Origin of the sequence: Pseudorhodoferax soli, from assembly GCF_003337555.1 — a bacterium.
Taxonomy (GTDB): domain Bacteria; phylum Pseudomonadota; class Gammaproteobacteria; order Burkholderiales; family Burkholderiaceae_C; genus Pseudorhodoferax; species Pseudorhodoferax soli.
Genome location: NZ_QPJK01000019.1, coordinates 1 through 56,472, shown reverse-complemented (window position 1 = coordinate 56,472; position 56,472 = coordinate 1). Strand labels below are relative to the sequence as shown.

Annotated in this window: 51 protein-coding genes (1 of these 51 only partly in view); 24 read left to right on the top strand and 27 right to left on the bottom strand. The window is 70.4% G+C overall.

From position 1 onward, the window contains the following. Positions 1-461 carry the 3' portion of a nucleoside deaminase gene (locus DES41_RS37005; RefSeq protein WP_114472685.1) on the top strand. The gene continues 16 nt to the left of window position 1, outside the view, so only the last 461 of its 477 coding nucleotides appear in the window; its start codon lies beyond the left edge, outside the window; the stop codon is at positions 459-461. Positions 462-520: 59 nt separating this feature from the next. Then, a complete protein-coding gene (locus DES41_RS37000) occupies positions 521-1,501 on the top strand; it encodes an isopenicillin N synthase family dioxygenase (protein ID WP_245966060.1) in 981 nt (326 codons plus the stop codon). A 3-nt stretch (positions 1,502-1,504) separates the two neighbouring features. Here DES41_RS37000 and DES41_RS36995 read toward each other — a convergent pair whose 3' ends face one another. Then, on the bottom strand, positions 1,505-2,446 hold the full coding sequence (locus DES41_RS36995) for an MBL fold metallo-hydrolase (protein ID WP_245966056.1): 942 nt from the start codon (positions 2,444-2,446) through the stop codon (positions 1,505-1,507). A gap of 64 nt (positions 2,447-2,510) precedes the next feature. Here DES41_RS36995 and DES41_RS36990 point away from each other — a divergent pair, with 64 nt between their 5' ends. From DES41_RS36990 to DES41_RS36965, 6 genes are all read left to right on the top strand, one after another. Then, positions 2,511-2,927 (top strand): VOC family protein, encoded by a 417-nt coding sequence (locus tag DES41_RS36990; RefSeq protein ID WP_114472683.1) that lies wholly within the window; start codon positions 2,511-2,513, stop codon positions 2,925-2,927. A 52-nt stretch (positions 2,928-2,979) separates the two neighbouring features. After that, the gene (locus DES41_RS36985) at positions 2,980-4,014 is read left to right on the top strand and encodes an SPFH domain-containing protein (RefSeq protein WP_114472682.1); all 1,035 of its coding nucleotides are present in this window, start codon (positions 2,980-2,982) and stop codon (positions 4,012-4,014) included. A 67-nt stretch (positions 4,015-4,081) separates the two neighbouring features. Beyond that, a complete protein-coding gene (locus DES41_RS36980) occupies positions 4,082-5,593 on the top strand; it encodes a DUF4178 domain-containing protein (protein ID WP_114472681.1) in 1,512 nt (503 codons plus the stop codon). Positions 5,594-5,618: 25 nt separating this feature from the next. After that, on the top strand, positions 5,619-5,840 hold the full coding sequence (locus DES41_RS36975; RefSeq protein WP_056673896.1) for a DUF350 domain-containing protein: 222 nt from the start codon (positions 5,619-5,621) through the stop codon (positions 5,838-5,840). Positions 5,841-5,844: 4 nt separating this feature from the next. Next, a complete protein-coding gene (locus tag DES41_RS36970) occupies positions 5,845-7,368 on the top strand; it encodes a polyamine aminopropyltransferase (RefSeq protein ID WP_245966055.1) in 1,524 nt (507 codons plus the stop codon). After that, entirely contained in the window at positions 7,365-8,942 is a 1,578-nt protein-coding gene (locus DES41_RS36965) for an FAD-dependent oxidoreductase (protein WP_245966054.1), read from the top strand. Before DES41_RS36970 ends, DES41_RS36965 begins: the two co-directional genes overlap by 4 nt. On the opposite strand, the gene DES41_RS36960 is transcribed toward DES41_RS36965, so the two are convergent. Continuing rightward, on the bottom strand, positions 8,905-9,309 hold the full coding sequence (locus DES41_RS36960) for an S-adenosylmethionine decarboxylase family protein (RefSeq protein WP_114472678.1): 405 nt from the start codon (positions 9,307-9,309) through the stop codon (positions 8,905-8,907). The two genes, DES41_RS36965 and DES41_RS36960, sit on opposite strands and share 38 nt — an antisense overlap. Before the next feature lie 17 nt (positions 9,310-9,326). Then, positions 9,327-9,767 carry an FKBP-type peptidyl-prolyl cis-trans isomerase gene (locus DES41_RS36955; RefSeq protein ID WP_114472677.1) on the bottom strand — a complete coding sequence of 147 codons (441 nt, stop codon included), beginning with the start codon at positions 9,765-9,767 and terminating at the stop codon, positions 9,327-9,329. A 145-nt stretch (positions 9,768-9,912) separates the two neighbouring features. On the opposite strand from DES41_RS36955, the gene DES41_RS36950 reads away from it, so the two are divergent. The 4 genes from DES41_RS36950 (at position 9,913) to DES41_RS36935 (ending at position 13,440) form a co-directional block, all read left to right on the top strand. Next, positions 9,913-11,088, top strand: coding sequence for a patatin-like phospholipase family protein (locus DES41_RS36950; RefSeq protein WP_245966053.1), 1,176 nt, complete (start codon positions 9,913-9,915; stop codon positions 11,086-11,088). A gap of 35 nt (positions 11,089-11,123) precedes the next feature. Continuing rightward, positions 11,124-11,903: a 3-hydroxybutyrate dehydrogenase gene (locus DES41_RS36945; RefSeq protein ID WP_114472675.1), complete on the top strand. Its 780-nt coding sequence runs from the start codon at positions 11,124-11,126 to the stop codon at positions 11,901-11,903. Positions 11,904-12,032: 129 nt separating this feature from the next. Further along, positions 12,033-12,458: a DUF4398 domain-containing protein gene (locus DES41_RS36940; RefSeq protein WP_114472674.1), complete on the top strand. Its 426-nt coding sequence runs from the start codon at positions 12,033-12,035 to the stop codon at positions 12,456-12,458. 82 nt (positions 12,459-12,540) lie between these two features. After that, a complete protein-coding gene (locus DES41_RS36935; protein WP_114472694.1) occupies positions 12,541-13,440 on the top strand; it encodes an OmpA family protein in 900 nt (299 codons plus the stop codon). On the opposite strand, the gene DES41_RS36930 is transcribed toward DES41_RS36935, so the two are convergent. The 4 genes from DES41_RS36930 to DES41_RS36915 form a co-directional block, all read right to left on the bottom strand. Further along, a complete protein-coding gene (locus DES41_RS36930) occupies positions 13,441-13,755 on the bottom strand; it encodes a putative quinol monooxygenase (RefSeq protein ID WP_114472673.1) in 315 nt (104 codons plus the stop codon). Positions 13,756-13,829: 74 nt separating this feature from the next. Continuing rightward, entirely contained in the window at positions 13,830-15,251 is a 1,422-nt protein-coding gene (locus tag DES41_RS36925; protein WP_114472672.1) for an efflux transporter outer membrane subunit, read from the bottom strand. Position 15,252: 1 nt separating this feature from the next. Beyond that, positions 15,253-18,429 (bottom strand): efflux RND transporter permease subunit, encoded by a 3,177-nt coding sequence (locus tag DES41_RS36920; protein ID WP_114472671.1) that lies wholly within the window; start codon positions 18,427-18,429, stop codon positions 15,253-15,255. An 18-nt stretch (positions 18,430-18,447) separates the two neighbouring features. Next, on the bottom strand, positions 18,448-19,719 hold the full coding sequence (locus DES41_RS36915; protein ID WP_114472670.1) for an efflux RND transporter periplasmic adaptor subunit: 1,272 nt from the start codon (positions 19,717-19,719) through the stop codon (positions 18,448-18,450). A gap of 282 nt (positions 19,720-20,001) precedes the next feature. On the opposite strand from DES41_RS36915, the gene DES41_RS36910 reads away from it, so the two are divergent. Further along, on the top strand, positions 20,002-20,700 hold the full coding sequence (locus tag DES41_RS36910) for a haloacid dehalogenase type II (protein WP_114472669.1): 699 nt from the start codon (positions 20,002-20,004) through the stop codon (positions 20,698-20,700). A 47-nt stretch (positions 20,701-20,747) separates the two neighbouring features. Next, positions 20,748-21,734: an LLM class flavin-dependent oxidoreductase gene (locus DES41_RS36905; RefSeq protein WP_114472668.1), complete on the top strand. Its 987-nt coding sequence runs from the start codon at positions 20,748-20,750 to the stop codon at positions 21,732-21,734. A gap of 1 nt (position 21,735) precedes the next feature. Here the strand turns inward: DES41_RS36905 and DES41_RS38180 are convergent, their stop codons facing one another. Next, a complete protein-coding gene (locus tag DES41_RS38180; RefSeq protein ID WP_147283063.1) occupies positions 21,736-21,936 on the bottom strand; it encodes a hypothetical protein in 201 nt (66 codons plus the stop codon). A 157-nt stretch (positions 21,937-22,093) separates the two neighbouring features. Between DES41_RS38180 and DES41_RS36900 the strand changes: the two genes are divergently transcribed. After that, positions 22,094-22,804, top strand: coding sequence for a ProQ/FinO family protein (locus DES41_RS36900; RefSeq protein ID WP_114472667.1), 711 nt, complete (start codon positions 22,094-22,096; stop codon positions 22,802-22,804). A gap of 9 nt (positions 22,805-22,813) precedes the next feature. Here the strand turns inward: DES41_RS36900 and DES41_RS36895 are convergent, their stop codons facing one another. Continuing rightward, entirely contained in the window at positions 22,814-23,296 is a 483-nt protein-coding gene (locus DES41_RS36895; protein WP_114472666.1) for a hypothetical protein, read from the bottom strand. Between the two features lie 163 nt (positions 23,297-23,459). Here DES41_RS36895 and DES41_RS36890 point away from each other — a divergent pair, with 163 nt between their 5' ends. Further along, entirely contained in the window at positions 23,460-24,086 is a 627-nt protein-coding gene (locus DES41_RS36890; protein ID WP_114472665.1) for a glutathione S-transferase family protein, read from the top strand. Here DES41_RS36890 and DES41_RS36885 read toward each other — a convergent pair. From DES41_RS36885 to DES41_RS36875, 3 genes are read right to left on the bottom strand one after another with little or no spacing between them, the layout of a single operon-like run. Beyond that, entirely contained in the window at positions 24,083-24,439 is a 357-nt protein-coding gene (locus DES41_RS36885) for a translation initiation factor Sui1 (RefSeq protein WP_114472664.1), read from the bottom strand. The genes DES41_RS36890 and DES41_RS36885 overlap by 4 nt on opposite strands. Then, the gene (locus tag DES41_RS36880) at positions 24,436-25,617 is read right to left on the bottom strand and encodes an aminotransferase-like domain-containing protein (RefSeq protein WP_114472663.1); all 1,182 of its coding nucleotides are present in this window, start codon (positions 25,615-25,617) and stop codon (positions 24,436-24,438) included. Before DES41_RS36880 ends, DES41_RS36885 begins: the two co-directional genes overlap by 4 nt. 22 nt (positions 25,618-25,639) lie before the next feature. Continuing rightward, positions 25,640-27,250, bottom strand: a complete 1,611-nt coding sequence (locus DES41_RS36875; protein ID WP_114472662.1) for a gamma-glutamyltransferase family protein — start codon at positions 27,248-27,250, stop codon at positions 25,640-25,642. An 81-nt stretch (positions 27,251-27,331) separates the two neighbouring features. On the opposite strand from DES41_RS36875, the gene nth reads away from it, so the two are divergent. Next, on the top strand, positions 27,332-27,970 hold the full coding sequence (gene nth / locus DES41_RS36870) for an endonuclease III (RefSeq protein WP_114472661.1): 639 nt from the start codon (positions 27,332-27,334) through the stop codon (positions 27,968-27,970). Positions 27,971-27,973: 3 nt separating this feature from the next. Here nth and DES41_RS36865 read toward each other — a convergent pair whose 3' ends face one another. Both DES41_RS36865 and cobT read right to left on the bottom strand, forming a co-directional pair. Next, the gene (locus tag DES41_RS36865) at positions 27,974-30,145 is read right to left on the bottom strand and encodes a sensor domain-containing protein (RefSeq protein WP_114472660.1); all 2,172 of its coding nucleotides are present in this window, start codon (positions 30,143-30,145) and stop codon (positions 27,974-27,976) included. A 9-nt stretch (positions 30,146-30,154) separates the two neighbouring features. Then, entirely contained in the window at positions 30,155-31,213 is a 1,059-nt protein-coding gene (gene cobT, locus DES41_RS36860) for a nicotinate-nucleotide--dimethylbenzimidazole phosphoribosyltransferase (protein WP_114472693.1), read from the bottom strand. Between the two features lie 135 nt (positions 31,214-31,348). On the opposite strand from cobT, the gene DES41_RS36855 reads away from it, so the two are divergent. Further along, positions 31,349-32,554 (top strand): DUF3182 family protein, encoded by a 1,206-nt coding sequence (locus DES41_RS36855; RefSeq protein ID WP_245966052.1) that lies wholly within the window; start codon positions 31,349-31,351, stop codon positions 32,552-32,554. After that, positions 32,535-33,392, top strand: a complete 858-nt coding sequence (locus DES41_RS36850; RefSeq protein ID WP_114472659.1) for an alpha/beta hydrolase family protein — start codon at positions 32,535-32,537, stop codon at positions 33,390-33,392. The genes DES41_RS36855 and DES41_RS36850 overlap by 20 nt, the downstream gene beginning before the upstream one ends. Positions 33,393-33,410: 18 nt before the next feature. Here the strand turns inward: DES41_RS36850 and DES41_RS36845 are convergent, their stop codons facing one another. Then, positions 33,411-36,425 carry a response regulator gene (locus tag DES41_RS36845; RefSeq protein ID WP_170168411.1) on the bottom strand — a complete coding sequence of 1,005 codons (3,015 nt, stop codon included), beginning with the start codon at positions 36,423-36,425 and terminating at the stop codon, positions 33,411-33,413. Positions 36,426-36,474: 49 nt separating this feature from the next. Beyond that, positions 36,475-37,959, bottom strand: a complete 1,485-nt coding sequence (locus DES41_RS36840) for a cobyric acid synthase (RefSeq protein WP_245966051.1) — start codon at positions 37,957-37,959, stop codon at positions 36,475-36,477. 41 nt (positions 37,960-38,000) lie between these two features. Here DES41_RS36840 and DES41_RS36835 point away from each other — a divergent pair, with 41 nt between their 5' ends. Then, positions 38,001-40,691: a bifunctional acetate--CoA ligase family protein/GNAT family N-acetyltransferase gene (locus DES41_RS36835; protein WP_114472657.1), complete on the top strand. Its 2,691-nt coding sequence runs from the start codon at positions 38,001-38,003 to the stop codon at positions 40,689-40,691. A gap of 281 nt (positions 40,692-40,972) precedes the next feature. On the opposite strand, the gene DES41_RS36825 is transcribed toward DES41_RS36835, so the two are convergent. Beyond that, a complete protein-coding gene (locus DES41_RS36825; RefSeq protein WP_114472655.1) occupies positions 40,973-41,263 on the bottom strand; it encodes a MoaD/ThiS family protein in 291 nt (96 codons plus the stop codon). Between the two features lie 78 nt (positions 41,264-41,341). Between DES41_RS36825 and DES41_RS36820 the strand changes: the two genes are divergently transcribed. Further along, positions 41,342-42,940 carry a phospholipase D-like domain-containing protein gene (locus DES41_RS36820; RefSeq protein WP_114472690.1) on the top strand — a complete coding sequence of 533 codons (1,599 nt, stop codon included), beginning with the start codon at positions 41,342-41,344 and terminating at the stop codon, positions 42,938-42,940. A gap of 1 nt (position 42,941) precedes the next feature. On the opposite strand, the gene DES41_RS36815 is transcribed toward DES41_RS36820, so the two are convergent. Continuing rightward, positions 42,942-43,607: a YceI family protein gene (locus tag DES41_RS36815; RefSeq protein WP_114472654.1), complete on the bottom strand. Its 666-nt coding sequence runs from the start codon at positions 43,605-43,607 to the stop codon at positions 42,942-42,944. Positions 43,608-43,696: 89 nt separating this feature from the next. On the opposite strand from DES41_RS36815, the gene DES41_RS36810 reads away from it, so the two are divergent. After that, positions 43,697-44,722, top strand: coding sequence for a ketopantoate reductase family protein (locus DES41_RS36810; protein WP_114472689.1), 1,026 nt, complete (start codon positions 43,697-43,699; stop codon positions 44,720-44,722). Positions 44,723-44,850: 128 nt separating this feature from the next. Further along, positions 44,851-45,660, top strand: coding sequence for a THxN family PEP-CTERM protein (locus DES41_RS36805; RefSeq protein ID WP_170168410.1), 810 nt, complete (start codon positions 44,851-44,853; stop codon positions 45,658-45,660). A gap of 70 nt (positions 45,661-45,730) precedes the next feature. Here DES41_RS36805 and DES41_RS36800 read toward each other — a convergent pair whose 3' ends face one another. Beyond that, complete coding sequence (locus DES41_RS36800) at positions 45,731-47,437, bottom strand: methyl-accepting chemotaxis protein (protein WP_114472652.1); 1,707 nt, start codon at positions 47,435-47,437, stop codon at positions 45,731-45,733. A 345-nt stretch (positions 47,438-47,782) separates the two neighbouring features. On the opposite strand from DES41_RS36800, the gene DES41_RS36795 reads away from it, so the two are divergent. Beyond that, positions 47,783-48,013 carry a DUF1653 domain-containing protein gene (locus DES41_RS36795; protein WP_114472651.1) on the top strand — a complete coding sequence of 77 codons (231 nt, stop codon included), beginning with the start codon at positions 47,783-47,785 and terminating at the stop codon, positions 48,011-48,013. A 21-nt stretch (positions 48,014-48,034) separates the two neighbouring features. On the opposite strand, the gene lpdA is transcribed toward DES41_RS36795, so the two are convergent. The 8 genes from lpdA to DES41_RS36755 all read right to left on the bottom strand — a co-directional run. Beyond that, the gene (lpdA, locus tag DES41_RS36790; protein ID WP_114472650.1) at positions 48,035-49,435 is read right to left on the bottom strand and encodes a dihydrolipoyl dehydrogenase; all 1,401 of its coding nucleotides are present in this window, start codon (positions 49,433-49,435) and stop codon (positions 48,035-48,037) included. Positions 49,436-49,437: 2 nt separating this feature from the next. Next, positions 49,438-50,745 carry a dihydrolipoamide acetyltransferase family protein gene (locus tag DES41_RS36785; protein ID WP_114472649.1) on the bottom strand — a complete coding sequence of 436 codons (1,308 nt, stop codon included), beginning with the start codon at positions 50,743-50,745 and terminating at the stop codon, positions 49,438-49,440. 1 nt (position 50,746) lies between these two features. Next, positions 50,747-51,751 (bottom strand): alpha-ketoacid dehydrogenase subunit beta, encoded by a 1,005-nt coding sequence (locus DES41_RS36780; protein WP_114472688.1) that lies wholly within the window; start codon positions 51,749-51,751, stop codon positions 50,747-50,749. 68 nt (positions 51,752-51,819) lie between these two features. Then, a complete protein-coding gene (locus DES41_RS36775; RefSeq protein ID WP_114472648.1) occupies positions 51,820-53,055 on the bottom strand; it encodes a 3-methyl-2-oxobutanoate dehydrogenase (2-methylpropanoyl-transferring) subunit alpha in 1,236 nt (411 codons plus the stop codon). A gap of 129 nt (positions 53,056-53,184) precedes the next feature. Next, complete coding sequence (locus tag DES41_RS36770; protein WP_114472647.1) at positions 53,185-53,550, bottom strand: 5-carboxymethyl-2-hydroxymuconate Delta-isomerase; 366 nt, start codon at positions 53,548-53,550, stop codon at positions 53,185-53,187. 15 nt (positions 53,551-53,565) lie between these two features. After that, positions 53,566-53,964, bottom strand: a complete 399-nt coding sequence (locus tag DES41_RS36765; protein WP_114472646.1) for a cytidine deaminase — start codon at positions 53,962-53,964, stop codon at positions 53,566-53,568. Then, a complete protein-coding gene (locus DES41_RS36760) occupies positions 53,961-54,941 on the bottom strand; it encodes an aldo/keto reductase (RefSeq protein WP_114472645.1) in 981 nt (326 codons plus the stop codon). The genes DES41_RS36765 and DES41_RS36760 overlap by 4 nt, the downstream gene beginning before the upstream one ends. Positions 54,942-55,008: 67 nt before the next feature. After that, positions 55,009-56,472 (bottom strand): response regulator (locus DES41_RS36755; protein ID WP_147283062.1); only part of this gene is annotated, 1,464 nt, incomplete at its 5' end.

The window sequence follows — 56,472 nt, the reverse complement described above, 5'->3', positions numbered from 1 at the left end:
CCACGGACGGCCGCTACCTGCGCCAGGCCATCGCACTGTCGGCCCTCGGCAGCGCGCGCGGCAACCGGCCCTTCGGTGCCGTCGTCGTGGGCGCCGATGGCCAGCTGCTGGCCGAGGCCCACAACGACAACGCGGCCACGGGCGACTGCACGGCCCATGCCGAGGTCAATGCCCTGCGCCAGTTGAAGCGCGAAGCCATGGCCGGCGCCACGATGTACGCCTCGGGCGAGCCCTGCGTGATGTGCGCCGGGGCCATCTTCTGGAGCGGCATCCGCCGCGTGGTGTTCGGCATCGACGCGGTGAGCCTGCGGCGCTTTCGCGCCAAGGACGCCACGGCGGCCGACCTGCAGATGTCCTGCCGCGATGTGTTCGCGCACAGCGCGGAACCTTTCACCGTGATCGGCCCTGCGCTTCTCGCCGAAGCCAGCGCGCCCCACCAGGCCTATTGGGGAATGGAATGAGCGCCGCCCGTCCGCCCGAAGGCAATCGCATCGAAGGCCGCGAGGCCGAAGGAACCAACATGAGCTACGCACTGCATGAACTGACCAAGGAATCGCGCATGGGCGCAGTCGGCAGCGAGGCCGCGCGCGAGGTGCGCGTGATCGACCTGTCGGACTTCGAGCGCCGCCATGCCGAGATCGCCGACCAGCTGTGGGACGCCGCGGTCGACGTGGGCTTCTTCCAGCTGTCCAACCACGGCATCGCGCTGGACAAGGTGCGCGGCGCCTTCGCGATGACCGAGCGCTTCTTCGCGCTGCCGGACGCCGTCAAGGCACGCCACCCGCTCAAGAAGGGACTGAACGCAGGGTGGGAGAGCCGCGCCCAGGTGCGCCCCTCCACGGGCACGCCGGACCAGAAGGAGAGCTACCAGATCACGCGCCCGCACATGGAGGGCCTGTGGCCCGGCGAGGAGACCCTGCCCGGCTTCGAGCAGACCATGCTGGCCTTCGAGGCCCAGGCCTGGAGCGTGGCGATGCGCGTGCTGTCGTGCTTCGCCGTGAAGCTGGGTTTTGCGCGCGAGTTCTTCACCGCTGCGCACGACCCGAGCCAGCCGGACTACCAGAGCACGCTGCGCATGCTGCATTACTTTGCCGTGGATCCCGCGCTGCGCGACCAGCTGGGCTTGTGGCGTGCGGGCGCGCACACCGACTTCGACTGTCTCACGCTGCTGTTCCAGCGCAGCGGCCAGGGCGGCCTGCAGCTGCTGCCGGGCAAGGACATGGATTCGCAGGCCTGGACCTCGATCACACCGGCCGACGAACTCATCACCTGCAACATCGGCGACATGCTGATGCGCTGGAGCGACGACCAGCTGCCCAGCAACTTCCACCGCGTGAAGAACCCCGCGGCGCACGAGTACCAGGGCGCGCGCTACAGCCTGGCCTTCTTCGCCCAGGCCAACCGCAGCGTGGTGATCGACAGCCCCTCGGCCAAGTACCCCAGCATCACGGCCGGCGACTTCCTGCAGCAGCGCATCGCGGCCAACTTCAAGAAGTACTGAAGCTCAGCAGAGCCGCCAGACGCCCTCGGCATCGACCTGCACCTGGCCGGCGGCTTGCAGTTCGTCCAGGTGCTGCACGATGGTGCGGGCCTCGGCGGAATCGACCCACCAGCTCTGGTGGCCCGGCGGATACAGCAGCCGGCACGCGACCAGCTGGGCCAGCGTCTTCGGCGACTCGGCCAGCAGCGCGCGCAGCCGCGCGCTGCGTTCGTCGATTTTGGCCGCGAAGGCGGCCAGGTCGCGCAGGAAGCGGTCGCGCTCGGTGTAGACGCCGCGGTGGTGCGAGGTCACCCAGACCTTGGCCGGCAGCTCCGGCAGCCGCTGCAAGGTGGCGCGGAAATCGCGCAGGTTGGAGCCCGCATCGCCGTAGTAGGGGCCGAAGCCGCTCAGGTCGATGTCGCCGATGAAGGCCACGCCTTCGGGCTCGACCAGCAGCACGGTGTGGCCAGCCGTGTGGCCCGGCATGTGGAAGGCGCGGATCCTGCAGCCGCCCAGTTCCCAGCAGGCACCGTCGGCATAGCCCTGGGCATCCGGCCGCGGCCCGTAGAAGAACTCGCGCTGGTAGCGCGCCAGCACCTCCTGGCCGAGCGCCGCGTCGGCCACGCCCATGGCCGCGAGCAGGCCCGGCCAGCTCTGCGCCGCCGGCAGGTCCGCATGGTGCACGTGCACGCTGGCCCGGGGCAGGCGGTGCAGCCCGGCCATGTGGTCCTCGTGCACATGGCCCATGACCACGAGCTCGCTGGCGTCGAAGGCCGCGCCGATGAAGTTGGAGACGATGGGCGTGTCCATGGCGGCGCGCGTGTCCGTGCCGCGCACCAGCACCTGGTTGCCATCGGGGTACTTGCCGTTGCGCTCGCCGAAGAAGACCGAGACGCGGCCGAAGGTGACGTGCTGCACGCCGGCACGTGGCGCAGGGTCGCGGGCAGCGGTCTGGGGGGCGTCCATGGGCTCGGCACCATACCAGAGGGCACCCGCGGTGTGCTGTCGCGCCAGCGCACAATGGCGTCCCATGCAAAGCATCTTCCACCTCGCCTTCAATGTCCGTGACCTGGATGCGGCGCGCCGTTTCTATGGCGGCGTGCTGGGCTGCCGCGAAGGCCGCAGCACCGACACCTGGGTCGACTTCGACTTCTTCGGCCACCAGATCTCGCTGCACCTGGGCGAGCCCTTCGCCACCGCGCGCACCGGCCATGTGGGCGACAAGCTGGTGCCGATGCCGCACTTCGGCCTGATCCTGCAACTGGCCGACTGGCAGGCCATGGCGAAGCGGCTCACCGACGCCGGCACCGAGTTCGTGCTGGAGCCGCAAGGCCGCTTCGAAGGCCAGCCCGGCGAGCAATGGACCATGTTCTTCCTCGACCCGTTCGGCAACCCGATCGAGGTCAAGGGCTTCCGCTCGCTGGCCACGGTGTACGACGCGCAATAGCGCCACTGCACGGGGCTATGATCCCGCGACCCAGAACCAGGAGGAGCGCACCATGGCCTTGATGGACTTCATCCGCAAGCAATTCATCGACGTCATCCAGTGGACGGAGGACGGCGACGGCACGCTGGCGTGGCGCTTTCCCATGCAGGACATGGAGATCCAGTACGGCGCCTCGCTGACCGTGCGCGAGTCGCAGATGGCGGTCTTCGTGAACGAGGGCAAGGTGGCCGATGTGTTCGGCCCGGGCCTGTACAAGCTCACCACGCAGAACATTCCGCTGCTGACCAACCTCAAGAACTGGGACAAGCTGTTCGAGTCGCCGTTCAAGAGCGATGTCTACTTCTTCAGCACGCGCCAGCAGGTCGACCAGAAGTGGGGCACGCCCCAGCCAGTGACGATCCGCGACAAGGACTTCGGCGCGGTGCGGCTGCGCGCCTTCGGCAACTACAGCTTCCGCATCGCCGACCCCAGGCTGTTCCACACCGAGATCTCGGGCACGCGCGCTGCCTACGGCACGGCCGACCTCGATGGCCAGCTGCGCGGGCTGGTGCTGCAGCACCTGTCGGACGGCATCGCGCAGAGCGGCATCCCGTTTCTCGACCTGGCGGCCAACCAGATCGAATTCGCCAAGGCCCTGGCGGCCGAGCTGGGGCCGGCCTTCGCGGCCATCGGCCTGCAGCTCGACGGCATGACGGTGCAAAGCATCTCGCTGCCCGAGGAGCTGCAGAAGATCCTGGACCAGAAGATCGGCATGGGCATGGTGGGCAACGACATGGGCAAGTTCATGCAGTACCAGACCGCCCAGGCGATCCCGAAGTTCGCCGAGGGCGCGGGTGGCGGCAGCGGCGTGGCCGGCGACGCCATGGGCCTGGGCGCCGGCGTGGCGCTGGGCCAGGTGCTGGCGCAGAACCTGCAGCAGGGCTTGCAGCAGCCGGCCCCGGCCGTGCCTGCGGCCGCCGCCGCGGCGCTCAAGCCGGAGGACGTGCTGGCCACGCTGGAGCGGCTGGGCGAACTCAAGGCCAAGGGCATCCTGACGGACGAAGAGTTCGCCAGCAAGAAGGCCGAGTTGCTCAAGAAGCTGGTCTGATCCCGACGGCGCGGCAGCGGCCCGGCCCCACGGGCCCGGCCCGCCGCGCGCCCGACGCACGCCTGCAATGGCCAACGACACCCCTTTGCGCAGCTACACCGCGCCCTGCCCCGGCTGCGGCGCGCCGGTCACCTTCCTGCACGCGCAGTCCACGCACGCCATCTGCGCCTACTGCCAGAGCACCGTGGTGCGCGATGGCGAGGTGCTGCGCCGCCTGGGCAAGATGGCCGAGCTGTTCGACGACCACAGCCCGCTGCAGCTGCAGGCGAGCGGCCAGTGGGTGGACAAAGGACAGGCGCAGGCCTTCACGCTGATCGGCCGGCTGCAGTACCGCGGCAGCAACGGCACCTGGACCGAATGGGAGGCCATGCTCGCCGACGGCAGCCTGGCCACCTTGGGCGAGGACAACGGCAGCTATGTGTTCAGCCGGCCCGGCGTGCTGCAGCAGGCCTTGCCCGCGGCCGGCACGCTGCGCTTGGGCCAGCGCGTCGAACTGTCGGGCACCGTCTACAGCGTCGCCAGCCGTGACCAGACCGCGCTGATCGCTGCCGCAGGCGAACTGCCGCACCTGCCGCCGCTGGGCCAGGCCTTCGAGATGGTGGAGCTGCGCAGCGCCGAGGGCGAGGTGCTCAGCATCGACTACGGCCGCCAGCCGCCGCTGGTGGCGCGCGGCCGGGCGGTGCTGCTCGAGGACTTGCAACTGCGCGGCCTGCGCGATGCCATCGCGAAGGAAGAGCGCGCGCGCCAGTTCGCCTGCCCGCAGTGCGGCGCGCCCGTGCAGGTGACGCTGGCCAGCAGCAAGACCATCACCTGCGCGCAGTGCCACGCCGTGATCGACCTGACCGCCGGCATCGGTCGCGAACTGCGCCACGTGCTGCAGGACGAGCCGCTGCGCCCGCTCATCGCGCTGGGCAGCATCGGCCGGCTGCAGGGCGTGGACTGGCAGGTGGTGGGCTTCCAGCACCGGCTGGGGCGCGACCCGGAAGACCCGGACGAGACCTTCGGCTGGAGCGAGTACCTGCTCTACCACGCCAAGCGTGGCTTCTCCTTCCTCGTCGATGCGCAGGACGGCTGGAGCATGGTCGCACCCACCACGGGCGCGCCCCAGCTGTCGGGCGACGGGCGCACCGCGAGCTACCTGGGCAGCCGCTACGAACTGCGCGAGCGCTACGCGGCCGAGACCGACTACGTGGCCGGCGAGTTCTACTGGCCCGTGCAGCGCGGCCAGAAGACCCAGAACCGCGACTTCGCCAAGGGACGCACGCTGCTGTCCATGGAGCAGACGGCGGGCGAGATCACCTGGTCCACCGGCGGGCAGCTGGACAGCGCCACGGTGGCCCAGGCGTTCAAGCTGGACAGCCGCAAGGACCTGTTCAAGCGCAGCGATGCAGCGCCGCTCAGCGTGGCGTCCGGCATGAGCCGCACGACCATCGTGCTGGTCGTGCTGCTGGTGCTGGTCGTCCTGCTCGTGGCGCGCTGCGACGACTGCGATCCCCGTCGCGAGAACTGCAGCCAGAACAGCAGCCGCTCGAGCGGCGCTTCGTACGGCGGCTTCAGCACCGGCGGCGGCCACAAATGAAGACTCTTTCTGACGGAGGTTCCCCATGGGACTGGAATGGTTGAAACCCGGCGCCTTCTTCGGCTCCATCCTGTACGCGCTGATCGGCGTGGTGGTGTTCTGGCTGGCCTTCGTCGTGATCGACAAGATCACGCCGTACGACCTGTGGCAGGAACTGGTCGAGAAGCAGAACGTGGCGCTGGGCATCGTGGTCGGCGCGATGTGCCTGGGCATCTCCATCATCGTGGCTGCCGCGGTGCACGGCTGAGCGCGTGACGACCGCCGCTTCGCGGCCGGTGGCGGTCGCGCTGCTGGCCAGCGTCTTCGTCGTGGCCGCCTGCGGGCTGGTCTACGAGCTGGCCGCGGGCGCCCTGGCCTCCTATGTGCTGGGCGACTCCATCCTGCAGTTCTCCACCATCATCGGCAGCTACCTGTTCGCGATGGGCGTGGGCTCCTGGCTGTCGCGCTACTTCGAGCGCCAGCTGCCCGCGCACTTCCTGCGCATCGAGCTGCTGGTGGCACTGGTGGGCGGCGCGCTGCCGGCGATCCTGTTCATCGCCAACGCCTGGACGCCCGACGCGTTCCGCCTGCTGCTGTACGGGCTGGTGTTCCTGGTCGGCACGCTCGTGGGGCTGGAGATCCCGCTGGTGATGCGCATCCTGAAGCGCGACGTGGCGCTCAAAGACCTGGTCTCGCAGGTGCTGACCTTCGACTACCTGGGCGCGCTGGCGGTGTCCGTCGCCTTCCCGCTGCTGCTGGTGCCGCACCTGGGGCTCGTGCGCACGGGGCTGCTGTTCGGCTTCATGAACGCGGCGGTGGCGCTGTGGGCGCTGTGGCTGTTCCGCCATGAGCTGCGCCGCCTCAAGGCCCACGCACTGGCCTGCGGGCTCACGCTGGCCGTGCTGGCCACGGGCTTCGTCGGCGCCGACCACATCACCACGCTGGCCGAGGACCGCTTCTACCAGGACCGCGCCGTGTTCAGCGCGCAGACGCCCTACCAGCGCATCGTCGTCACGCACGGGCGCAGCGGCCACCGCCTGTACCTGAACGGCAATCTGCAGTTCGCCGAGCACGACGAATACCGCTACCACGAGGCGCTGGTGCACCCGGCCATGGCCGCCCACGGCTCGCCGCGCAAGGTGGCGGTGCTGGGTGGCGGCGACGGCATGGCCGTGCGCGAGATCCTGAAGTACCCCACGGTGGAGCGGGTCACGCTGGTCGAGCTGGACCCGGCGATGACGCGCCTCTTCCGCGACCACGAACCGCTGGCAGCGCTGAACGGCCACGCGCTGCGCTCGCCCAAGGTGACCGTGGTCAACACCGACGCCTTCCGCTGGCTCGAGGAGGCGCGCGAGATCTACGACGTGATCGTGGTGGACTTTCCCGACCCGACCAATTTCTCCATCGGCAAGCTCTACACGAATTCGTTCTACGCGCTGCTGGACCGGCACCTGGCGGCCAGCGGCTACGCCGTGGTGCAGTCGACCTCACCGCTGCTGGCGCGCCAGAGCTTCTGGACAGTGGTGCAGACCATCGAGTCCGTCGGCCTCAAGACCGCGCCCTACCACGCCCATGTGCCGAGCTTCGGCGAATGGGGCTTCGTGCTGGCCGGGCGCCGGCCCTGGCGCACGCCGCCGCAGCTGCCGGAGGGGCTGCGCTTTCTCGACCTGGCCGGCGTGCCGGCGCTGTTCGACTTTCCGCGCGACATGGCGCGCGTGCCGGCCGAGGTGAACCGGCTCTCCAACCAGGTGCTCGTGAACCTCTACGAGGACGAATGGGGCAAGGCCAAGCCATGATCTCGCGGCGCGCCTGGCTGGCCGGCGCCGCGCTGCCCCTGCTGGCAACCCAGGGCTGCGACGCGCCGGACACGCCACTGGCCGGCGGTTTCGTGGGCACCAGCCCCGAGCGTGGCCACCTGCTGCGGTCGGCCATGGCGCAGAGGCCGGCCCGCACGCAGCGCACGCGCGTGGTCATCGCCGGCGGTGGCGTGGCCGGCCTGGCCGCGGCACGCGCACTGCGCCAGCGCGGCATCGAGGACTTCGTGCTGCTGGAGCTGGAAGACCAGGCCGGCGGCAACAGCCGCGCCACGCAGCTGGGTGGCCTGCCCTGCCCGCTCGGCGCGCACTACCTGCCCTTGCCCATGGACGCCGCGCACGAGGTGCAGGGCCTGCTCGAAGAGTTCGGCCTGCGCCAGCGCGTGGCTGGCCGCTGGGAGTATGACGAACGCCACCTGTGCCACAGCCCGCAGGAGCGGCTCTACCGCAACGGCCACTGGCAGGACGGCCTGCTGCCCCTGCAGGACATCGGCGCCGGTACGCTGGCGCAGTACCGGCGCTTCGCCGCGCGCGTGGCCGCGCTGATGCGCAGCGCCCCGTTCGCCCTGCCGGCGCAGCGCGCGGCCTTCGCCCCCGAGCACGCGGCGCTGGACGCCCAGACCATGGCCCAGTGGCTGGGCCGCGAGGGCCTGGACGACGCGCAACTGCACTGGTATCTGGACTACTGCTGCCGCGACGACTTCGGCGCCGGCCTGGCGGGCGTGTCGGCCTGGGCCGGCATCCACTACTTCGCCAGCCGGCACGGCTTCCATGCGCCTGGCGACGCCGAAGCCGAGCGTGAGGCGGTGCTGACCTGGCCCGAGGGCAATGCCTGGCTAACGCAGCGCCTGGCGCAGCCGCTGGGCGAACGGCTGCGCTGCGCGCGCGTGGTCAGCCGCATCGCCACGCACCGCCAGGGCGTGACGGTGCAGGCGCTGGACACGGCCAGCGGCCAGCTCGAACAGTGGGACGCCACGCACTGCATCGTCGCGCTGCCGGTGTTCGTGGCGGCGCGGGTGCTGGCCGAGCCGCCGGCCTGCGTGCGCGAGGCGGCCGCGGCGCTGCGCTACAGCCCCTGGCTGGTGGCCAACGTGCACCTGCGCGCCGCGCTGGCCGACCAGGGCGGCGCTGCGCCGAGCTGGGACAACGTGGTCTACGGCAGCAATGCGCTGGGCTATGTCGATGCGGGCCACCAGGGCCTGGAACAGCGCCGCCCGGACAGCCCGCGGGTGCTCAGCTGGTACCACGCGCTGGGCCTGGCGCCGGATGCGCGCAACGCGCTGCTGCAACAGCCCTGGCAGCACTGGGCCGAGCAGATGTTCGCCGAACTCCGCGAGGCCCATCCGGACCTGCGCGCCAAGGCCACGCACATCGCGATCACGCGCTATGGCCACGCCATGGCGACGCCGGTGCCGGGGCTGGTGCAGCGCCTGCGCGCCAACCCGGCGACGCCGCGGTCCGGGCCGCTGCTGTTCGCGCACGCGGACTGGTCGGGTTACTCGGTGTTCGAGGAGGCCTTCACCCGCGGCCACCTGGCGGGCCTGGCGGCGGGCTGAGGCCGCGTTCCAGCGCCTGGCGCAGCACCTGTTCGGGCGCGAAACGCGCCACCAGTGCGTCGAGCAAGGCCTGGGCCTGGCCACGGTGGTCGGCGCCGAAGTTGCAGACGTAGACATCCAGCGTCACGGCCGCCTGCTCGGGCCAGGTGTGCACGCACAGGTGCGATTCGGCCAGCAGCACCGTCGCCGTCACGCCGCCCGGGCCCTGGTCTGTGGCGGGAAAGCGGTGGAAGAGTTGGCCCACGGGCTGCAGACCGGCATCGCGCACGGCCTGCACGCACCAGGCGCCGAGCAGCGGTGCGTCGACCAGCCACTGCGGTGCGCAGCGGCAGCCGTGCAGGTCGGCGGTCAGGTGCAGGCCGCGCATGGCGCCGGTCTCCGTGGTCAGCGGCCGTTGATGCCCAGGAGCTCCACTTCGAACTGCAGCGTGGCGTTCGGCGGGATGACACCGCCTGCGCCGCGGCTGCCGTAGGCGATTGCGGCCGGGCAGGTCAGCTTGGCCTTGCCGCCCACCTTCATCTTCTGCACGCCCTCGGTCCAGCAGGGGATCACGCCATTCAGCGGGAATTCGATCGGCGCGTTGCGCTTGTAGGAGCTGTCGAACTCCTTGCCGTCCAGGAAGGTGCCGCGGTAGTGCACCTTGACCTTGTCGCTGGCACCAGGGCTGGCGCCGCTGCCGTCTTGCAGCGAGCGGTAGACGAGGCCGGACGCCGTGGTCTGCGCGCCAGGTTCTTTGGCGGCGGCATCGAGGGTGGTGACGGTCTGGCCCCAGGCCGTGCTGGCGAGCAGTGCGGCGAGCACGATGGCGGGGGTACGGATGGGCATGCGGTCTCCTTCGAAAGCCATGGGACAAAGCCGGCCATTATGGCCAGCCGGCGCTGCATCCCATGCACCGCGGCAGGTGCTGTGAGCGCCCTATACTGCATCGCAGCAATCGGACCCCAGTTCCGCCATCCCAGAAGGCTTCCCCGTGGCTACATCTCCTTCCCTCGCGCGCAGCGTCGCCGCGCCCGCGGAACAGTGCGTGCTCGTACTGCAGGGCGGCGGCGCCCTCGGCGCCTACCAGGCCGGCGTGTACGAGGCCCTCGCCGAACGCAGCGTGGCGCCCGACTGGGTGGCCGGGGTCTCCATCGGCGCGATCAACGCCGCGCTGATCGCCGGGAACCCTCCGGAGCGTCGCGTCGACCAGCTGCGTGCGTTCTGGGCCCAGGTCTCGTCCGGCCTGCCCATGCCGGCTTTGCCTGCCAGCTACGGCGACGAGGCGCGCAGCCTGTTCAATGCCTCGAGCGCTGCGCTCACGGCCAGCTTCGGCGTGCCGGGCTTCTTCATGCCGCGCATCCCGCCGGCGCCGTTGCAGCCAGCCGGCACCGCCGCCGCGCTGAGCTGGTACGACACCTCGCCGCTCCGAAGCACGCTGGAACGCCTGGTCGACTTCGACCGCATCAACGACGCGCATTGCCGTGGCAAGGTGCGGCTGTCGGTCGGCGCGGTGGAGCTGGAGACCGGCAACTCGGTCTACTTCGACTCGGCCGACCCGACTTGCACCCACCCCATCGGGCCCCAGCACGTGATGGCCAGCGGCGCGCTGCCGCCGGGCTTCGCGCCGGTGCCCGTGGACGGCAAGTGGTACTGGGACGGCGGTGTGGTCTCCAACACGCCGTTGCAGTACGTGATCGACCAGCCGACGGTGCTGGACATGCTGGTGTTCCAGGTCGATTTGTTCAGCGCGCGCGGCGCGCTGCCGCGCAACCTGGACGAGGTGGCCGAGCGCGCCAAGGACATCCAGTACGCCAGCCGCACGCGCATGAACACCGATCTCGTGGCCGCGCAGCAGCGCCTGGCCGAGGCCGCCCAGCGCCTGGCCGACAAGCTGCCTGCGGCGCTGCAGGACGACCCGGACCTCCAGGCCCTGCTCAATGCCGGGAACTGCAACGCGGTCACCGTCATGCACCTGATCCACCGCAGCAAGAGCCACGCCGGCCAGTCCAAGGACTACGAGTTCTCCCGCCAGACCGTGGCCGACCACTGGGCCGCAGGCCGCGCTGACGTGGAGGCCAGCTTCGCCAACCCGCGCTGGCGCGACCGCCCACGCAAGAAGGCCGGCATGACGGTGCTCGATCTCGCCCCGCGGCCCTCGGGCCGTTGAACCGCTCCACACCCCGCTCCCCGAAAGGACCCGCCATGAAACTCAAGGACAAAGTCACGCTCGTCACCGGCGCCGCCAGCGGCATCGGCAAGGAGATCGCCTGCACCTATGCGCGCGAAGGCGCACGCGTGGCCATCGCCGACATGAACAAGGCCGCGGCCGATGCCACGGCCGCCGAACTGCGTGCCGCCGGCCACGAGGCCATGGGCGTGGCCATGGACGTGACCAGCGAGGAGCAGGTCAACGCCGGCGTGGCCGAGGTGGTGGCGGCCTGGGGCACGGTGGACGTGCTGGTCAGCAACGCCGGCATCCAGATCGTGCACCCCATCGAGGACTTCCCTTTCGCCGAGTGGAAGAAGATGCTGGCGATCCACCTGGACGGCGCCTTCCTGACCACCAAGGCCGTGCTGCCGCACATGTACAAGCAGAACAGCGGCTCCATCATCCTGATGGGCTCGGTGCACTCCAAGCTGGCCTCGGTGCTGAAGGCGCCCTATGTGACGGCCAAGCACGGCCTCTTGGGCCTGGCCCGCGTGCTGGCCAAGGAAGGCGGCCCGCACAACGTGCGCGCCAACGTGATCTGCCCGGGTTTCGTGCGCACGCCGCTGGTGGACAAGCAGATCCCCGAGCAGGCCGCCACGCTGAAGATCAGCGAAGAGGACGTGATCAAGAAGGTCATGCTCAAGGACACGGTGGACGGCGAGTTCACCACCGTGGCCGATGTGGCCGAGGTGGCGCTGCTGTTCGCGGCCTTCCCGAGCAACGCGCTGACGGGGCAGTCGCTGATCGTGAGCCACGGCTGGGCCATGGAGTGACTCCCCGGCAGGGACGCCATCCCTGCCGCTGGTCTGGCGCATGGAGGGCGCCAGAACGGCGCATTGGCTGACCGCCGCCGCTCGCCGCAGCTTGCAGCCGCCGCAAGCCATGTCCGCAACACTGCGGCCATGCACCACAAGAACCACCCCACGCTGACCGGCCGTTCCAGCGCCAGCCGTTTCAGCCGCACGTCCGCCATCGCCGTCCTGGCCGCCTCGGCGCTTTTCCTGGGCGCCTGCGCCAGCAAGGGCCCGCCGCCGCTCGAAGCCATGACGGCCGCCCGCGCCGCCCTGGCACAGGCCGAGGCCGCCGGCGCCGGGCAGTTGGCGCCGGTGGAGTTGCTGTCCACCCGTGACAAGCTGGCCAAGGCCGATGCTGCCCTCGCCGCCGAGGAGTTCGACCAGGCGCGCCGCCTGGCCGACCAGGCCACCGCCGATGGCGCGTTGGCCGAGCGCAAGTCGCGCGCAGAACGCGCCCGGCTGGCCGCTGCGGAGCTGCAGCGCTCCAACACCACGCTGCAGCAGGAACTGGGCTCGCGCACCACGCGCCAGTGACCCCGTCCGCCAGCCATTTCCACCGCGATGGGCTGCGCGCCATGCGCCGCCCTTGCCGAACCACTTTTCCGAGATTCGCGCCATGAAGACCTTCCACCAGACCACCCAGGATGTTCGCCGCGGCCTTGCGCTGCTGGTCCCGGCCAGCGCCTTGCTGCTGGCCGCCTGTGCCTCCACGCCCGCCAACAACCCGGCATTGGACGAAGCACGCGCCATCTACAGCCGCGCTGCCAGCGACGCCGACACGGTGCGCAGCGCGCCTGTGGATCTGCGCCAGGCCGAGCAGGCGCTGCAACAGGCCGAAGCCGCGTTCAAGGACGGAAAGGACCCCCAGGATGTGGCGCACTACGCCCAACTGGCCCGCCAGCGCGCAGCCACCGCACTGCAGTCGGGTGACATCGCCCGCGCCGAGCAATCGGTGGCGGTGGCAGGCGCCGAGCGCAACCGCATCCTGATGGCCGCGCGTTCGCAGGAGGCCGAGCAGGCCCGCACGCAGGCCCAGAGCGCACGCACGCAGGCCGAATTGGCCCGCGAGCAGGCCGCCAGGCAAGGCGCGTCCGCACAGGCAGCCCAGGACCGGGTGGCCAAGCTGCAACAGGAAATGGCCGCACTGCAGGCCCAGCAGACCGACCGTGGCATGGTGCTGACGCTCGGTGATGTGCTGTTCGATACCGGCCGCGCCGAACTCAAGCCCGGCGCCTTCGCCACGCTGGACCGGCTGGCTGCATTCATGCGCGACAACCCCGAACGCCGACTCGAAGTCGAAGGCCACACCGACTCGGTGGGCTCGGACGTGTTGAATGTGGCGCTGTCGCAGCAGCGCGCGGAATCGGTCCGCGCGGCGCTGGTGCAGCGTGGCGTGGATGGCGCGCGCATCCAGACCAAGGGCCTGGGCAAGGCCGTGCCGGTGGCCAGCAACAGCTCGGCCGAAGGCCGCCAGCGCAACCGCCGGGTCGAGATCGTGATCGGCGGCGCGGGCTGATCAGCCGGCCACGGGCTCCAGCACGTGAATGGCGCGCGTGGCCACCATCTCCTTGGTCTTGGCCGCATAGGCCGCCATGTGCGGGGCCTTGGCATGGGCCTTCAACGCGTCGAAGCTTTCCCACTTCTCGACCACGATGAAGGTGTCGGCGCCGAAGGTGGCCCAGCCAGCCGGCAGGTTCGCAGCATCGACGACCGCGCCGTACTCGATGCAACCGGTCTCGGCCAGCACGGCAGCGCGGTTCTCGTTGAAGGCTGCCAACACGTCGGCGCGCTTGCCCGGATGGGTGGTGATGATGGCCAGAACCTGGATCATGAATCGGTCTCCTTGAGCTTGAGGATCGGCGGTCACCTGACCGCCGGCGGCGCCGATTCTGCCCGCGATGCCCTTCAGCCCGCTGTCGCGGACGGCGCAGCCGCCTGGCCCTGCCAGCCGCCGCCCAGGACCTTGTAGAGCTGGACGCGGTTGGCCTGGTCGGTCAGCTGCAGTCCGATCAGCGTCTGCTGGGCCGTGTACAGCGTGCGCTGCGCATCCAGAACCTCCAGGTAGCTGCCGCCGCCGCCCTTGAACAAGGCCTGGGCCAGGTCGAAGCTGCGTGTCGTGGCCGCGACCAGTGCGCGCTGTGCGTCCAGGCGTTCTGCCAGCGTGCGGCGCTCGGCCAACGCGTCGGCAACCTCGCGGAAGGCCGTCTGCAACGTCTTCTCGTAGCTGGACAACACGATGTCGCGCTGCACCTCGGTCGCGCGCAGCTGGTTGCGGCGCGCACCGTTGTCGAACAGCGGCAGGTTGATCGAAGGGCCGAAGCTCCAGGCCCGGCTGCCGCCCTCGAACAGGTTGGACAGGCTGGGGCTGGCCACGCCGGCCGAGCCCGTCAGCGTGATGCGCGGGTACAGGGCAGCGCGTGCGACGCCGATGTCGTGGTGCGCGGCGCGCAGCGCGTGCTCGGCCGCCAACACGTCGGGACGCTGCTGCAGCACGCTGGACGGCAGGTCGGCCGGCGGCGTCGGCAGCGACGCGACCATGACCGACTGGTCGCCCGGCAGCAGGTCCGCCGGCAGCTGCGTGCCGGCCAGCAGCGCTAGCGCGTTGCGGCCCTGCTCGACCAGGCTATCGAAGCTTGCCACCTGGCCGCGCGCCGATTCCACCGTGGTCTGGGCCTGGGCCAGCGCCACGCCGGACTGCGCCCCCAGCGCATGCGCCTGGCGGATCAGGTCGTACGAGCGCTGCTGGCTCTGCAGGGTCTCGCGCGCCAGGCGCAGGCGCTGCTGGTCGGTCGCCAGCTGCAGCCAGGCCTGCGCGACGGAAGCCACCAGGCTGATCTGTACGCTGCGGCGCGCGTCTTCGGTGCGGAAGAATTCCTCCAGCGCCGAATCGGACAGGTTGCGCACGCGGCCGAAGAAGTCGAGCTCGTACGCCGTCAAGCCGAAGTTGGTGCTGAAGCGGTCGGCGATGCTGGCGTTGCCGTTCGTGGTCAGGGCGGCAGGCGTGCGCGCGCGGCTGGCAGCGGCGCCGACATCCACCGACGGCAGCGTGGCCGCGCTGGTCACGCCGTACAGCGCACGCGCCCGTTCGATGCTGAGCGCGGCCGATCGCAGGTCGCGGTTGTTGTCGAGCGCGAGCGCCAGCGCGCCGCGCAGGCGCTCGTCGACGAAGAACTCCTGCCACCCGGCCAGCGGCTGGGCCGGCATGGCGGCGGGCGCGCCGGGCCAGGTCTGGGGAATGGGCGCGGCGGGTTGCTGGTAGCCCGGGGCCAGGTTGGCACAGCCGGACAACAGGGCCAATGCGACCAGGGGAATCAGGGCGCGGCGCATCTCAGTGGCCTCCCTGCTCGACCAAGGATGTCGGCGCCGCTGCTTCCCGGCGCTTGCCGCGCCGCTCGAGCCAGCCGCGGATCAGCACGAAGAACAGCGGCACGAAGAAGATGCCCAGTGCCGTGCCGATGGCCATGCCGCCCAGCACCGAGGTGCCGATGGCCACCCGGCCGCCGGCCCCGGCACCGGTGCCGATGGCCAGCGGCAGCACGCCGAAGCCGAAGGCCAGTGACGTCATCAGGATCGGGCGCAGTCGCAGGCGCACAGCCGCCATCGTGGCGTCGAACACGCTCCTGCCCTGCTCCTGCAGCTGCTTGGCGAACTCCACGATCAGGATCGCGTTCTTGGACGACAGGCCCACCGTGGTGAGCAGCCCGACCTGGAAGTACACGTCATTGGTCAGTCCGCGCGTGCTGGTGAACAGCAGCGCGCCGATGATCCCCAGGGGCACCACCAGGATCACCGAGAACGGCACGGACCAGCTTTCGTACAGCGCCGCCAGGCACAGGAACACGAACAGGATGGAAATGGCATAGAGCACCGGCGCCTGCGCGCCCGAGAGCCGCTCCTGGTAGGAGGCGCCGGTCCATTCGTAGTCGATGCCGACCGGCATCTCCTTCATGACCTGCTCGACCCCGGCCATGGCCGCACCCGAACTCACGCCCGGCGCGGCATCGCCCGTGAACTCGTAGGCCGGCGCGCCGTTGTAGCGCGCCAGCTGCGGCGAGCCGTAGCTCCAGCGCGAACTGGAGAACGCATGGAAGGGCACCATCTGCCCCAACGAATTGCGCACGCTCCAGCGCTCGATGTCGGCCGGCAGCATGCGGAAGGCCGCATCGCCCTGCATGTAGACGCGCTTGACGCGGCCATTGTTCAGGAAGTCGTTGACGTAGGTGCCGCCCATGGCGGTGGACAGCGTGCTGTCGATGGCGCTCGTGGTCAGGCTCAGCGCGCCGGCCCGCGCATCGTCGATGTCGATGCGGAATTCGGGCGTGTCGTCCAGGCCGTTCATGCGCACGTTGCGCAGCTCGGCCCGGGCCTGCAGCATCTCCAGCGTCTTGCGTTGCGCGGCGACCAGCGCCTCGTGGCCCAGGCCGTTGATGTCCTTGAGGAAGAAGTTGAAGCCCGAGGCCGCGCCCAGGCCGCGCACCGCCGGCGGCAGCTGCACGATGATGCGCGCGTCGCGGATCTTCGCCAGGTCGCGGCTGGCGCGCGCGGCGATGGCAGCGGCCGAACTCGACGCCTCGGTGCGCTCGTCCCAGTCCTTGAGCTTGACGAAGGCGCGCGCCGAACTCTGGTCGCCGTTCTGGCCGGTCAGCACGTTGATGCTGACCACTTCGGGAAACTTGCCGAAGTACTCCTGCACCTCGGCCACCACCGGCTGCAACCGCGCGTTGGAGGCGCCCGGCGGCAGGTTCATCTGCACCGTGACGAAGCCCTGGTCCTCGTCGGGCAGGAAGGCCGTGGGCAGGCGCGAGAACAGCACGACCACGCCCGCGATGATGAGCGCGTAGACGATCAACGTGCGCTTGCCGCGCTTGAGGATGCCGCCCACCGTCCCCTGGTAGGCATTGGCGCCGCGGTCGAAGCCGTGGTTGAACTTGGCGAAGAAGCGGTCGACCCAGCCCAGCGGCCCGCGGCGCGGTGCCTGGCCATGCGGTCCGTGCGCACCTTTGGGGATGGGCTTGAGCAGCGTGGCGCACAGGGCCGGCGTGAGCGACAGCGCCACCAGCACCGACAGCACCATGGACGAGACGATGGTGATCGAGAACTGCCGGTAGATCACGCCCGTGGAGCCGCCGAAGAAGGCCATGGGGATGAACACGGCCGAGAGCACCAGCGCGATGCCGATCAGCGCCGGCGTGATCTCGGCCATGGATTTCTTGGTCGCCTCCTTGGGCGGCAGACCCTCCTCGCTCATCACCCGCTCGACGTTCTCGACCACCACGATGGCGTCGTCCACCAGCAGGCCGATGGCCAGCACCATGGCGAACATGGTCAGCGTGTTGATCGAGTAACCGGCGGCCGACAGCACGCCGAACGTGCCGAGCAGCACCACCGGCACCGTGATCGCCGGGATCAGCGTGGCGCGGAAGTTCTGCAGGAACACATACATCACGATCACGACCAGCAACACCGCCTCGAACAAGGCCTTGACCACCTCCTCGATCGACGCGCTCACGAAGGGCGTGGTGTCGTAGGTCACGAAGGTCTGCAGCTGGTTCGGGAAGAAGGGCTGCAGTTCGGCGATCTTGGCGTTGACGGCCTCGGCCACCTTGACCGCGTTGGCACCATCGGACAGCACGATGCCCAGGCCGGCGCCCGGGTTGCCGCGCAGGATGGAACGCACGGTCAGGTTCTCGGCACCGAGTTCGAGACGCGCCACGTCCTTCAGGCGCACCACGGCGCCGTCGGGCGTCACGCGCAGCACCACGTTGCCGAACTGCTCCACGGTCTCGAGCTTGCTGCGCGCGGTGATGGTGGCCGTCAGCTGCTGCTCGGCCACGGCCGGCAGCGCACCCAACTGGCCGGCCGAGACCTGGGCGTTCTGGGCCTGCAACGCGGTGTTGATGTCCGACGGCATCAGTGCGTACTTGCGCAGCTTGTCCGGGTCCAGCCAGATGCGCATGGCGTAGCCGGTGCCCAGCACCTGCACATCGCCCACGCCATCGACGCGGCTGATGACGTCGACGAGGTTGCTGTTGATGTAGTCGCCCACGTCCACCGCCGAGGCGCTGCCGTCACCCGAATAGAAGGCGATGACCATCAGGAAATCGTTGCCGCCCTTGGTCACGAACACGCCGCGGCTCTGCACCTGCTGCGGCAGCCGCGACATGGCGGGCTGCATCTTGTTCTGCACCTGCATCTGGGCGACGTCGATGTCGGTGCCCGGCGCGAAGGTCAGCGTGATGCGCGACTGGCCCGAGGAGTTGCTGGTGCTCTGCATGTACAGCAGGTTGTCCAGCCCCTTCATCTGCTGCTCGATGATCTGGGTCACCGAGTCCTCGACCGTCTTGGCCGAGGCGCCGGTGTAGGTGGAGCCCACCGACACGCGCGGCGGCGCGATGTCGGGGTATTGCTCCAGCGGCAGCGTGCGGATCGACATGACCCCCGCCAGCATGACGATGATGGACAGCACCCACGCAAAGATGGGGCGCTCGATGAAAAAGTGCGCCATGGAACGGTCTCCCGGCGCTCAGCGCACGATCTTGGCGTTGGCGAGCGGGCCGGCACTGGCCACCGAACCGGGGCCCGGGCCGCCCTTGCCGTTCACCGGCGCGGGCGCACCGGGGCCGGGCTTGGGCACCACTTCGCTGGCGCGCACCTGATCGCCGGCGCGTGCGCGCTGCGAGCCTTCGACCAGCACCCGGTCGCCGGCTTGCAAACCTTCCAGCACCTGCCAGCGGTTGGCGACGGCGCGGCCGACGGTCACCGCCCGCCTGACCAGCTTGTCGTCCGGCCCGACGACCAGCGAGGAAGCGCTGCCGTCGGGCGCGCGCGTCACGGCCTGCTGGGGCACCAGCAGCGCGTCCTCGGCCACGCCCTCCTCCAGCACGGCGCGCACGTACATGCCGGGCATCAGCATGCGGTCGGGGTTGGGCACCACGGCGCGCAGCGTCACGCTGCCGGTGCCGGCGTCCACGGTCACGCCGGCGAAGGTCAGCTTGCCGGCATGGGGGTAGACGCTGCCGTCCTCCAGCAGCACGCGGATCGGTGCCTCGTCGGCGCGGCCGCGCGACAGGCGGCCGCTGGCCAGTTCGCGCTTGAGGCGCAGCAACTCGGCACTGGATTGGGTCACGTGCACATTGATGGGGTCCAGTTGCTGCACGGTGGTCAGCGGCGTGGCCTGGTCGGCCGTGACCAGCGCACCGGCCGTCACGCTGGACAGCTCGATCCAGCCGCTGATGGGTGCCACGATGCGCGTGCGCGCTAGGTTGATGCGGGCGGTCTGCTCGGCCGCGCGGGCCACGGCCACATCGGCTTCGGCCTGGTCGGCGGCGGCCTGGGTCTGTTCGTTGACCTGCTGGCTGATGGCGTCGATCTTGACCAGCTCGGCATTGCGCTTGGCCACGCTGCGGGCCGTGGCCAGCGTGGTCTCGGCGCGGCGCACATTGGCGCGGGCGCTGGCGGCCGTGGCCTCGAAGCTGGCCGGGTCCAGCTGGTACAGCACCTGGCCTGCCTTGACCTGCGAACCTTCGGTGAACAGGCGCTGCTGCACGATGCCGCCAACCTGGGGCCGGATCTGCGCGATCACAGGCGCCACGGTGCGGCCTGCCAGCTCGGTGGTCACCGGCATGCGCTCGGTCTTGAGCGTCACCACGCCCACGTCCTTCACCTGGGGCGCCGCAGCCGGCGCGGCGGCCTTGCTGTCGCCCGTGCCACGTGAACAGCCGGCAGTGGCCAGCAATGCGAGCACCAGTGGCAGACACAGGTCACGGGGACGCAAGTAACTTTTCAGAATCGGCATGGAAGAGACCTGTGGGGCGGCGTGCTCTCGAAACCGGAACTGCCGGATTCGGGCGTGGCCGCATTGGCGCACGGTGGATCGGGCCGGCTCCGGTGAGTTCCCATCCACGGCCCGCCAGCGGCCAGCTTTGCACAGCAGACACAATGGCGGGATCCCCGAACCACAAGCAAGTGCGAGGCCTGAACCGGCCGCGCAGCGCCTGCGGCGAACATGCAACGATACACCGGCTTGATACATTTGGTCATGAATCGGGTGTAAAGCGCACCGAAAAGGAGATTCCGCATGCCACAGCCACCAGCCGTGCTGGCCTTCGACACCTTCGGTACCGTGGTCGACTGGCACGGCAGCATCGCACGCGAGATTCGCGCGCTGCACCCGGAGGTCGATGGCGACGACTTCGCGCGCGCCTGGCGCGACGGCTACCAACCGGCCATGCAGCGCGTGCGCTCGGGCGAGCTGGGTTGGACGCTCATCGACGACCTGCACCGGCTGATCCTGGACGAGATCCTGCCGCGCTTCGGCCTGCAGGGCATGTCCGAGCAGGCACGCCGCGATCTCAACAAGGCCTGGCACCGGCTGGATCCCTGGCCTGATGTGCTCACAGGCCTGGCGCGTCTCAAGCGCAGGTACACCATCTGCACGCTGTCCAACGGCAACATCGGCCTCTTGACCAACATGGCCAAGCGCGCCGGCCTGCCCTGGGATTGCATCCTGTCGGCCGAAGTGTTTCGAGCCTACAAGCCCGACCCGGCGACCTACCTGGGCGTGGCGCGTGTGTTCGACGTGCCGCCCGAACAAGTCATGCTGGTGGCCGCGCACCACAGCGACCTGGCCGGCGCGCGCGCCTGCGGCTTGCAGACCGCCTACATCGAGCGGCCGCTGGAGTTCGGCGTGGGCCATCTCAAGGATGTGTCGCCGCGGCCCGGCAACGACCTGCACTGCCACGACTTCGGCGACCTCGCCGACCAGCTGGACTGCTGAAGCACCACGCCAGCACGGTTTAGCGGGTCTGGCTACGATCTCCGGCCATGACCGCACTCTCCGTACTCGACCTCTGCCCCATCGTGGAAGGCGGCGACGCCGCCCAGGCCTTCCACAACAGCCGCGACCTGGCGCAGCACGCCGAACGCCTGGGCTACCAGCGCTTCTGGCTGGCCGAGCACCACGGCATGCCCGGCATCGCCAGCGCTGCGACCTCGGTCGTCATCGCCCATGTGGCGGGCGGGACCAAGACCATCCGGGTCGGCGCAGGCGGCATCATGCTGCCCAACCACTCGCCGCTCGTGATCGCCGAGCAGTTCGGCACGCTGGCCTCGCTGTACCCGGGCCGCATCGACCTGGGCCTGGGCCGCGCGCCGGGCTCCGACCAAGCCACGGCGCGCGCGCTACGCCGCGACGCCTTCGAATCGCCAGACCAGTTCCCGCAGGACGTGGTGGAACTCATGCACTACCTCTCGCCCGAAGCGGCCAACGCCCGCATCCAGGCGATCCCGGGTACGGGGTTGCAGGTGCCGGTCTGGATCCTGGGTTCCAGCCTGTTCGGCGCCCAGCTGGCAGCCGAACTGGGCCTGCCCTACGCCTTCGCCTCGCACTTCGCGCCGGCCGCGATGATGGACGCCATCGCCATCTACCGGTCGCGCTTCAAGCCTTCGGCCCAGCTGGCAAAGCCGCATGTGATGCTGGGGATGGGGGTGTTCGCGGCCGACACCGACGAAGAGGCCCAGTTGCTCGCCAGTTCCATGCAACAGGCCTTCGTCAACCTGCGCAGCGGCCGGCCGTCGCGGCTGCAGCCGCCCAAGCCGGGCTACCTGGAGCAGCTCAGCGCGCCCGAACAGGCCATCCTGGCCCAGACCATGAGCGCTGCGGCGATCGGGTCACCGGACACGGTGCGTCGCCAGTTGAAGGAGTTCATTGCCCGCACGGGCGCCGATGAGCTGATGGTCGCCACGCAGATCTTCGACCACGCGGCCCGTGTGCGGTCTTACGAGATCCTGGCGCAGGTGCACCAGGGCTGATTCACCATTCGCCGACGGCGCGCACACGCTGGTCCAGATCGGGCCAGTCGCCCTGGCCGTCGGTGGCCTGCGGTGCCTGCGACGCAGACTCTGATCCAGCGCTCACGCGGCCTGCCAGGCGCTGCATGAATTGCTGTCCTTCGTGCAGTGCGGACGTGACCAATGACGGGGCGGAAAGGGTTGCGTCGTAGGGGTTTGGCATGGCGCGGCTCCTGTTGCGTTCGGGCAACGAAAGTGTAAGGAGCGGACGATGAACAAGGCGTGACATCGGCACGCACGCAACGTGACGCATGCACGTTTTCGACCCATAAATTTGCAAGCGGCTGTGACACCAGCGGGCTTTCTACAATCACCCCGCAATGACTGACGCTTCCATCACCTCTTCGGCCCCGGCCGACGCTCCCGCCCAGCCACACCAGCGTCGCCGGCAACCCGGCCGCAAAGGCCCGCAGCAGCGTCCGCAGGGCCGCCCCATCCATCCGCTGCTCGAGCAGCTGGCTGAACTGCATCCTGCGCTGTTTGGTGCGCGCTTTCGCCCGCTCAAGTTGGGTACCTTCCAGGACCTGATGGAACGCCACCCTGGCGTGTTCCAGCCCGCGGCACTCAAAGAAGCCCTGGGGCAGCATGCCCGTTCCTCACGCTATCTGGAATGCCTGGCGCGCGGCGACCAGCGCCATGACCTGGACGGCCAGCCGGTCGCGCCGCTGGCGGTGGACCACCACCACCATGCGCTGGTCGAGCTGTTCAAGCGCCGCCAGGCGCGTAGCAAGGAAGACCTGCAGCCCGCACTGCGCGCGCGCGTGCGCGAGCTGTTCGTGCAGAGTGGGCTCGACCGTGCCGGCTACGCCGCTGCGGCCAAGGTCAATCCGGAGGCACTGGCCGCCTTGCTGGACGAAGCCGACCACGACCAAGCCGCCGAGATCGCCCGCCGCGAGGCCTTGTTGCGTGCCTTTGAGCTGGGCGGCCTCAGCGAAGCCCAGTTCGCCGACCAATATGGTCTGGCGCCCGACGCGGTGGCGCCCCTGCTCGCCCAGGCCCGCGACGACCGGCGCGTGCGCGCCGGGCGCTGAGCGGCCGCTTCAGCGCGGCACCACCAGGACCGGGTTGTCGGTCTTGGGTTCGATCGTGACTTCGGTCTGGCCCGGGGGAACGACCACCGTCTCGACCTCGCGGATCACGCCGCCGCCGCCTACGCTGCCGCTCTGGTTGCCATAGCCCAGAACGCGCGCGGTACAGGCGGCGTGGTCTTCGCCACCCAGCGCATCGCAGCGGCGCATGGCATTGGCCACGAGCTGGTCCTGCCCTTGGGTCTGCAGCTCTCCCTTGCGCTTGTCAGCCTGGGCATTGGCGGCTTCACGCAGACAGGTTTCCTGCGCCTGCGGCGTTGCGCCGTTCAGGCAGGCGGCGCGCTCGCGCTCATAGCTGCCCGAGTTGTCGATGCCGGTGTTGCCCGAGGCGGCGACCTGGGCGCCAGCGGCACCCGCCGCCAGTGCGCACACCAGCCCGAAGTACGCGAAAGGCCGGCTGCGTTGGAACGGTTGACAAGCTTGTTGCACTGACATGTTGAACCTCGTTGGGTCGTGCTGACGATGGACCTAGTCTAGAAAAGCGCCACGACCCGGCACGCCGGACGGCACCGGCGCAGGCTGCGCCCCGAATGCCGAGACCGCTGTAGGACAACAGGGCGCGCCTACACTCCCGCAGCCTCCACAACCGCAACTCGCCATGCTGACGCTCTACTACGCCCCCAAGACCTGCGCGCGCGCATCCCACATCGCCCTGGCAGAGAGCGGCCTGCCCTACCGCACCCAGCGGCTCAATTTCGCCGAAGGCGAGCAGCGCCAGCCCGCCTACCTGGCGATCAACCCCAAAGGCCGGGTGCCGGCCCTGGTGACCGAACGCGGGACGCTGACCGAGACGCCCGCCATCCTGGCCTACATCGCGCAAAGCGCCCCGCAAGCGCGGCTGGCCCCCTTGGACGACGCATTCGCGTACGCGCAGATGCAGGCCGTCAACGCCTACCTGTGCTCGACGGTGCATGTGGCGCATGCCCACCGCTTCCGCGCCGCGCGCTGGGCCGACGACAAGTCGGCGCACGAATCCATGCAGCGCAAGGTGGCGTCCAACATGCGCGAGTGCTTCGAGCTCATCGAATCGACGATGCTGGGCAGCCCCTGGGTGCTGGGCGAGCAGTATTCGGTGGCCGACGCCTACCTCTACACGCTCGCCGGCTGGCTCGAAGGCGACGGGGTGGACCTGGCCGGCCTGCCCGCCACCCGCGCCCACCGCGACCGCATGGAGCAGCGGCCGGCCGTGCAGAAGGCCCTGGCCGAGGAAGCAGCCGGTGCCTAGCCGCCCGAGCGCTTGACCTGGTAGCCCTGCTTGCGCAGGGCCTCCATGACCTGCGTGAGGTGGTCGCCCTGCACCTCGATCTGCCCGTCCTTGACGGTGCCGCCGGTGCCGCAGGCAGCTTTCAGTTGCTTGCCCAGCTTCTGCAGGCCTTCCTCGTCGACGGGAACGCCCCAGACCACGGTCACGCCCTTGCCCTTGCGGCCCTTGGTCTCCAGCCGCACGCGCACCGTGCCGTCGCCCTGTGGAACGGCCGCGGCCTTCTTGCACGCGCATTGCGCCACGGGCTGGCGGCACACGGGGCACATGCGCCCGGCCTCGGTCGAATAGACCAGGCCGCCACCCCCGCCCTTCATTGCGGCAGCGCCTGGCCCAGGCGCGCGATGCCTTCCTCGATCTTGGCCACGTCGGCCGTCGCGAAGCTCAGCCGCAGCGTGGACAGATCGGGGTCGTGCGCGAAGAACGGCGCGCCGGGCACGAAGGCCACGAGCTTCTCGATCGCACGCTGGGCGAACGCGCCCGCGTCGCGGCCGCCGGTCAGCCGGGCCCAGAAGAACATTCCGCCCTTGGGCGCGTCGAAGGTGATGGCGTCGCCCAGTTCGGCGCGCAGGCGCTCGGCCATCACGCGTGCGCGCTCCGCGTAGACCTTGCGCACCTGGCCGAGCGCGCCGTCCAGGCGGTTCAGCGTCAGGTAATGCGCAGCCGTGGCCTGCGTCAGGTTGGAGGTGTGGGCGTCGCTGAACTGCTTGCACATGGTGGCATTGGCGAGCAGCGCCGGCTGGGCGATCAGCCAGCCCACGCGCAGGCCTGGCGACAGGATCTTGCTCATCGATCCGCAGTGCGCGAGCCACTCGCGGCTGCCCGGCACTTCGGCGGACAGCGCCAGCAGCGAAGGCGGCGCTGGCTGGCCGAAGTAGAGCTCGCCATAGGGATCGTCCTCGACCACCAGCGTGCCGGTGCGCGCGGCGATCTCCAGGATGCGGCGGCGCCGTTCCAGGCTCAGCATGGCGCCGTGCGGGTTGCCGAAGTTGGGGATCAGGTACACGAGCTTGGGCTTGTGCTCCTCGATCAGGCGCTCGAGCGGCTCGACCAGCACGCCGTCGGCATCGATGGGCGCGCCGATCACGTTCGCGCCGTACAGCCGGAAGCACTGGATCGTGGCCAGGAAGGTCGGCGCCTCGACGATGACCTTGTCGCCCGGCGAGATCATGGTCTTGCCGATCAGGTCCAGCGCCTGCTGGCTGCCCGTGGTCACGATCAGGCCCTCGGGCTGGACCTGGGCACCCTTGTTGGCCATGAACAGCGAGAGTTGCTCGCGCAGCGGTCCGTAGCCCTCGGTCGCGCCGTATTGCAGCACCGGGCCGGGCGTGTCGCGCAGCACCGCCGCCGTGGACATGGCGATGCCCTCGGCATCGAACAGCGTGGGGTCCGGGAAGCCCCCGGCAAAGCTGATGATGCCGGGCTTGCCGAGCAGCTTGAACAGCTCGCGGATGGCGGAGGTTTCGACGTTCTTCAGGCGGTCGGCGAATTGCATGGGTGCCTTTCTTGTGCGTGTTCTAGAAGCCCGCGGCCAGGCCGTCGCGGCGCGCATCGCTGGCGGCCACGTAGCCTTCGACCTTGGGGTCGCCGGCGCGCCAGATGAACTGGCCCGCGCCGAAGTCCTGGTAGGAATCCTGGATCACCTCCATGCGGTGGCCGCGCGCGGCCAGCCCCTCGATGGTGGCGGGCCGCATGGCCGACTCGACGTTGAGCTCCAGGCCAGCGTTGTAGCGCCAGCGCGGCGCGTCGCAGGCGGCCTGCGGGTTCTGGCCGTAGTCCAGCATGCGCACCAGGGTCTGCAGATGGCCCTGGGGCTGCATGTTGGCGCCCATCACGCCAAAGCTCATGACGGGCTGGCCGTCCTTGGTCAGGAAGGCCGGGATGATGGTGTGGAAGGGCCGCTTGCCCGGCGCCACCTGGTTGTGGCCCGGCTGCAGCGAGAAGGCATGGCCGCGGTTCTGCAGGCTGATGCCGAAGTCCGGCTCCACCGCGCCCGAGCCGAAGCCCATGTAGTTGCTCTGGATAAAGCTGACCATCATGCCGTTCTCGTCGGCCGCGGTCAGGTAGATGGTGCCGCCCTTGACCGGGTTGCCGGCGCCGAAGTCCTGCGCGCGGCCCAGGTCGATCAACTTGGCGCGCGAGGCCAGGTAGGCGTCGTCCAGCAGTTGCTCGGCCGTCACCTCCATGCTGCCGGGCTCGCCCACGTAGCGGTAGACGTCGGCGAAGGCCAGCTTCATGGCCTCGATCTGCACGTGCTGCGACTCCACGCCGTCCACTTCCATGCCGGCGATGTCGAACTTCTCCAGGATGCCCAGCGCGATGAGCGCCGCGATGCCCTGGCCGTTCGGCGGGATCTCGTGCAGCGTGTGGCCGCGGTAGTCGCGCGCGATCGGGGTGACCCACTCGGGCTGGTAGCCGGCGAAGTCCTGCGCCGTGAGGCTGCCGCCATGCGCGGCCGAAAATTTGGCGATGGCCGCCGCGATCTCGCCGCCGTAGAAGGCCGCGCCGCGTGTCTCGGCAATCGCACGCAGCCCGCGAGCGGCCGCCTTGAACTGGAACAGCTCGCCCACGCGCGGCGCCCGGCCCCAGGGCAGGAAGGCGTCGGCAAAACCGGGCTGGCTGCGCAGCTCCTGCGTGGCGGCCTCCCACTTCTGCTGCACCACCACAGGCATCAGGTAGCCACGCTCGGCGATGTCGATGGCCGGCTCCATGAGGTCGGCGAAGGCAAGCTTGCCGAAGCGCTCCGAGAGCGCGGCCCAGGCGCTCACGGCGCCCGGCACGGTGACGGAGTCCAGGCCGCGCTTGGGCGGATTGGCCGCGTCCTTGCCGTATTTGCCCTGGAAGTACGCCGGCGACCAGTTGGCCGGCGCGCGGCCGGAGGCATTGAGGCCATGCAGCTGCCGGCCGTCCCACAGGATGCAGAAGGCGTCCGAGCCCAGGCCGTTGCTGACCGGCTCGACGATGGTCATCACGGCGGCCGCTGCCACCGCGGCATCGACCGCGTTGCCGCCCTTTTGCAGCATGCGCAGGCCGGCCTGGGCCGCCAGCGGATGCGAGGTGCTGCAGACGTTGCGTGCGAACACAGGCGTGCGCACGGAGGTGTAGGGATTGGCGAAGTCGAAATGCATGGCGGGCGCTCTCCTGGCAAGCCCGCCATTCTAGGAGTGCGCCCTGCGCACGAGCGGCCCGGGCTCCTACACTGCCGCGCCATGACTCCCGACCACATCGAGCACTTCTTCGCCACGCTGCAGGAAGCCAACCCCACCCCCGTCACCGAGCTCGAATACACCAGCGTGTTCGAACTGCTGGCTTCCGTTCTGTTGTCGGCCCAGGCGACCGACGTGGGCGTCAACAAGGCCACGCGCCGCCTGTACCCTGTGGCCAACACGCCGGCCAGGATCCTGGCGCTGGGCCTGGAGGGGCTGGAGAGCTACATCCGCACCATCGGCCTGTACCGCACCAAGGCCAGGAACCTCATGGCCACGTGCCGCATCCTGGTCGAACAGCACGGCGGCGAGGTGCCGCGCACGCGCGAGGCGCTGCAGGCGCTGCCCGGCGTCGGCCGCAAGACCGCCAACGTGGTGCTCAACGTGGCCTTCGGCGAGCCGACCATGGCGGTGGACACGCACATCTTCCGCGTCGCCAACCGCACCGGCCTGGCCCCGGGCAAGACGCCGGACAAGGTCGAGCAAGGCCTGCTCGCGCGCGTGCCGCCGCGCTACCTGGTCGACGCCCACCACTGGCTGATCCTGCATGGCCGCTATGTGTGCCAGGCGCGCAAGCCCCAATGCTGGCGCTGCAGCGTGGCGCGCTGGTGCGACTACGAGCCCAAGACGGCCACGCCCTGAGCGCTACGGCTGCGGGTTGCCGGCGAGCCAGTCGGCCAGTGCCTGCGCCGGCATCGGCCGGCCGTACAGATAGCCCTGCACGATGGTGCTGCCGCGCTCGGCCAGCAGCTGCGCCTGCACGGCGTTTTCCACGCCCTCGGCCACCACGGTGAGTTTCAGGCTGTCGCCGATGCGCAGGATGGTGTTGGTCAGCGCGCGTGCGGTGGCGTTGTCGGCCAGGTCGCGCACGAAGCTCTGGTCCAGCTTGAGTTCGTGGATCGGCAGGCGGTGCAGATAGCTCAGGCTGGAGTAACCGGTGCCGAAGTCGTCCAGCGACAGGTGCACGCCCATGGCGCGCAGCGCGTGCAGCGCGGCCAGCACGCTGGGCGTGGCGTCCAGCAGCATGCTCTCGGTCATCTCCAGCGTCAGGTCGCCGGCCACCAGGCCATGGGCGTCCAGCAGCCCGGCCACGAGGGGCACCAGCCCCTCCTCCTCGAAGTTGCGGGTGGACAGGTTCACCGCCACGCGCGGCACCCGCAGGCCCTCGCCGCGCCACTGCGCCATCTGGCGGCAGGCCTCGGCGAGCGCCCAGCGGCCCAGCTCGGCCACCATGCCGGCCTCCTCGGCCAGCGGGATGAAGCGCGCCGGCGGAATCTCGCCCAGCTGCGGGTGCGACCAGCGCGCCAGCGCCTCCACGCCGTACAGGCTGCCCGAACGCCGGTCGATCTGCGGCTGGTAGTGCAGGCGCAGGCCGCCGTCGCGCAGGCCCAGGCGCAGCGCGGCCTCCAGCGCCACGCGTTCGCGCGTGCGCTGCTGCATCTCCTCGTTGAAGAAGCGTGCACCGCCGCGCCCGCCCAGCTTGGCCTGCGTGCGGGCCATGTCGGCGTGGTGCAGCAAGGTGTCCACATCGGTGCCGTCGTCCGGGAACATGGCCACACCGATGCTGGCGGTCGGCTGCAGCGTCACGCCCGGGAGCAGCAGCGGCGCCGCCACCGCCGCCAGCAGCCGCTCGGCCGCCGTGGCGGCCTGCCGCACCGGGCAGGACGGCAGGATCACTGCGAACTCGTCACCACCCAGCCGGCCGGTCAGGTCGATGCTGCGCACGCAGCCCATCAGCCGGCGGGCGGTCTCGCGCAGCAATTGGTCGCCACTGTCCGGGCCCTGGGTTTCGTTGACGAGCCGGAAGCGGTCCAGGTCGATGCACAGCACGGCCATGGGCGCGCCCTTGCCAGCCAATTCCTCCAGGAGCTGCGTGGCGCGCGACTTCAGCGCCATGCGGTTGGCCAGGCCGGTCAGCATGTCGACGCTGGCCAGGCGCTCCATGCGCAGCCTGGCGCGCTCGCGCTCCAGGGCCAGCGCACACAGGCGCACGCAGATCCCGGCCAGGCTGCGGTGGAATTCGCTCGGGCCGTGGCGGCTGGCGAAATACAGCGCGAACACGCCAACCACGGTGCCGTCGCTGGCCCGCACCGGGCAGGACCAACAAGCCCGCAGGCCCTGCGGCAGCACCAAATGCGCCAGGCCCTGCCAGGCCGGATCGGCGGCGATGTCGGCCACCTCCACCGCGTCTCCCGTCCAGGCGGCTGCCCCTCCGCCGCCGGCCTGGGGCCCGACCGGCACCCCATCCAGCGCCTCGCCCAGCGCCACCGGCAGGCTGGGGCCGGCCAGGGGATGCAGCCGGCCGAAATCGTCCACGTCCAGCACGGTGCAGAGCAGTTCGGGCGCGATGCGCTCGACCTCTTCGCAGACCAGGCCCATCAACGCCGCCACGGGCAGCTCGTGCACCATGGCGTCGAGCACGCGGTGCTGCAGCACCTCGTGCACCTTGGTCAGCGTGATGTCCGAGAACATCGAGCAGATGTACTGGGCCTTGCCCTGGTCATCGCGCACCACGTTGCTGGTGATCGCAACCCACAGCGGCTGTCCGCTGCGCGTGTAGAGCAGCAGTTCGAGCCGGAAGTTGGCCGGCCGCTCGGGGTCGCGCGCGGCGGCCAGGGCCCGCAGGTCCGTCGAGGGGCCCGCCAGCACGTCGGCCGGCCGCTTGCCCTGCAGGTCCTCCAGCTGGTAGCCCATCAGCCGGCAGAAGCCGGGGTTGACGTACAGCGTGCGCAGATCGGGCCCACAGACCACGACCGCGTTGTCGCTGGCCTCGACCACGAGCGCCGCCAGGTTCTGCAGGGAAGCGTCGTGGGACATCGGGAAAGTCTATACGGCGAGTTCGCCGCGGTTGGACACGCCCGCGCCCGAGAAACTGGCCATTTCGCGCAACAACAGGCTGGCCGACTGCAGCAGCGGCCAGGCCAGCGCGGCGCCCGAGCCTTCGCCCAGCCGCAGGCCCAGGTCCAGCAGCGGCCGCACGCCCAGGTGCGCCAGCGCGATCGCGTGGCCGCGCTCGCCCGACAGGTGCGAGAACACGCAGTAGCCCCGCACGGCCGGCGCCAGCGCCTGCGCCACCAGCACGGCCGCCGTGGTGATGAAGCCGTCGACCACCAGCACACGGCGTTCGCGCGCGCCCTGCAGCAACACGCCCACCAGCGTGGCGATCTCCAGCCCGCCGAAGGCGGCCAGCGCCGCCAGCGGCGTGCGCGCATGGGCATGGCGCAGGTACACGGCCTGCAGCACGCGCAGCTTGTGCGCCAGGGCCGTGCCGGCCATGCCGGTGCCCGAACCGGTGCAGGCGGCCACGTCGTGGCCGGTCAGCCGTGCAGTGAGCAGCGCTGCGGCCGAGCTGTTGCCGATGCCCATCTCGCCCAGCAGCAGCGCGTTGCCGGGTAGATCGCGCACCAGGTCCATGCCATGGCCGATGGCCTCGGCGCACTGGGCGGCGGCCATCGCCGGCCCGAGCGAGGCGTCGGCCGCGCCGGCCGCGGCCTTGCGCACGCGCAGGCCCGGCCGGTCGCCGCCGAAGTCGTGCGCCACGCCGCAATCGACCACTGTCAGCGCAATGCCGTGCTGGCGTGCCAGCACACTCACCGCGGCGCCGCCGGCCAGGAAGTTCTCCACCATCTGGCGTGTCACCTCCTGCGGGAAGGCCGACACGCCCTGGGCGGCCAGCCCATGGTCGGCCGCGCACACCAGCATCTGCGGCGCCTGCAGCACCGGCGCCTCGCTGGCCAGGATCAGGCCCAGCTGCTGGGCCAGTTGTTCGATGCGGCCCAGCGAACCGGGCGGCTTGGTCTTGTTGTCCAGCAGTTGTTGCAACCGCTGGGCCTGCGCACTGTCGTCGGCATCGGCGATGGCCGGCAGGCGCAGCAGGGAAAGGATGTCGGATTCGGTCACACCGCAATTGTCGCGCGCCGTGGTGTAGGCCGGCACCCACGCGCAATGACGCCCTTGGCGGATGGCGGCCACGGGGCCACCTTGGCGACAGTAGGCGCAACTTTTCGCACGAGGTGCACGATGACATTGCCACCGTACCCCGCCGGCGCCATGAGCGCGCTGCCCGCTGCGGACCTGGCTGGGCCGATGGACAGCATGGCCGCGCCTGCCGCCCCGCGCAGCGCGGGCACGGCCATGGCTTATAGCCAGGGCCTGCGCGGCTATGCCAGTGCGCACGAGCAGATGACGCGCATGGAGGTGGTGCGCCGCCTGGCCCGCCTCAAGGGCTATGCCGTGTCCGAAGAATTTGCCCAGGCGCCGCTGGGCCCGGTGTACCTCGTGCCCAGCGACACGCTGGTCGGCCCCGAGCGCGCGCAGGCCCTGGGCATCCATGGCCGCGACGACTTCTTCGGCGGCGTGGTGCCCTACCCCTTCGTCTCCACCAAGGCCATCACCCATCCGCTGGTCGCTGCCGATGCCATGGCGCCCGAGGGCTGGAACCCGGCCTTCAGCCGCATGGTCGGCGACGCCGTGCTGCCGGGCTACACGGCCTTCACGCGGGCCGACGCGGCCGCGGCGGCCGACGAGCTGCTCCAGGCCGGCCCCATCCGCATCAAGCTGGTGCGCGAGACCGGCGGCAACGGCCAGACCGTGGCCAAGGACCGCGCCGCCTTCGACACCTGCCTGGCCGGCGTCGCCGACGACATGCTGGACCAGGACGGCGTGGTCATCGAGCAGAACCTGCGCCAGGTGCAGACGCTCAGCGTCGGCCAGGTTCATGTGGCCGGCATGGTGGCTACCTACTTCGGCCAGCAGCGGCTCACCCACAACCACCACGGCGCCGAGGTCTACGGCGGCTCCGACCTGACCGTGGTGCGCGGTGACTTCCAGGCGCTCCTGTCGCTCGCGCTGGCAGCCGAAGTGCGCACGGCGGTCGAGCAGGCGCTGCTGTACGACAGCGCCGCGCAGGCCTGCTTCCCCGGCTTCTTCGCATCGCGCATCAACTACGACGTGGCGCAGGGCCTGATGCCCGACGGCCAGTGGCGCTCCGGCGTGCTGGAGCAGTCCTGGCGCGCCGGCGGCGCCACCGGGGCGGAAATCGCCGCGCTCGAAGCCTTCCAGGCCGACCCCCAGCGCCGTGTCGTGCGCGCCAGCGGCTACGAGGTCTTCGGCCCTTGCGACGCGCTACCGCCCGGGGCGGTGGTCTATTTCCGCGGCGTGGACGACCAGGTCGGCCCGCTCACCAAGTACACCGTCACGGCGAGCGATGACCACCACACGACATAACAGCATCCACATTCCCGTCGGCGACCGGAGCATCGCCGGCACCCTGGTCGGCCCCAACAGCCTGATGCCTGGCGTCATGCTCGTGCACGGCTGGGACGGCAGCCAGGAGCAGTACATCGCGCGGGCCCACGAGATCGCCGCGCTGGGCTGCATCTGCCTGACCTTCGACCTGCGCGGCCACGCCCAGGACCGCGCCGCCCGCGACGCCGTCACGCGCGAGGACAATCTGGCGGACATGCTGGCCGCCTACGACGTGCTGGTCGGCCACCCTTCGGTGGACGGCTCCGCGGTGGCCGTGGTGGGCAGCAGTTATGGCGGTTACCTGGCGGCCATCCTGTCCACCCTGCGGCCGGTGCGCTGGCTCGGCATGCGCGTGCCGGCGCTCTACAAGGACGCCGACTGGCTGGTGCCCAAGCGCGCATTGAGCCGCGAGGAACTCGTGGCCTACCGCAACAGCGTGGTCGCGCCGGCCAGCAACCGCGCGCTGTCGGCGGCGGCGCAGTTCGAGGGCGATGTGCTGCTGGTCGAATCGGAGTTCGACACGATGGTGCCGCACCCGGTCATCAAGAACTACCTGGACGCCTTCCAGAAGGCGCATTCCATGACCTACCGCGTGATCAAGGGCGCGGACCACGCGCTCTCGCAAAAGGCCTGGAGCCAGTCCTACACCAACGTGCTGGTCAACTGGGTCTGCGAGATGGTCAAGGGCGCCAAGGAAGAGGCGGAGGCCGCCCGCAGCCGCAAGGCCGCCGCACGCGACAGGACCGGAGCCAAGGCACTGCACTCGGCCAGCGGCAGGGTGCTGGCATCGGGCGCCGACTCGCCGGCCATCGCGTAGGGGCCAACGCCGCTGCGCTCAGGGACGGGCGTGGGCGCTCCAGCGGTCCAGCGCGTCCAGCGCCTCGTCGAAGCGGTAGTCGCCCACGGCCTCCATCACCTCCTCCATGACCGGCTGCGCGGTGCTGCCGGCGGCAGCCGCGCGCAGCGCCTCGCTGAGGTTCACGGCATCGGGGTCGGATTCCAGCAGCAGCGCGCGCAACTCGCCCGCCAGCTCGAGCAGGCGCTCCTGGGCCTGCGCCGGCGCCACACTGGCCGCGGGCACCACCGGCTCGTCCGCCGGTGCCAGCAGTGTGGCCAGCCCGGCGAGCACGGGCGACAGCTCGCGCCCCACGCGTGCCAGCGCCGCCATCTGCTGCGCGCGCGCACGCCCCTGGTTGCAGGCCAGCTCCAGTTCGGTGGCCGCCTCCCAGACGCCGTTCGCGCCAATGGTGCCGGCGGTGCCGCGCAGGGTGTGCGCCAGCCGCGCCGCCAGGGTCAGGTCGCCGCTGTCCAGCGCCGCCGTGAAGGCCTGCGAGAAGCGCGCATTGCTGCTGGCGAATTTGTCCAGCATGCGGCGGTACAGCTGGGCATTGTTCTGGGTGCGGCGCAGGCCGCCGGCCACATCGATGCCGGGCAATGCGCCGGGGGTGTGGCTGACCGGCACCGGCGCAGCCGCCTTGGCCACCACCGCCGGGCGCCGCACCTTGGGCCGGATCCAGCGGGCCATGGTGACGAACATCTCGTCCACGTCGATGGGCTTGGAGATGTGGTCGTTCATGCCGGCGGCGAGCACCCGCTCGCGGTCGCCGGCCATGGCGTTGGCCGTCATGGCCAGCACCGGCAGCTTGGCCCAGCGCGCCTCGGCGCGGATCGCGCGCGTGGCCTCGAAGCCGTCCATCACGGGCATCTGGCAGTCCATCAGCACGCCGTCGAAATCGCCGTCGCGCGTGAGCATCTCCAGCGCCTGGCGGCCATGCTCGGCCACCACCACATGCAGGCCGGCCTGGCCCAGCAGGTCCAGCGCCAGTTCCTGGTTCAGCGCGTTGTCTTCCACCAGCAGCACGCGCGCGCCGGCCAGCGCCGTGGCGGCAGCACCCGGCAGCAGCGTGGGGGTGGCGGGCGCCGTGGCGGCCTTGGGCGCCAGCACCTCGCCGATGGTTTCCAGCAGCGTGGACGGCGTGACCGGCTTGGTCAGCACGGCCTGCAGCGACACGCCGGCCGAGCGGGCCGATTCCATGACCTCTTCGCGCGCATAAGCGGTCACCATGATGCTGGCGCGCGCATGGTCGACCTTCTGCTCCTGCAGCTGGCGCAAGGCTTCCACGCCGCTGATGCCGGGCATCTTCCAGTCCACCAGCAGCAGCTCGTAGGGCATGCCGATGCGCGCCGCCTCGGCCGCGGCCTTCACGGCGGCCTCGCCGCTGGTCACGGTGTCCACCTTGAGCCCCATCTCGGTGGCCAGCGCGGCCGTGATGTCGCGGGCCATGGCGTTGTCGTCCACCACCAGCGCGCGCAGCCCCTCGATCTGCTGCGCCAGCGGCATGCGCGGCGCGGCCTGCTCGGTGACCTCGGTCTGGCGCACGAAGGGCAGCACGAACTGGAAGCACGAGCCTTTGCCGGGCTGGCTGTCGGCCCAGATCCGCCCGTCCATCAGCTCGACCAGATGGCGCGAGATGGCCAGGCCCAGGCCGGTGCCGCCATAGCGGCGCGAGGTGGAGCTGTCGGCCTGGGTGAAGGACTCGAACACCTTCTCGACCTGTGCCGCCGTCATGCCGATGCCGGTATCGCGCACATGGAACTGCAGCTCGGCATGGCCGGCATCGGTGCGCACCGCCCGCACGCCCACCGTCACCTCGCCCCGGTCGGTGAACTTGACCGCGTTGTTGGCCAGGTTGAGCAGCACCTGGCCCAGCCGCAGCGGATCGCCCACCAGCAGGACCGGCACCTCGCTCGGCAGGTCGAACACCAGCTCCAGGTCTTTCTCGTCGGCCTTGAAGCCGACCTGGTTGGCCAGGTCGTCCAGCACCTGCTCCAGGCGGAAGGGCACCTGCTCGATGGTCAGCTTGCCAGCCTCGATCTTCGAGAAATCCAGGATGTCGTTGATGATGCCCAAGAGGCCCTTGGCCGCGCGGTGCGCCTTCTCCACATAGTTGCGCTGGCGCGGCGTGAGGTCGGTCTGCAGCGCCAGCAGCGACATGCCGATGATGGCGTTCATCGGCGTACGGATCTCATGGCTCATGTTGGCCAGGAAGTCGCTCTTGGCGCGCGCCGCCTGCTCGGCCTGCTCCTTGGCGGCCATCAGGTCGTGCATGAGCTCGGAGTTGCGCTCGCTCATGCGCGCGTCCAGCACCGTCAGCAAGATGGTGAAGCCCAGCACCACGAAGGCCAGCACGCTGACGGCCGCCGCCAGGCCCGTGCCCGGCAGGCCCCAGGCGCTGGGCACGCTCACGCAGTTGTCGGCAAAGCGCGCCGCGGCCATGCCGGTGTAGTGCATGGCCGCCACGGTGCAGCCCATGACCAGAGCACCGAGTGCGCGCGTCCAGGCGGCGCCGGCCTGGCGCGCGTGGCGGAAGGCCAGCCAGACGCCGGCGATGGACAGGCCCACGGCGACGCCCACGGACACCAGCACCATGCCCCAGTCGAAGCGGATCGGCGGCGCCAGCTCGATCGCCAGCATGCCGCTGTAGTGCATGGCGCCGATGCCAGAACCCAGGATCACCGAACCCAGCAGGATGTGGCCGGCGTGCGGCCTGGCCACCTTGCGGATCAGCATCAGCAGGCCGGCCGACGCCAGCGTGGCCGGCAGCATGGACAACCCGGTCCAGAGCGCCTGGTAGCTGAACTCGATCGGCACGCGCAGGGCGAGCATGCCGACGAAATGCATGGCCCAGATGCCGAACCCCATGGCCAGCGAGCCGCCGGCCAGCCAGCCACGCCAGGAGTTGTCGCGGCTGTAGGCCAGGCGCCCGGCCAGGCCGAGTGTGGCGTAGGCCGCCACCACGGCGATGGCCACCGACAACGCAACGAGCCAGAGGTTGTAGCTGGTGGTCAAGGTTTCGGCCGCGCGGTTTATGAGCGGCAAAGTGTACCGATTTGTTGCATTATGAGCGCAATAGTTTGTCCAGCACACCCGCGTCGACATGGGCTTCCAGAAAATCCGCCAGGCCGTCGAAGACCTGGTCCAGCGTCTTGCCGGCAGCGCCGAACAGCGCCTGCAACACGCCCGGATCCTCGAACAAGCCATGCAGGTACACGCCCAGCACCCGGCCCTGGCCGCCCTGCCAGCCCAGGCCCTCGGGCAGCACCGCGGTCGCCAGGTCGCCACTGCGGGCCATGGCCGCATGGGCTGCCGTCTGGCCGTGGTGGATCTCGTAGCCCCGCACCGCCAGGCCGGACAAGGCCTGCCATGGCCCCTGCACCGCGCCGAACCGCGTGCACGTGGCGCGCACCGTCTTGTCGGGCGCGAACTGCGTGACCAGCGGCAACAGGCCCAGCCCGGGCGCGTTGCCGTCGATGCCGTGCGGGTCGACCAGCGCCTCGCCCAGCATCTGCAGCCCGCCGCAGATGCCCAGCACCGCGCCGCCGGCCTGGGCGTGGCGGGTGATCGCGGCATCCAGGCCCTGGGCCCGCAGCCAGGCCAGGTCGCCACTGGTGTGCTTGGAGCCCGGCAGCACGATCCAGTCGGTCGCGGCCGACAGGCCGGCCAACTGCGCCGGCGAGCGCACCCAGGCCAGGCGCAGGCCCGCCACGTTCTTGAGCGGCTGGAACTCGTCGAGGTTGCTGATGCGCGGGTAGGCGATGACGGCCACCGTGCGCTGCACGGCCCCCGCCTGCTGCGTCCGGTCGTCGAACACGCCGTCCTCCTCGGGCAGGCCGTGCTGCCACCACATCGGCAGCGTGGCCACCGTGGGCACGCCGGTCATCTGCTCCAGCATCTGCGGGCCGGGCGCCAGCAGCGCGGCGTCGCCGCGGAACTTGTTGAGCACGAAGCCATGGATCAGCGCGCGCTGGGCCGGGGGCAGCAGCGCCCAGGTGCCGTACAGGTGGGCGAAGGCGCCGCCGCGGTCGATGTCGGTCACGAGCAGGCAGCGGGCGCCGGCGTGCTCGGCCACGCGCATGTTGACGATGTCGCTGTCGGCCAGGTTGATCTCGGCCGGCGAGCCCGCGCCCTCGATCACCACCACGTCGTTCTCGGCCCGCAGCGCGTCCAGCGCCTGCGCCACCTGCGGCCAGACCCTGGCGCTGCGCCCGCGCCAGGGCATGCCCGTCAACTCGGCATCGACACGCCCCAGCAGCACCACCTGGCTGTGCGTGTCGCGTTCGGGCTTGAGCAGCAGCGGGTTCATGCGCACGTCCGGCACGGCACCGGCCGCCAGCGCCTGGAAGTACTGTGCACTGCCGATCTCGCCGCCCTCCACCACGCGCGCGTTGTTGCTCATGTTCTGGGCCTTGAACGGCGCCACCTTCCAGCCCTGGCGCGCATACCAGCGGCACAGCGCCGTGGTGAGCCAGCTCTTGCCCGCACCGCTGGTCGTGCCCAGCACCATGACGCAGCGCGCCGGCCCCTTGTTCTGCTTGCTTTGCATCCCAGGATTCTCGCGCCCGCTCCCTTCACAATCGTTCCACCATGGACAAGCACTACCTGACCCCGCTCTTCGCACCGCAGGCCATCGTCGTGCTGGCCGGCAACCCGGATGCGCCCGACAGCCTCACGCGCGAGGCGCGCCAGCTGCACCAGGCCCTGCGTGGGCAGCGCTTCCAGGGCACGCTCAGCTTTCTGGACGTGCGCACCAGCGGCACGCTGGCGGACCTGGCCCAGGCCCGCGCCGACCTGGCCATCGTCGCGCTGCCGCCCGCCGAGATCGCCCAGGCGCTGGCCCTGGTCGGCCGCATCGCCTGCCGCGCGGCGCTGGTGCTGGGCACCGGCATCGATGCCGACCTCGCCACGGAACTGCAGCGCATCGCCCACCGCGAGGGCTTCCACCTGATGGGCCCCAACGGCCTGGGCCTGCAACGCCCGGCGCTGGGCCTGAACGCCTCGGCCCTCGGCGCACTGGCAGCGCCCGGGCCGCTGGGCCTGGTCGCGCAATCGGGGGCATTGACGGCCGCCATGCTGGACTGGGCGCGCAGCAATGCCGTGGGCTTCTCGTCCGTGGTGGCGCTGGGGCCCAACCCGGGCGTGGACATCGCCCAGGCGCTGGACTTCATGGCCAGCGACCCGGCCACGCACAGCATCATCCTGTACCTGGAAGGCATCCTCTGTGCGCGCCGGTTCATGAGCGCGCTGCGCTCGGCCGCCAACGCCAAGCCGGTGCTGGTGCTCAAGGCCGGACGGCGCCCGGCCGGCAACGCGGCGGCGCAGACGCACAGCGGCGCCATCGTCGGCGCCGACGACGTGTTCGACGCCGCACTGCGCCGCGCCGGTGCCGTGCGCGTGCGCTCCTTCGTCGAGCTGTTCTCGGCCGCCAAGTGCCTGGCCTCGCGCTACCGGCCGGTGGGCCGGCGCCTGGCCGTGGTCACCAACGGTGGCGGCCCCGGCGTGCTGGCGGCCGACTGGGCCAACGAGATCGGCCTGGAGCTGGGCCGGCTGTCCGATGCGACGGTGGCCGCGCTCAAGCCGCAGCTGCCGGCCCATGCCTCGCTGAGCGAACTGATCGACCTGTCCGAGGACGCGGATGCCGCGCAGTACCGCGCGGCGGTGGAAGCCGCAGCGCGCGACCGCCAGGTCGACGGTGTGCTGGCCATCCACTCGGCCAAGCCCGGCGGCGCGGCCGACGACGTGGCGCAGGCCCTGGCTGCGGCCAAGGCCGGCATTGCCAAGCCGCTCCTGGCCTGCTGGATGGGCGATGCCTCGGTGGGCGCGGCACGCCAGGTGCTCAACGCGGCCGCGATCCCGAACTTCCGCACGCCCGAGGCCGCGGTCGGCGCCTTCGGCAACATCGCTTCGTTCTACCAGAACCAGCAGCTGCTGCAGCAGACGCCGGCGCCGCTGTCCACTTTGGCCAAGCCCGACATCGAGGCTGCCCGCCTGGTCATCGAGAGCGTGCTCGCGGAGCGCCGCAAGGTGCTGACCGAGATGGAGAGCAAGACGCTGCTGTCGGCCTTCCACATCCCCATCACGCAGACCACGCTGGCCCGCAACGCCAACGAGGCCATGATGATCGCCACGCAGCTCGGGTTTCCGGTGGCGCTGAAGATCGACTCGCCCGACATCACCCACAAGAGCGACGTGCAGGGCGTGGCGCTCAACATCATGAGCGGCACGGCCGTGCGCGACAGCTACCAGGACATGGTCGAGCGCGTGGCGCGCCTGCAGCCCGGCGCGCGCATCCACGGCGTGACGGTGCAGAAGATGGCGCGTGCCCAGCGCGGCCGCGAGATCTGCATCGGCATGGTCACGGACGACCCGTTCGGCCCGGTGATCGTGTTCGGCGCGGGCGGCACCATGATCGAGCTGATCCGCGACCGCGCCATGGAGTTGCCGCCGCTGAACCAGTTCCTCGCGCGCCGGTTGATCGAGCGTGCCCGCGTGGCCGAGACGCTGGCCGAATGGCGCGGCGCGGCGCCGGTCGACATGGAGGCGCTCGAGCGCGTGCTGCTGCGCGTGTCCGAGATGGTCTGCGAGCTGCCCCAGCTGCGCGAGATGGACATCAACCCGCTCATCGTCGACGAGAACGGCGTGGTGGCGGTGGACGCCCGCATCGTCGTCGACCACGCGCCGCAGAGCCTGGGCACCGCTGGCGGCAGCTACGACCACCTGGCCATCCTGCCCTACCCCGCCCGCTACGAGCAGCAACTGCCGCTGCGCGGCGGCGGCGAATACACGATCCGGCCGATCCACCCGGGCGACGCCCAGATGCTGCAGACCTTCGTGCAGGCGCTCTCGCCCGAAAGCCGCTACTTCCGCTATGTATCGTCGATGACGCAGCTGCCACCCGGCATGCTGGCGCGCTTCGCGCTGATCGACTATGACCGCGAGATGGCGCTGGTGGCGGTGTTGAAGCAGCGCAGCGCCGCCACCGACGGCTCCATCGTCGAGACGCAGCGCGTGATCGGCGTCTCGCGCTACGTGACCAACCCGGACCAGACCAGCTGCGAGTTCTCGCTCGTGGTGGCCGACGACATGGCCGGCAAGGGCATCGGCTCACGCCTCATGGACGCCATCATGCAGGTGGCGCGCGACAAGGGGCTGTCGGAGATCCAGGGCTTGGTGCTGTCGGTCAACCCGAACATGCTCAAGCTCATGCGCTCGCTCGGGTTCTCGATCAAGCCGTTTGCGGAAGACCCGGACTTCCGGCTCGTGACGCACGCGCTGTAGGCCAGCCGGCGAAGCATACCGCCGCCACTGGCGCCAGGTCGCGCGCAAGCACCTGCCAGCTCTCGCCCGCGTCCGCGCTGGCCCACAGCGCGCCGGTCGTCGAGGCCATGGCCAGCGTGCGGCCGTCCGGCGCGACAGCCAGGCCCTGGCGGTAGACCAGGTGGAAGGCGTCGTGCTGCGGCAGCCCATCGCCGAAGCTCTGGAAGCTCGCGCCGCCGTCGTCCGTGCGCCGACCAGGCCCTTGCGCGTGCCAACGAGCATCGTGCGCATGCATCCTCGTTTCAGCCGCCCGTCAGGGCCTGCAGAACCACCACCCGGTCGCCCCGGGCCAGGGCCAGCCGCTGCCGGTCGTGCACCATCTGGCCGTTGACGAACACCGCCACATGCTTGCGCACCTGGCGCTGGTCGTCGAACACATAGCCGGCCAGCGCCGGTGTGCCGGCCAGGGCCGCCTCCAGCACGTCGCGCAAGGAACCCCGTGCCACGCGCTGCGGCGGGCAGGCCTGGTGGCGCTGCAGGCTGGCGGCGAACTCCACGTGCACCGTGGTGGCTGCGGGGCTGGCGTCGGGCATCGCGGCATTTTCACCACAGGTGCGGTCAGGCGCCCGGGAATGGGCACACTACGGCCCGCCATGCACCTGCATCCGCCCATGCCCGTTCGCGCCGCGCCCCTGGCCCGGCTGGCCTGCCGGCTGCTCGCCTGGGCGCTGGCCATGCTGCTGACCGGCTGCGCCAGCCTGCCGCCGGACCTGGCCGGCCTGCCCGCCCAGGCCCTGCCCGCGGTGGCGGATGCACCGCTGGTGCGCACCGCCCGCGCCGCCCAGCCCGATGCCGAGCTGAGCGGCTTTCGCCTGATTCCCAGCGGAGACTACGGGCTCGACGCCCGGCTCGCGCTGATCGCCCGGGCCCGCCAGTCGCTGGACGTGCAGTACTACCACCTGGAAACCGATGCCACGGGACTGCACTTCCTGCGGGCGCTGCGCGATGCAGCTGCGCGCGGCGTGCGCGTGCGCCTGCTGCTGGACGACCTGTACACGGGCGGCGACAGCGCGTTGCTCGACGCGCTGGCCGCCACGCCCAACCTGGAGCTGCGGCTGTACAACCCGATTCCCCTGCGCAGCCCGAAGGTGGCGCTGCGCTTCGCCGCATCGCTGTGGCACTTCGACCGGCTGCAGCGGCGCATGCACAACAAGCTGCTGGTGGCCGACGGGGCGCTGGCCGTGGCCGGTGGGCGCAACATCGGCGGGCGCTACTTCTTCCAGACCGCGGGCGAGAACTTCCTGGACCTGGACGTGCTGGTGGCCGGCGCGCTGCTGCCGCGCCTGGGCGAGCTGTTCGACCGCTACTGGAACAGCGCGCATGTGGTGCCCCTGGCACGCCTGGTGGCACCCGATGGAGATGCTGCCGCCCGGCAGGCCCGCTTCGAGGCCCTGACCGATGCGACCCATGCCCCCGCGCCGCGCCCGCCGCCGCCCAACGACATGCTGGGCTATGCGCCGGTCTCGCAGGAGCTGCAGGCGGGCCGGCTCAGCCTCATCTGGGCCACGGCCCAGGCCTACGCCGACACGCCCGAGCGTGCCATCGGCTACCAGGCGCAGTACGGCGGCGTGCCGCTGCAGGACGTGGACAGCGTGCGCTACAACCTGGTGGAAGGCATCCGCCGCGCGCGCACCAGCGTGCTGCTGTGCTCGCCCTACCTGGTGCCCGGTGCGCACGGCCTGCAGGTGCTGCGCGAGGCACGCGCCCGTGGCGCCAAGGTGCAGCTGATCACCAACTCCCTGGCGGCCAGCGACGAGCCTTTCGTGCACACCGCCTACCGGCGCTACCGCGCCGAGCTCGTGACCCTGGGCGTGGAGATCGACGAAGTCAGCAGCCGGCGCGTGGCTGGCAGCCCCAAGCTGCCACTGTTCGGCGCGGCCGTGGGGCGCCTGCACACCAAGACCGCCGTGCTCGATGGCGAGCTGCTGTTCGTCGGCTCGCTGAACTTCGACCCGCGCTCGGAACAGCACAACACCGAGATCGGCCTGTTCATCCGCAGCCGCCCACTGGCAGCCCAGATGCTGCGGCTGGCCCAGGTGCTGCGCGAGCAAGGCGTCTGGCGCGTACAGGCCGGCGCGGACGGTGCGCTGGAGTGGCATGGCGAGGACGACGGCGCGCCCACCGTGCTGCACACCGAACCCGACGCCAGTTGGTGGGACCGGCTGCTGCTGGAGCTGGTGGCGCCGTTCACGCCCGAGCACATGCTGTAGTTCAGCGCGCGGCCGCGGGCACCAGCACCGTCTCGACCTGCACCAGCAGCCGCACGCGGTCCTCGAAGCCGAACTGCAGGCCCCAGTTGATGCCCCATTGGCTGCGCAGGATCTCGGCCTCGAAATCGCCGCCGCACACCTGGCGCCCATGCAAGGGGCTCACATAGCAGTTGAAGCGCACGGCCCGCATGTCCACCGGATGGGTCTGGCCCATCAGCGTCAGCCGGCCGCGCAGCACTTGCACGCGGCCTTCCTCGATGCGCACATCCTCGGCCTCGTAGCGGCCGGTGGGGAAATCGGCGACGTTCAGGAAGTCGCTGCTCTGCACATGGCGGTTCAGCAGGTCGACGCCGGTGTTGATGCTGGCCATGTCGAAGCTGACGTCCACGCGTGCCAGCTGGCCGGCGGCGTCGACCTGCACCTGGCCATCGCGCGTGCCGAAGCGCCCGCGGTTGGTGCTGGTGCCGTAGTGGCCCATCTCGTAGAGCACGAAGGTGTGGGTCGGGTCCACCACGTAGCGGCCGCCGGGCTGAGGCGGCCCCGCGGGCCGGGCGGCCATCTCTGGCGCCGCGCCCGCGGCGGGCGACTGCGCGTGGGTGGGCCAGGACAGCACCAGCGCAGCGGCCAGGCACAGGCGGTGGAGCGAAAGACGGCTTGCGGTGGGCATGGGGCCGCAGTGTAGGCGGGGCAGCCACAATGCAGCCCCCCTCTTTCGACCACAGCCCCATGTCCCAGTCCACACTGCTCCCCACCACTTTGCAGGTTGCTGTCGTCGGCGCCGGCGCCGTCGGCTGCTACTACGGCGGCATGCTGGCGCGCGCCGGCCACGCGGTGACGCTGATCGGACGGCCGCAACATGTGGACGCCGTGCAGGCCCGGGGCCTGCGCATGCAGACGCTCGGCTTCGACGAGCAGGTGCGCGTGCAGGCCAGCACCGAGCCGGCCGCGGTGGCCGGCGCCGACCTCGTGCTGTTCAGCGTGAAATCGCCCGACACCGAGGCCACGGGCCGCCAGTTGCTGGCGCACCTGCCGGCCCAGGCCTTCGTGTTGACGTTGCAGAACGGCGTGGACAACGCCGAGCGGCTGCGCACGGTACTGCCGCAGGAGGTGGCGGCAGCCGTGGTCTACGTCGCCACGGAGATGGCCGGCCCCGGCCACATGCGCCACCATGGCCGCGGCGAGCTCGTCATCGAGCCCGGCCCGCGCAGCGAGGCACTGGCGCAGCAACTGCGTGCGGCCGGCGTGCCGACGGAGGTGTCCGCCAACGCGCGTGCGGCGCTGTGGTCCAAGCTGGTGCTCAACTGCGCCTACAACGCCTTGTCGGCCATCACCCAACTGCCCTATGGCCGCATGGTGCTGGGCACTGGCGTGCCGCAGGTCATGGCCGACCTGGTGGCCGAGTGCCTGGCCGTGGCCAGCGCCGAAGGGGTGGCGCTGCCGGCCGACATCCACCAGGCCGTGGAGCGCTTGGCGCAGACCATGCCCACGCAAAGCTCGTCCACCGCGCAGGACCTGGCGCGCGGCAAACCCACCGAGATCGACCACCTGAACGGCCTGGTGGTGCGCCGCGGTGAGGCGCATGGCATTGCCACGCCGGTCAACCGTGCCATGTGGGCGCTGGTCAAGCTGCTGGGCAGACCGCGCGGCATTGACCGCATAACCGCTGGCTGTACAAATGGTCGTGGGCATTCGGCTGCAATACAGCCTATCGAATTTCCATGCCATCTCAACGTGAAATTTTCACTGTCGACAATTTTTTCACAGCAATCAATGCATCACTAAATTCCATACAAATTGCGTTCAAAAACAGTGCTGTTGTTCACATGGCACGCATGCTGCTATTTCTGTCAGGTCGACCACGGTCGACTTGTTTTTGTCCACGCTCAATTGAGTGCAAAAAAGGAATACACATGCGAACCACATCCATCGGCGCACTGGGTGCCATCGGCCTTGCCATGGCCATCGCGAGCGGCAACGCCGCCGCCGCTCCGATCAACTGGGACTACACGGTCACCAGTTCCTTCGTGACCATGCCCGGTTCGACCGCTTTCACTGGTGGCGCGGGTTGCCAGAGCGTCTCCGGCTCGGCGATCACCTGGGGCGCATGCCCCACCGGCCCCGCCGGTCCGGGCCGCAGCGGCATCGGCATCAGCAACAACCCCCAGACCGGCACGCTGGCCACCAATGGCGCAGCCGAGAGCGCCAACACCTACACGCACAGCAACAACGTGGTGTCCGGGGCCTTTGCGACGCTACGCAGTGCGACCATCAGCGCCACGCTCGGCCTGCGGGCGGCTGGCACGGCCGATGCCTACGTCTACGAGACCGCCACCTACAAGATCCTGTTTGCCGAGACGCCCAACTCCGCCGGCACCTGCGTGGCGAACAGCCCGGTCGGCAATCCCTGCAATGACATCTGGGTGTTGGACGGCTCGCTGAACAAGTCCATCACCCTGGCTGGCGACGAGTACTTCTTCAGCTTCTTCGCCTCGCCCGCACTGGCCACGCTGCCCAACGCCGTCTGTGCCGCTGCCGGCGCGGCCAACGGTTGCATCGGTTTCACGACGGTCGAAGGCCAGGAGAACGCCGTCAACTTCCTGCTGAAGGTGACCAGCACGCCGCTGGTGGTCGAAGTGCCCGAACCCGCTTCGATCGCGCTGCTGGGTGTTGGCCTCGTCGGCCTGGCCGGCATGCGCCGCCGCCGGCAGACCAAGGCCTGAGCGTCTCGTTCAGCCCCCGCGAACCCCGCCCTGGCGGGGTTTTTTTACGCCCGCGCCAGCCGGGTGGCGATCAGAAGGACTCCCAGTCGCCCGGGTCTTTTGCCAGCGCCGGCGCGCGCGCGGCCGCCATGGCCGGGCGAGCCGCCTTGGCCGCGGCCACAGGACGGGCGGCCGGCGCCGGCTGCGGCTTCTTGCGCGGCAGCTGCGGGGCCGCTGCCACGGGGCGCGGAGCCCGTTCACCCTCGATGCGGAACACGCTCACGGCGCTTGCGAGCTGGCCGGCCTGGGCCTTCAAGGCGCCGGTGGCGGCGGCCGCTTCTTCGACCAGGGCGGCGTTCTGCTGCGTCACCGTGTCCATCTGCGAGACCGCCTGGTGCACCTGTTCGATGCCCTGGCTCTGTTCCTGGCTGGCGGCCGTGATCTCGGCCACGAGGTCGCTCACGCGTTGCACGCTCTGCACGATGGCGTCCATGGTGCGGCCGGCCTCGGCCACCTGGGCGCTGCCCTCCTCCACCTTGGCCACCGAGTCGCCGATCAGCTGCTTGACGTCCTTGGCCGCGGCGGCCGAGCGCTGCGCCAGCGCCCGCACCTCGCCCGCCACGACGGCAAAGCCGCGGCCCTGCTCGCCAGCCCGTGCAGCTTCCACGGCCGCGTTGAGCGCCAGGATGTTGGTCTGGAACGCGATGCCGTCGATCACGCCGATGATGTCGGCGATCTTGCGGCTGCTGTCGTTGATGGCGCCCATGGTGCCGACCACGCCGGCCACCACCTGACCGCCCTCCACGGCCGTCTTGGACGCCGAGGCCGCCAGTTGGTTGGCCTGGCGCGCGTTGTCTGCGTTCTGGCGCACGGTGCTGGTCAATTGCTCCATGGAGGCAGCGGTCTGCTGCAGCGAGCTGGCCTGCTCCTCGGTGCGGGAGGACAGGTCCTGGTTGCCCGCGTCGATCTCGCTGGACGCCGTGGCGATGCTGTCGGTGCCCGAACGCACGCTGGCCACCACCGCGGACAGGCTGGCGTTCATGTCCTGCAGGGCCTGCAGCAGCTGGCCGGTCTCGTCGCGCGACTGTACCGTCACACGGCTGGTCAGATCGTTCCCTGCAACGGCGCGCGCCACGCGCACGGCCTCGGCCAGCGGCTGCGTGATGCCCACGGTCAGGCGCCAGGCGAACAGGCCGCCGGCCAGCAGGCCGAGCAGGCCCAGGCCCAGCATCAGCAGGCGGCTCTCGCCGTAGATGCCGTCGATGCGCTGGGCGGTGGCGTCGATGCGCGCGCGCTGCATGTCCAGCAGCTTCTGGATCAGGTCGGTGTACTTGTCCGTGGCCGGCAGATAGGTCTGCGTGAGCAGCCGTTCGGCCTCCTCGGCCAGGCCATCGCCCTTGGCCTTGACGGCCTGGTCGCGCGAGGACAGGTAGAGAACGCGTGCCTGCTGGATCTGCGCCCACAGGGCCTGCTCCTCGGGGCTGGTCAGCAGCGGCTCGATGCGCTTTTGCAGTTCACCGGATTCCTTGGTGCTGCTGGCCGCATCCGCGGCGAAGAACTGGCCGAGCGAAGGGTCGGTGCTCTTGACGATGGCCGTGGTGCGCCGCGCGCCGCTGTACACGTAGCGGTACCAGTCGCTGATCATGCGTTCCATGGCCAGCGGCTGCTGCGTCATGTCGTTGGTCGCCTGGGCCACCGTTTGCAGGCGCCACAGTCCGACCGCCGTGATGAGGGCCATCACGACGAGGATGAGCGCGAAACCGCCGCCCAGGCGGGTACCGATGCGTAGATTCTTCATGGGAGGAGAGCGGAAAAGGACAAAGGCGCGATCCGGCTCCAGCGGAGCCCAGAAACAATTTGTCTATTTTCCGCGCAAATTCTTTCAGAAATTTGATCGAAATATCCGCTGGCGACGCTGGTGCGACCGGCCATCGCACAGGCGGCTGGTGCTGCGCGGCGGACAGCCTCGGTGTGGCGCGCGCAGCGGCCTGGGGCCGCGCCCGCCATTCGGCCGGCGTCAGGCCGAGGCCGGCCCGGGAGCCGGCCACAAGTCGCCCGCAAGCCGGGGCAGCGCCGCCCACCGCGAAGGGCACCGCAGGTCTGCACCGCTGTGGCAAGCTCTGCCGCTTTGCCCACCTGCACCATGGACGACCTGCCTCCCCTGCCCCCCGTCGCGCCCGGCCGCTACCGCCACTACAAGGGCGGCGAGTACGAGGTGCTCGCCGTCGCGCGGCACAGCGAGACGCTGGAGCCGCTCGTGGTCTACCGCCCGCTGTACAACGCCACGGGCTGGTGGGTGCGGCCACACGCCATGTTCGTCGGCCAGGTCGAGATCGACGGCCGGGCGCAGCCCCGGTTCGCCTTCGTCGGCTGACCGGGGCCCGCCGGGCCGTGGCTACAGGTGGATGGCCCGTCCCAGCGCGCGCAGGGCGGCTTCCTGCACCGCCTCGCCCAGCGTCGGATGGGCATGGACGATGCCGCCCACATCCTCCAGCCGCGCGCCCATCTCGATCGCGTAGCTGAAGGCCGCGGCCAGCTCGGACACGCCCTGTCCCACGGCCTGCCAGCCCAGCACCAGGTGGTCGTGCTGGCGCGCCACCACCCGCACGAAGCCCTCGCCGCCTTCCATGGTCAAGGCCCTGCCATTGGCCGCGAACGGGAACTGCGCGCTCAGCGTCTCGATGCCGGCCTGCGCAGCCTGCGCCTGCGTCAGGCCCACGGCCACGACCTCCGGGTCGGTGAAGCACACCGCCGCGATGGCGAGCGGCGCGAAGCGCCGCTTGTGGCCCGCGATGCATTCGGCCGCCACCTCGCCCTGGGCCATGGCCCGGTGCGCGAGCATGGGCTCGCCCGTGAGGTCGCCGATGGCCCAGACATTGCGCATGGAGGTGCGGCAGCTGGCGTCGACCTTCACCGCGCGGCCATCCATGTCCAGCTGCAGCGATTCGAGGCCGGCCGTGAGCGGGCGCCGGCCTGCAGCCACGAGCACCTTGTCCGCGGGCAGCACGAACTCGTCGGCATGGCGGCTGCGCACGCGCAGCCCTGCGCCGTCGACCGTGAGGCCTTCGGCCGTGCAGCCCAGGTGCAGCACGATGCCCATGCGCTTGAGCGCAGCCAGCACCGGCTTGCCCAGGTCTTCGTCGTAGCCGGGCAGGACGCGCTCGGCCACGTCGACGACGGTGACCTCGGCGCCCAGCTTGCGCCAGGCCATGCCGAGTTCCAGGCCGATATAGCCCGCACCGACCACGACCAGGTGCCGCGGCACCTCCGTCAGTGCCAGCGCCTCGGTGGACGACAGCACCTTGCCTGCGAACGGCAACTGCGGCAGCGCCATCGGCTCGGAGCCCGTGGCCAGCAGCAGGTGCTCGCACTGGATGCGCAGCGTCTCGCCGCTCTCTTGCGCCACGTCCACCGTCTTGCCGTCGACGATGCGCGCCCAGCCGGCCACCACCTGCACGCCGGCCTTGCGTAGCAGCGCGGCCACGCCGCCCGTGAGCTTGCCGACCACGCCCTCTTTCCAGGCCTGCGTGACCGCAAGGTCGATGCTGGCAGCTTCGGCACGGATGCCCAGCGGCGAACTGACCGCACCGGGTGTGGCGCGGCGCACGCGGTCGAATTCGTCGGCCGCATGGATCAGGGCCTTCGACGGGATGCAGCCGATGTTCAGGCAGGTGCCGCCGGGCGCCATGCCTTCCACCAACATGGTCGCCACGCCCAGCTGCGCCGCGCGGATGGCGGCCACGTAGCCGCCCGGCCCGCCGCCGATGACGAGCAATGTCGTTGTCTTCGATGCCATCTTCACTCCACGAACAGCAGGGCCGGCGACTCGAGCAATGCGCGCACGGCCTGGATGAACTGCGCCGCGTCCATGCCGTCGACCACGCGGTGGTCGAAGGACGACGACAGGTTCATGAGCTTGCGCCCCACCACCGCGCCACCGCGGAACACCGGGCGCTCGACGATCTTGTTCACGCCGACGATGGCCACCTCGGGGTGGTTGATGACGGGCGTGGTCACGATGCCGCCCAGCGGCCCCAGGCTGCTGATGGTGATGGTGGAGCCGGAGAGCTCGTCACGCCCGGCCTTGCCGCTGCGGCCGGCCTCGGCCAGGCGTGCGATCTCGCGCGCGCAGGCCCAGGGGTCCAGCGTCTCGGCATGGCGCAGCACGGGCACCAGCAGGCCGCTGTCGGTCTGCGTGGCCATGCCCAGGTGCACGGCCGCGTAGCGTGTCACCACGCCGGCGTCGTCGTCGAAACGTGCGTTCATCTGCGGGAAGTCGCGCAGCGCGATCACCAGCGCGCGGGCCAGCAAGGGCAGCAAGGTGAGCTTGCCGCGTGCAGCGCCGTAACGTTCGTTGAGCTGCGCGCGCAGGGCCTCGAGGTCGGTGACGTCGATCTCCTCCACGTAGCTGAAGTGCGGGATGCGGCGCTTGGCCTCCTGCATCTTCTGCGCGATCTTGCGGCGCAGGCCGATCAGCGGGATGGCCTCCTCGCCCTGGCGCTGCGCGTAGGCGCCGCCGGCACTGGCGACGCGCGGCTGGCCGCCCGAGACCAGGTAGATGTCCAGGTCCTCGTGCGTGATGCGGCCGGCCGGGCCGCTGCCGTGCACGAACTGCAGTTCGATGCCGAGCTCCCAGGCGCGCTGGCGCACGGCCGGTGAAGCGATGGGCTTCTCGCCGGGTGCGCGCATGGCCACCGGGGCGGCGACCGGCGGGCGTTGCACGGGGACCGGTGCAGCCGCCGCGGGGGCGGCGGTTGCAGCGGGTGCGGCTGGTGCCGCTGGTGCGGCAGGCGCAGCAGCTGGTGCCTGCGCCGGCGCGGCGACCGCGGCCACCTGCACGGCCTTGGCCGCCACATTGCCGGCGCCCGCCACTTCGAGCCGGATCAATTCGGCACCGACGGCCAGCAACGCCCCGGGCTGGCCGCCCAGTTCGAGCACGGTGCCTGCCACCGGCGACGGAATCTCGACGGTGGCCTTGTCGGTCATGACGTCGGCCAGGATCTGGTCCTCGGCGACGGTGTCGCCCGGCTTGACCCGCCACTCGACGAGTTCCACTTCGGCGATGCCTTCGCCGATGTCGGGCATCTTGATGGTGTAGTGGCCCATGTCAGCTCTCCATCGCGCGCTTGAAGGCCGCGCCGACGCGGTCGGGCCCCGGGAAGTACGCCCATTCCTGGGCGTGCGGGTACGGCGTGTCCCAGCCGGTCACGCGCTCGATCGGCGCCTCCAGCTGGTAGAAGCAATGCTCCTGCACGAGGGCAGAGAGCTCGGCGCCGAAGCCGCTGGTCTTGGTGGCCTCGTGCACGATCACGCAGCGGCCGGTCTTCTTGACCGAAGCGACGATGGTGGCGAGGTCCAGCGGCCAGATCGAGCGCAGGTCGATTATCTCGGCGTCGATGCCGGTCTCGCGCGCGGCGCATTCGGCCACCCAGGTCATGGTGCCGTAGGTCAGCACGGTCAACTGGTTGCCAGGCCGGAACACCGCGGCCGATTCCAGCGGCACCGTGTAGTAGCCCTCGGGCACGTTGCCCATGGGATGCTTGGACCAGGGCACGACCGGCCGGTCGTGGTGCCCGTCGAACGGGCCGTTGTACAGCCGCTTGGGCTCCAGGAAGATCACCGGGTCGTTGCACTCGATGGCCGAGATCAGCAGGCCCTTGGCGTCGTAAGGGTTGCTGGGCAGCACGGTGCGCAGCCCGCTCACATGGGTGAACAGCGCCTCCGGGCTCTGGCTGTGCGTCTGCCCGCCGTAGATGCCGCCACCGCAGGGCATGCGCACGGTGATCGGGCAGGTGAAGTCGCCGGCCGAGCGGTAGCGCAGCCGCGCCGCCTCGGAGACCAGCTGGTCGGAGGCCGGGTAGAAGTAGTCGGCGAACTGGATCTCGGCCACCGGGCGCAGGCCGTAGGCCCCCATGCCCACGGCCACGCCGACGATGCCGCCCTCGCTGATCGGCGCATCGAAGCAGCGGGTCTTGCCGTACTTGGCCTGCAGGCCTTCGGTGACGCGGAACACGCCGCCGAAATAGCCCACGTCCTGGCCGAACACGACCACGTCGGGGTCGCGCGCCATCACCACGTCCAGCGCCGAGCGCAGGGCCTGGATCATGGTCATGGGCCTGCTGGCCATCTCTGCCGTCTGTGCAGTTTCCGCGGCCGGGTTCTTGACTTCGGTCAGCATGCTCAGACTCCCAGTTCCTGGCGTTGGCGGCGCAAATGCTCGGGCATGGTCTCGTAGACATCCTCGAAGATCGTCGCGGCGCTCGGGATGTGGCCGTCCAGCAGGCTGCCGTGGCTTTCGGCCTCCTTCTGCGCGGCGGCCACCTCGGCCTCCAGTTCCTTGTGCACCTGTGCGTGCTCCTGCTCGGACCAGATGCCCAGGTGGACCAGATGGGTCTTGAGGCGCTCGATCGGATCGCCCAGCGGGAAGCGCTCCCAGTCGTCGGAGGGCCGGTACTTGGAGGGGTCGTCCGAGGTCGAGTGCGCGCCGGCCCGGTAGGTGACCCACTCGATCAGCGTCGGGCCCTGGTTGGTGCGGGCGCGTTCGGCCGCCCACTGCGACGCCGCGTAGACCGCCAGGAAGTCGTTGCCGTCCACGCGCAGCGAGGCGATGCCGCAGCCCACGCCGCGTGCCGCGAAGGTGGTCGATTCGCCGCCCGCGAGCGCCTGGAAGCTGGAGATCGCCCACTGGTTGTTGACCACGTTGAGGATCACCGGCGCGCGGTAGACATGGGCGAAGGTCAGCGCGGTGTGGAAGTCCGATTCGGCCGTCGCGCCGTCGCCGATCCAGGCCGAGGCGATGCGCGTGTCGCCCTTGATGGCCGAGGCCATGGCCCAGCCCACGGCCTGCGGGAACTGCGTGGCCAGGTTGCCCGAGATGCTGAAGAAGTCGGCCCGCTTGAACGAGTACATCACGGGCAGCTGGCGGCCCTTCATGGGGTCGGCTTCGTTGCTCATGAGCTGGCAGATCAGCTCGACCATGGACACGTCGTCGCGGCTCAGCAGCAGGCCCTGCTGGCGGTAGGTCGGAAAGTGCATGTCGCCCTTGCGGAGCGCCATGCCCTGGGCGACCGCGATGGCCTCCTCGCCCAGGCACTGCATGTAGAACGAGGTCTTGCGCTGGCGCTGCGCAATGGTCATGCGCGCGTCGAAGATCCGCGTCTTCATCATCGCGCGCAGGCCGCGGCGCAGCTGGGTGCTGTCGATCTCCGGTGCCCAGGGGCCGACGGCATGGCCTTCGCGGTCGAGCACGCCGATCAGGGCGTAGGCCAGGTCCGCGGTTTCGAAGTGGGAGGTGTCGACCGGCGGTTTGCGGACGGTGCCCGCGCCGGAAATCTGCAGGAAGGAAAAGTCGGTGGCACAGCCAGGTCGCCCAGTGGGCTCTGGCACATGCAGCCGCAGGGCTGGGTGCTCGCGCATCGATGTCTCCGCACGCGGTAGCGTGCCTGGGTTGGTACAGAGCGCGGCCACGGGTGGGTGACCGGCCCCTGTGTGCCGCGCGGGTAAGCGCGGCCCGGCCAGTTTACGGGAAGACGGTGCGCGGCCGGTTCAGGCCAGGCGGACCTTGGTGTAGCTGCCGCGGTCCATGTCGACCACCTCCACGCTGAGGTAGGCCTGGAGCCCCGGCGGCAGCGCATCCAGGTGGCCGCGCAGCGCATCCGCCACGCGGCGGCTCAGGTCCTTTTTGGCCTCGGGCGTGCGGCCGGCCAGGATGCGCAGTTGCACATGCAGGTAGCCGCGGCCGCTGTCGGCCAGGCCCACGCGGAAATGGTCGGCGCGCAACACGCGCGCCTTGAGGTCTGCCTCGTCCTGGACTTCGGGGCTTTCCGACAGCGCCTGCGTGGTCGAGGCCAGCATGGCGTCGAACGGCAGCGCGCCGAGGTTGGGGGTGTATTCGATGACGATGTGGGGCATGGGCAGTGGCCCGCGCTAGGCGGGCGGCAGGTGTTGGGGGCCGAACGAAGCGGGCAGCAGCTCGTCCAGCGTGAAGCTGGCCAGCACGCCAGGCGCGCCTGCCGCATGCACGCGCGTGCCGGCCATGGCGAACTCGCGGATGCGCTGTCGGCAGTTGCCGCAGGGCGTGATGGGCTCGGGGCCGTCGCCCACGACGAGGATCTCGGCGATGGCGCGCCCGCCGGCCGCGACCATGGCCGCGATGGCGCCGGCCTCGGCGCAGGTGCCGCTGGGATAGGCCGCGTTCTCCACGTTGCAGCCTGCGAACACGCGGCCATCCGGCGTGGCGAGCGCGGCGCCGACCTTGTAACGCGAGTACGGCGCATGGGCGTTGGCCTGCGCCGCCCGCGCCGCGGCCAGCAAGGCCGCGGTCACGAGAAGCCGACCACCGCGTGCGGCAAGTACGGCGCTTCCAGCGCCGCGATCTCCTCGGGCGTGAGCTTCAGCGCCAGCGCGGCCACCGCGTCGTCCAGGTGCTCCACCTTGGTCGCGCCAACGATGGGCGCCGTCACGCCGGGCTGCTGCAGCACCCAGGCCAGTGCCACCTGCGCGCGCGGCACGCCGCGTGCCGCCGCGACGCCGGCCACGGCCTCGACCACCTTGCGGTCGGCCTCGGCGGTGCTGGCGTACAGCGTGCGGCCGAAATCGTCGGTCTCCGCGCGCGCGCTGGCGCTGTCCCAGTCGCGCGTGAGACGGCCGCGCGCCATCGGGCTCCAGGGGATCACGGCCACGCCCTGGTCGCGGCACAGCGGCAGCATCTCGCGCTGCTCCTCGCGGTACAGCAGGTTCAGGTAGTTCTGCATGGAGACGAAGGGCGTCCAGCCATGGCGCTCGGCCACGGCCTGGGCCTTGGCGAACTGCCAGGCGTACATGGACGAGGCGCCGATGTAGCGCGCCTTGCCGGCCTTGACCACGTCGTGCAGCGCCTCCATCGTCTCCTCGATGGGCGTGGCGTAGTCCCAGCGGTGGATCTGGTAAAGGTCCACATGGTCCATCGACAGCCGCTTCAGGCTCTGGTCGATCTCGGCCAGGATGGCCTTGCGTGACAGGCCGGCGCCGTTGGGGCCGGGCCGCATGCGGCCGTTCACCTTGGTCGCGACCACCACCTCGTCGCGGGGCGCGTAGTCGGCCAGCGCACGGCCCACGATCTCCTCGCTGGTGCCGGCCGAGTAGACGTTGGCGGTGTCGAAGAAGTTGATGCCGAGGTCCAGCGCTTTCTTGAGGAAGGGCCGGCTCGCGGCCTCGGGCAGGGTCCAGGCATGGTTGCCCTGATCGGGCGCGCCGTAGCTCATGCAGCCCAGGCACAGGCGCGAGACCTGCAGGCCGGTACGGCCGAAACGGATGGTGTCCATGGGATGAAGGTGTGCAGGAAGAAAGAGCCGGCCATGATAGAGCCGGCACCCGGCCTGCGCAGCGCGCTCAGGCGGTCGCTTCGATCACCACGCCCTGCTGCGCGGCCGCATCGCGCACGGCCTGCAGCGCGGCGTCGAAATCGAAGGCCTGCACGGCCAGCGCGGTGGCGGCCACCGCCTCGGCGCCGCAGATTTGCACCAGTGCCCCGCGGTGCGCGGCCAGGTAGTCCTCGGCCTGCGCATCGCAGTCGGCCAGCAGGCGCGCGAACTGCTGTGCATGGCCTGCCGCCTCGGCCGCGTCGATGGCCGGCGCGGCGGCAACGGGCACGGCCTGGGCGCTTTGTGCACCCCAGGCTGCGCGCAGCGCCTGCACGCAGGCCGACAGTTCGGCACCGAAGGCCGCCAGCGCGGCGGACACGTCGCGCCCGTGGCGCAGGCTCTCTTCCAGGGCGGCGGCTGCCGTCTGCAGGCTGGCCAGGCCCATGTTGCCCGCCACGCCGCGCACGGTGTGCGCCGCCCGCTCGGCCTCTTCCCGCTTGCCGCCGGCCAGGGCGGCCTCGATGCGCTGCACGACATCGGCCTGCCCGTCCGCGAACTGGTGCAGCAGCCGCAGGTACAGCGCGCGGTTGCCGCCCACGCGGCGCAGGCCGGCGGCGAGGTCCAGCCCCGCGATGTCGGGCAAGTCGTGTTCGGCCTGCGGGGCAGGCGCATCTGGCCGCGCCGCCGCAGCTTCCACCGGGCGCGCCTGCACCCAGCGCAGCAACGCCTTGAACATCGAAGGCGGGTCCAGCGGCTTGGTGATGTGGTCCACCATGCCGGCCGCCAGGCAGCGCTCGCGCTCCTCCACCATCGCATGTGCGGTCATGGCGATGATGGGCAGCGTGGCGAAGCGTGCGTCCGCGCGGATCAAGCCGGTGGCCTCCAGACCGCCCATCACGGGCATCTGCAGGTCCATCAGCACGGCGTCGAAGGACTCGCCGGCCTGCACCAGGTCGAAGGCCTCCTTGCCGTTGCCGGCCACCCGCACGGTGGCGCCCGCCCCTTCCAGCAGCTCGATCGCGATCTGCTGGTTGATCTCGTTGTCCTCGGCCAGCAGGAGCCGCACGCCGCGCAGCAGGTCCGGTGCGATCTCCTGGATCTGCACGGCGCGCGAGGACGGTGCGGTGTTCGGCACCAGCGCCGTCATCAGCGCGTCGACCAGCGCGGAGGCGCTCACGGGCTTGACCACGAAGGCCTCGATGCCCGCCTCGTCGGCATGCGCGCGCACCTCGTCTCGCCCGTAGGCTGTGGCCATCACGATGCGCAGCCCATCGTTGAGCCCGCGCACGCGCTTGGCCGTCTCGATGCCGTCCATGCCCGGCATCTGCCAGTCCACCACCATCAGGCCATAGGGTTTGCCGGACTGCGCACGCGCCACCGCGGCCAGCGCATCTTCGCCGCTGCCCACGGTGTCCACCGCAAAGCCCATGCCCGACAGCTGCGTGCCCATGAGTTCACGCGCCGCGTCGTTGTCGTCCACCACCAGCGCGCG

Coding starts and splice junctions, on each gene's coding strand:
- DES41_RS37000 (WP_245966060.1), top strand. CDS start 521: ATGAGCTACGCACTGCATGAACTGACCAAGGAATCGCGCATGGGCGCA.
- DES41_RS36995 (WP_245966056.1), bottom strand. CDS start 2,446: ATGGACGCCCCCCAGACCGCTGCCCGCGACCCTGCGCCACGTGCCGGC.
- DES41_RS36990 (WP_114472683.1), top strand. CDS start 2,511: ATGCAAAGCATCTTCCACCTCGCCTTCAATGTCCGTGACCTGGATGCG.
- DES41_RS36985 (WP_114472682.1), top strand. CDS start 2,980: ATGGCCTTGATGGACTTCATCCGCAAGCAATTCATCGACGTCATCCAG.
- DES41_RS36980 (WP_114472681.1), top strand. CDS start 4,082: ATGGCCAACGACACCCCTTTGCGCAGCTACACCGCGCCCTGCCCCGGC.
- DES41_RS36975 (WP_056673896.1), top strand. CDS start 5,619: ATGGGACTGGAATGGTTGAAACCCGGCGCCTTCTTCGGCTCCATCCTG.
- DES41_RS36965 (WP_245966054.1), top strand. CDS start 7,365: ATGATCTCGCGGCGCGCCTGGCTGGCCGGCGCCGCGCTGCCCCTGCTG.
- DES41_RS36960 (WP_114472678.1), bottom strand. CDS start 9,309: ATGCGCGGCCTGCACCTGACCGCCGACCTGCACGGCTGCCGCTGCGCA.
- DES41_RS36955 (WP_114472677.1), bottom strand. CDS start 9,767: ATGCCCATCCGTACCCCCGCCATCGTGCTCGCCGCACTGCTCGCCAGC.
- DES41_RS36945 (WP_114472675.1), top strand. CDS start 11,124: ATGAAACTCAAGGACAAAGTCACGCTCGTCACCGGCGCCGCCAGCGGC.
- DES41_RS36940 (WP_114472674.1), top strand. CDS start 12,033: ATGCACCACAAGAACCACCCCACGCTGACCGGCCGTTCCAGCGCCAGC.
- DES41_RS36935 (WP_114472694.1), top strand. CDS start 12,541: ATGAAGACCTTCCACCAGACCACCCAGGATGTTCGCCGCGGCCTTGCG.
- DES41_RS36930 (WP_114472673.1), bottom strand. CDS start 13,755: ATGATCCAGGTTCTGGCCATCATCACCACCCATCCGGGCAAGCGCGCC.
- DES41_RS36925 (WP_114472672.1), bottom strand. CDS start 15,251: ATGCGCCGCGCCCTGATTCCCCTGGTCGCATTGGCCCTGTTGTCCGGC.
- DES41_RS36920 (WP_114472671.1), bottom strand. CDS start 18,429: ATGGCGCACTTTTTCATCGAGCGCCCCATCTTTGCGTGGGTGCTGTCC.
- DES41_RS36915 (WP_114472670.1), bottom strand. CDS start 19,719: ATGCCGATTCTGAAAAGTTACTTGCGTCCCCGTGACCTGTGTCTGCCA.
- DES41_RS36910 (WP_114472669.1), top strand. CDS start 20,002: ATGCCACAGCCACCAGCCGTGCTGGCCTTCGACACCTTCGGTACCGTG.
- DES41_RS36905 (WP_114472668.1), top strand. CDS start 20,748: ATGACCGCACTCTCCGTACTCGACCTCTGCCCCATCGTGGAAGGCGGC.
- DES41_RS38180 (WP_147283063.1), bottom strand. CDS start 21,936: ATGCCAAACCCCTACGACGCAACCCTTTCCGCCCCGTCATTGGTCACG.
- DES41_RS36900 (WP_114472667.1), top strand. CDS start 22,094: ATGACTGACGCTTCCATCACCTCTTCGGCCCCGGCCGACGCTCCCGCC.
- DES41_RS36895 (WP_114472666.1), bottom strand. CDS start 23,296: ATGTCAGTGCAACAAGCTTGTCAACCGTTCCAACGCAGCCGGCCTTTC.
- DES41_RS36890 (WP_114472665.1), top strand. CDS start 23,460: ATGCTGACGCTCTACTACGCCCCCAAGACCTGCGCGCGCGCATCCCAC.
- DES41_RS36885 (WP_114472664.1), bottom strand. CDS start 24,439: ATGAAGGGCGGGGGTGGCGGCCTGGTCTATTCGACCGAGGCCGGGCGC.
- DES41_RS36880 (WP_114472663.1), bottom strand. CDS start 25,617: ATGCAATTCGCCGACCGCCTGAAGAACGTCGAAACCTCCGCCATCCGC.
- DES41_RS36875 (WP_114472662.1), bottom strand. CDS start 27,250: ATGCATTTCGACTTCGCCAATCCCTACACCTCCGTGCGCACGCCTGTG.
- nth (WP_114472661.1), top strand. CDS start 27,332: ATGACTCCCGACCACATCGAGCACTTCTTCGCCACGCTGCAGGAAGCC.
- DES41_RS36865 (WP_114472660.1), bottom strand. CDS start 30,145: ATGTCCCACGACGCTTCCCTGCAGAACCTGGCGGCGCTCGTGGTCGAG.
- DES41_RS36855 (WP_245966052.1), top strand. CDS start 31,349: ATGACATTGCCACCGTACCCCGCCGGCGCCATGAGCGCGCTGCCCGCT.
- DES41_RS36850 (WP_114472659.1), top strand. CDS start 32,535: ATGACCACCACACGACATAACAGCATCCACATTCCCGTCGGCGACCGG.
- DES41_RS36840 (WP_245966051.1), bottom strand. CDS start 37,959: ATGCAAAGCAAGCAGAACAAGGGGCCGGCGCGCTGCGTCATGGTGCTG.
- DES41_RS36835 (WP_114472657.1), top strand. CDS start 38,001: ATGGACAAGCACTACCTGACCCCGCTCTTCGCACCGCAGGCCATCGTC.
- DES41_RS36825 (WP_114472655.1), bottom strand. CDS start 41,263: ATGCCCGACGCCAGCCCCGCAGCCACCACGGTGCACGTGGAGTTCGCC.
- DES41_RS36820 (WP_114472690.1), top strand. CDS start 41,342: ATGCCCGTTCGCGCCGCGCCCCTGGCCCGGCTGGCCTGCCGGCTGCTC.
- DES41_RS36815 (WP_114472654.1), bottom strand. CDS start 43,607: ATGCCCACCGCAAGCCGTCTTTCGCTCCACCGCCTGTGCCTGGCCGCT.
- DES41_RS36805 (WP_170168410.1), top strand. CDS start 44,851: ATGCGAACCACATCCATCGGCGCACTGGGTGCCATCGGCCTTGCCATG.
- DES41_RS36800 (WP_114472652.1), bottom strand. CDS start 47,437: ATGAAGAATCTACGCATCGGTACCCGCCTGGGCGGCGGTTTCGCGCTC.
- DES41_RS36795 (WP_114472651.1), top strand. CDS start 47,783: ATGGACGACCTGCCTCCCCTGCCCCCCGTCGCGCCCGGCCGCTACCGC.
- lpdA (WP_114472650.1), bottom strand. CDS start 49,435: ATGGCATCGAAGACAACGACATTGCTCGTCATCGGCGGCGGGCCGGGC.
- DES41_RS36785 (WP_114472649.1), bottom strand. CDS start 50,745: ATGGGCCACTACACCATCAAGATGCCCGACATCGGCGAAGGCATCGCC.
- DES41_RS36780 (WP_114472688.1), bottom strand. CDS start 51,751: ATGACCATGATCCAGGCCCTGCGCTCGGCGCTGGACGTGGTGATGGCG.
- DES41_RS36775 (WP_114472648.1), bottom strand. CDS start 53,055: ATGCGCGAGCACCCAGCCCTGCGGCTGCATGTGCCAGAGCCCACTGGG.
- DES41_RS36770 (WP_114472647.1), bottom strand. CDS start 53,550: ATGCCCCACATCGTCATCGAATACACCCCCAACCTCGGCGCGCTGCCG.
- DES41_RS36760 (WP_114472645.1), bottom strand. CDS start 54,941: ATGGACACCATCCGTTTCGGCCGTACCGGCCTGCAGGTCTCGCGCCTG.